Genomic DNA, 57,671 nt, shown 5'->3' with positions numbered 1-57,671 from the left:
TCAGGCACATCGGAGCGGCATCATTCAGCATATAGGCAATCCGGGCGGACGGATAATCGGGATCGAGCGGCAAATAAGCCGCTCCCGCCTTATGCACCGCCAGGATGGCGACCACCATCTCCAGCGATCGCGGGAGCGCGAGGGCGACGATCCGATCCGGGCCGGCGCCATGCGCAATCAGCAAATGCGCCAGCCGGTTGGCGCGCGCGTTCAAATCCGCATAACGGAGCGCTGTATCTTCGAAGACCGCCGCGACGGCATCGGGAGTGCTCGCCGCCTGCTCCTCGAACAACGCCGGCACGCTCCATTGCGCCAGTACATGAGCGGTGTCATTCCATCGCTCCAACACCTGCAGGCGTTCTTCAGGCAGCAGCAATTCCAGGCGGCCGATCGGTTGGCCGGGATCGGACGCGGCCAGCTTGTCCAGCGCATGCAGGAAGCGGCGCCGATGCGCGCTCAGCTCGCCGGCATCGTATACCGCGGGGTTGGCATCGAAGTCGATGCGCGTCCCGCTTCCGCCGGAGCCGCAGGAGACATGAATCGTCAGATCATCGACAGGCCCGGCCGCCAGATTGCGTATGCTGCCGCGGCATCCGGCAAAGTTCAGCTCCTCGATAAACGGCATAATATTGATGAGAGGTCCGAACAGCCGTCTGTTGTCCCCCACTAATTTCAGGTCGCGCCGAAGATCCTGATGCCGGTAATTCTGATGCCTTCTGATCTCGCGCATATTTTCAGAGATCTGCCGCACCAGCTCGTTCACGCTCATATCTGGCCGAACAGCGATGCGCAGCGGCAGCAGATTCATTACCATGCCGGGAACGCGCAGCGCCGCGGAGCCGAGACGGCACATCATCGGCACGCCGAGGATGACGTCGTCCGTGCCGGTGAGCCGATGCACGTAGACCGCGGCGGCGGCGATCACGGCGGCGGGCCAGCTTGCCCCGATTCCGCCCGCGGCCGCCTGCCAATCGTCCATGACGCTTGGCGGCAGCTCCGCGGACTCGCGCAGGAAGCTTCGTGACGTGCGCTGAGCCCGATCGCCCAGACTGGCCGCTTCCGGATGATCGGCGAAGCGGGCCAGCCAAAATTGCCGATCCCGCTGCAGCCGATCCGATGCGCGGTAAGCCGCATCTTCCTCCAGGACCGAGCGCCATGAACCGAATGCTCCCTCTCCGATCGGCATATCCTGAGCGAGCGCCGTATAAATTTGCGCCGTCCTTCGCGTCAACAGCGAGAAGCCGTAACCATCGATGACAATATGATGAATGCGTTGGTACCAATAGAATCGGTCGGGCCCAAGCTTGAATAATGCTTCGGTAAACAGCGGACCGCGGCCCAGGTCGGCAGGCTGAGCCAGATCCTGCTTCATCCAGGCTTCCGCCGCAATATGCGGATCCTTCTCCCCGCTGACATCGATCCGGTGCATCGTCCAATCGGAGGATGGAACGATCGTCTGCCAAGGACCGTCCCGATCCTCGCCGAAGCGCGCGTGCAGCGCTTCCGCCTCCATTACGGCCTGGCGCACCGCAGCCTCGAAACGATCCGGATCGACAGGTCCGCGGATATCGATGTATTCTCCGGTATTGAATATCGGGTTGTCCGGATCAAGCTGCTGCGCGAACCAAATGCCCGACTGGGCACCCGATAAAGGCCAGCGGCCATCATCAAGATCATGCATGAGCATCGCCTCCTTTTATACGGTAAAATAATCGCGGTTCGGCAAAGAGCGGCTCATCCGGGAAGAGAGAAGCTGCCACCAGTCGGCCAATGTGGGCCGTTCGGCCAGCTCCGCGAAGCTTACCTCGGCTCCGCCGCGGCGCCACCGTTCGATCAGGCTCATAATCCGGATCGAGTCCAGTCCCCAGATATGAATCAGGTTGTCATCATCCGCAATTCGGGAAGGATGCTCCTGCAGCAGTCCGGCCACTTCAACGCGCACCGCTTGCCGCGTCAATGGTTGGGGTCCTCCTTCAGAGGACGCATGGAGGCACGGTTCAGACGCCGGTGCGGATTCCAACCCAGACGCCGAATCCCCCAGCCGAGCCAGTTCCTCGAGGAGGCGCCGGGTCGTTATCGTGACCGCGCAGCGTTCGGCCGCGTAAGCGAGAGCCATCCGATGCTTGTCTGCCGAGAAATCCGCGACGGCGTCGGCGACGAAGAAGGGCTGCACATCCTGCATGAAAGCTTCGCACGCGGTCATGAGGCACCCAATATGTGCATAAATACCGCACACAATCAATTGATCCCGGCCGCGCTGGCGCAGGATATCGAGCAGCTCTGTCTTTTGAAACGCGCTGTAGCGCCATTTCGTCACCACGATATCATGCTCGCCGGGAGCCAGCGCTTCCACGATTTTTTTCTGATAAGGCCCGTCGTTCATGCCCGGCCCCCAGAAATCGCTCAGCAATCCGCGCCGCTCGGGACTCTGTCCGCCGGGCTGCGCCGAATACACGACAGGAATGCCGAGAGCGGCGCATTGCGCGCGAAGCTTCCGGATGTTCGCCAACAATTCCGGGACAGGCGATTCATCCGCGTTGAAAGCGTCGACGAAGTATTGCTGCATATCATGAATCAGAAGCACGGCCCGCTTCGGATCGGGCCTCCAGGCCGCCTTGTTCGCCGGCAGGTCCGACTCTCCAGGCATCGGATAAGACAATATAGAAGGAAGAGCCATCACATATCTCCTCTTTTCATCATTATTTTGACGGATTGGCGAGCGTGTTCTGCTTATTGGCAATGAACTCGCGCAGCGTCTTTTTGCTGACCTTGCCAACCCCCGTCTTGGGGAACGAATCCGTGAACTCCACCCGATCGGGGATTTTGTATGCCGCCAGCCCTCGCTCCCGGAGGAAGGCTTTCAATTCAGCAGCCGTCGGCGGCGAGGACGGATAAGGAATAACGAAGGCGCATGTGCGCTCCCCGAGGAACTCGTCCGGCATGGCCACCACCGCCGCATCATGCACGCCGGGATGAGCCAGAAGGTGGTTCTCTACCTCTTCTGCCGCCACCTTGTCTCCGCCGCGATTAATTTGGTCCTTGGCGCGGCCTTCAATCACCAGATAACCGGATGGGGTCAATCGGGCCAGATCGCCCGTACGGTAAAATCCATCGGTCGTGAACGCCCTGGCGTTATGCTTCTCGGCCTTGTAATAGCCGCGAATGGTATAAGGTCCGCGCGTCAGCAGATGCCCCGTGCCGCCCGGCCCGACTTCGCGGTCATCGTCATCGACCAGCCGGATTTCATCATATGGCGACATCGGCCGGCCCTCCGTGTTCACGACGATATCTTCCGGATCATCCAGCCTCGTATAATTCACAAGCCCTTCCGCCATTCCATAGACCTGCTGCAGCACGCAGTTCATCGCGTCGCGTACCCGCTTGGCCGCCTCCGCGCTGAACTTGGCTCCGCCTACCTGCAGCACCTGAAGAGAAGACAGGTCATCGCGGAGGGAGCCCGCCGCATCAAGCCAGATCAAAGCCAGCGGCGGCACGACGGCCGTGATCGTGACGCCTTCCTTCGCGATAAGGGGGAAGGCGATGTCAGGACTCGCTCCAGGCGCCAGCACGACCTTGCCGCCGGCATAGAGCGTTCCCAGCGTTCCCGGCGAGCTGAGCGGATAATTGTGGGCGACGGGAAGCACCGCCAAATAGACGCTGTTCTCGTCCAAAGCGCAGATCTCGGCGCTCACCCGCAGACTGTAGATGTAATCATCATGCGTGCGGGGAATCAGCTTAGGAAGTCCGGTCGTCCCGCCGGAAAGCTGGAAAAAGGCAACATCCTCGGGCCGCGGCCCCTCGATGCCGTCCGCAGGATCGGCGTACAGATCGTCCAGCGCCGCGTACTTCCCCGCATCCCCGGCCACAATCACGTGGCGCAAGCCGGGCGCCGCTTCCCGCACCTGGCCGGCAAGCTCCCGGTAATCAAATCCCATGTCAATATCAGGGATAATATAAGCTGCGGCTTCGGCGAATTCGCACAAATAAACGATCTCGCTCTTGCGGTGCGCCGGCAACGAGAAGACGGGCAGCGCGCCCAACCGGAACAGCGCAAAAATAACTTCAAAAAATTGCGGAATATTCGGGAGTTGAACAATGACCCGATCCCCCGGCCGTATCCCCAAGTTGCGGAATCCGGCAGCGAGCCGGTCCGCGCTGGCGTCAAGCTCCGCATAGCTTATCCGCCGATCGCCGCTGACGACAGCGATGCGCTCCCCGTGAGCCGCGGCGCGCTGCCGCAGCATGGCGCCGAACGTCTCTCCGCGCCAGCATCCCAACTGGCGGTACCGTTCGGCCCATTCTTCCGGCCATGCGGGACATCCCGGCAGCAGCATGCTCATCCCTCCTTCACCCTCGACAGTTGTTCATGATCCAGACCCATGGCAAGCAGGAGCGTGCGGAACTTGGCCGATGTCTCCGCAAGCTCCGAAGCCGCGTTCGAGCCGGCGACGATTCCCGCTCCGGCGAACAGACGCAGCGTCCGTCCTTCCGCCTCCGCGCACCGGATCGTGACGGCCCACTCGCCGTCTCCATTCACGTCGCACCAACCGACCGCGCCCGTGTAGTACCCTCGGTCGAAGGGCTCGATCTCCCCAATCGCGGCGCGGGCCAGATCAGTGGGCGTTCCGCATATGGCGGGCGTCGGATGAAGCGCCATGGCCAATTCCAGCGAGGAGACCGCAGGATCGGCCAGCTCCCCGGTTATGTTGGTGGAGAGATGCCACATCGTCTTCGTCCGTATGATCGATGGCCCGGCGGGAACCTGCAATGCCCGGCAGTAGGGACGCAAGGCGGCGACGACCGCATCAATCACGACTTCATGCTCATGCCTGTCCTTGCCGGAGGCCAGCAGCGCGGCCGCCCTGCGCTTGTCCTCGGCCGGATCATCGCTGCGGGCCGCGGAGCCTGCCAGCGGATTGGCCGTCACCCGCCCCCCTGTCTTCGTGACGAGCAGCTCCGGGCTGGCCCCGATCAGCGTGCGGAGACCCGTGCGACCCGTGTGCGATTCCGCCGCTCTGTCATCTTCCGCCGCCAAATCGACCGCAAACGTATAGCCATGGGCATTATGGGAAGCCAAATTGCGCAAGAGTTGATGGACATCAATCGCCTCCGGCGCCGTCATGCGCAGCGTTCTCGACAGCACCACCTTCTGAAGCGAGCCTTCGCCAAGGCGGGCCAAGGCTTCGTTCACGCCATCCATAAATCTTTCCGGCTCCGGAATCGCCTCGGTTTCCCATGCGGATGCCACGGGCCGTTCCTGCGGCATGCCGGCATCGAAGCGCAATGGGCCTGCCCATTGCACATCGTTCGGCACGATAAGCTGCGCGGGCTTCGCAGGAGCGAATGGAATCGCGCCGGCGACAAGCGGCATGGCATGCCCCGCCTGTCTGGCCACGGCCAGAAGCGCCGCCGCGCGCTCGGGCAGGCGATGGCAGCCGTCCAGCCCCTCCTGATCCGGCACCCGCGCCCATGCTCCCCGCGCCAGCAAGGTCCGTTCCGGCGAAGAAAAAAAGAAGGACGTTCCCGTCCGGTATTGCTCCAGCAGATCCGCGGCAGACGCCGCAAGAGCCGCATCGTCATATTTCAGCATTTCAACCGTCTCCCTTCCATCTATCTCAGCACCCCAAGGTCGCACCGCCATCGACGCACAATTCATGCATCGTAATATGCCGCGCCCGGTCGGATACGAGGAAGATCACCGCATCGGCAATGTCGGAGGGCATGGCCAGCTTGCGAAGCGGAATTCCCAAGCGGAACGCCTCCGGCGAACCGGCAATGACTGCCGCCGCGCCGTCCTCCCCGCTCCATAGCGCCCGCTGCATGTCCGTGTCCGTGGATCCGGGCGCTACGACATTGCAGCGGATATGGTTCCGGGCGTACTCCAGCCCGAGACATTTGGTGAACATGGCTGCTGCCGCTTTCGAAGCCGCATAGGCCGACATATGCATTCGCGGCACCCCGGCCGCGTTCGACCCCACGGTCACGATGGAGCCGGAACCGCGGAGCGCCATCCGGCCGGCGGCAGCCCGGGACACATAAAATACGCCGTTGACGTTGACCCTGAAGGTCTCCTCCCAATCCTCATCGCTAAGCGACTCGATGGGCCCTGGCCGCAGCAGCCCCGCTACATTGACGACAATCTCAATCGGCCCCAGCTCCTGTTCGATTCGCTCCACCGCTTCTTCCACGGCCGCCCGGTCACCCACGTCTGCCGGGTATGCCGCGGCACGGAAATTCCCCGCGCCGCTTAGCTCGGCGGCGAGCTTCTCGACGGCCGCGGCATTCCGATCGACGGCCGCGACGATGGCTCCGAGTCCGGCAAGCGCCCGCGCCACCGCTTCCCCGATGCCTTGGGCAGCCCCCGTAACCAATGCGACTTTTCCCTTGATTCCTGCGTGTTCCACCTTAGTCAACCCCTCATTGTTGCTCCGGATGCAGGGCAAACCGCAATGCCCGGCTGATCAGAATCGGCAGCACCGAGACATGCCCTTCATCTTCAAATTCTTTGTATACGGCGCTCACTCCCGAATCGGAGAGAGAAGACAGACGTTCCGCAAGCTCCCTGGCGCTGTCGCAATTGCGGGCGACATGGCTTTTCTCCTGTTCCCCGACTCCGAGCAGAAGCCGGACGTTGACGGGCTCTTCCCGCACACGGGCCGTGAATGTCCGCTCCTGTTCCAGCAAATATTCCTTGCTCCAATGGATGGACGGACTGCCTGCAATATAGTGCCGGAACGCTTCCGGCTTCGTAAACAGCGCATACAGCACGAACAGGCCGCCGAGAGAGTGCCCGAAAATCGCCTGCCGGTTCCGGTCAATCCGGAATTCGCTTGCGATCTGCGGCTTCAGCTCTTCCTCGATGAATTGGAGGAACGCCGCCGCCCCGCCTTGTTCAGGCAACTCTGCTCCATCGGATCTGCGCCTGTACTCCGTATTGGGAACCGGCGTGTAATCGTAAAAGCGATCCGGCGCATAGGAAGCCTCTGTCTCATAGCCAATTCCTACAATGATCGCCGGAGTCACTCCCGTCTTGTCGGGACGGCGGCTCTGCAGGCGCACCGCCTCGGCCATTGTTCCGAACACCGAGTTGCCGTCCAGCAAATAGATGACCGGATATCCAGCCGGAGGGGGCTCCCCCTCCGGCTGGGCCACGATAATCCGGTAGGTGCGGTTCTCGGCCCGCGAACGCAGCGTCCATTGCTCCGCGCGGGGAATCCCGACCTGGCGGCGCGAAAGATGATCAAGCGCATTCATGTTCCGTGTCATGTCATCCCCCCGCTCATTGCGTCAACAGCCGAACCGTGTCGTCAACGATTTTCTCGTAAGCGATAAGCCCGCTGCCAAGCCAGTATTTATTGCTCACTTCGTACACATGTCCCTGCTTGACGGCAGGAATGCTCTTCCAGATCGGACTTTCCATCATTTCTTTCATGCGTTCCGTCCCTTGGTTATAGGCATTGATGACAAAAATATAGTCCGCGTCCAATTCCGGAAGAATCTCCATGGATATGTTGGCGCTATTCTCTTTCCCTACGAGATCGGATATGCCAAGCCCCAGATCGCGGTGCACGACATAACCGCACAAGTATTGTCCGCCCATCAGGCTGACGCCTTTGTGGGCAAAGCGGATAATCGCCACCTTTTTCTCTCCGACCGCTTCCTTCAGCTTTTCCTGGGCTTGCTTCACTTTTTGCTGATAAGCCTGCAGCGCCTGATTGGCCTCCTCGCTTTTGCCGAGCAGGTCTCCTATGGCAGTGAGGGATTTCTCAATATTTCCGGAAGCATTTTTGAATACATAGGTTGGCGCAATCTTGGAGTAGGCTTCATAGTTCCCGTTCTGGGCATAGGTCTCTGTATGCAAAATAATCAGATCCGGATTGTAAGACATTAACGTCTCCGGTGATGGCAGCCCGGCCGAGAAATCAAGCTTCGGGACATCTTTCAATTCCTCTTGCAGGTAATCATGTCCGAGGCTTCCGTTGGACCATTGCGCGACCGGCTTGACGCCCAGCTTGAGCAAGGAGTCTTCCATATTGGGAGCGAAAATGTTCTTCGGGTCGGCAGGAATGGTGACTTCATGGCCAAGCTCGTCCATGACCGTCCGCTCCCCGGAAACCTTCGCGCCGCTGTCGTCCGCTGCGGCAGACACTTCCGAGGCGGTTGCGGAGCTTGGCTGGCCGGTAGGAGCGGCTTCGCTCTCCGCCATCGAGCAGGCCGTCAGCACGCTTCCCAGAAGCAGGCAGCACAGCAATCCCGATATGCGGGCCATGAAGCCGGACTTGGCATGAACTTGAGATTTTGACACGGTATATCTCCCCCTAAGTGATAATGATTCTCATTCGACCTGAGTATAGATCAGGTGGCGAAGGATTCACCATAGCCGATATCCAGAAAACCATTTGGACAATTTCCGGTAAACAGCAGCAAGGCTTCATCAAGCATCCGCATCATGGCGACGGCCGAATATTCGCACCACGGATCGGAGGCAATGGGATAGACATACCGGTTCTTTACCGCTCTCAGCTTCCGCCATTCGGGTGAATGCTGCAAGGCTAGCCAGAAGGCGCGAGAGGACGCTTCGGGACATACCAGGACCAGAATTCGGTCGGGGGCAAGCTCCGCCAATTGCTCCAATGTCAAAGGCGGACCGCTGGACGCGCCGCCCCGGCACGCGGATTTCAGCCTCAGATCGTGATAGAGCACTTCCTCCAGCCCGCGGTTCCCGTAAAAATGGATGCGGTGCCCATAGATGCGCAGAACGAGTATGTTGTCCTGGCCCAACACTTCGCCAATCTGCTTCCGGGCGGACTGAACCCTCTGTTCATAGCGCCCTATCCATTGCGCCGCCTTGTCTTCTCTATTTATAAAACGGCCAATCTTCCGCAGTTGATCTCGCCAACCGTCCTGCGCCGGCAGAATGAGAGAGGGAGCGATCTCCTTTACTTTCGTCTTCTCCAGGGAAGTGAGATGATCAGTGCCAATAATCGCATCGGGACGAGCTTGCACCAGCTTGTTCAGATTCACTTCGAACGAGCGATAGGCATAAGGAGCGGTAAGCATCAGATGGAATCGAATCTTCGTTCGCAAGGCGTGGTAGTAATGAGGCGTCCACTTCGGATCGAGCGGCGCCGCCACCGGCATGACATCCAGCGCAAGCAATTGCCCGATCAACGCAGAGGAGCAGGCGGCGATATGCCGCCTCGCGTTCTTCGCGAAGTCGGACGGAGACACGCCGACTTCTTTCTTGAATTTGCGGCTAAAGTAGAATTCATCCTTATACCCTACCTTCAAGGCAATATCCCGCAGACGCTCTCCAGTGTCAGTCAAATATCGCTTGGCGTGGTTCATGCGCACGGCCGTCAAGTAATCCATCGCGCTTAGGCCATAGGTTTTCTTGAAGAGATCGACAAAGTATTTGGGGCTGATATTGGCCATCCGCGCCAGTTGCCCGATCGACAGAGATTCGTCATAATGCCGATCCATAAATTCTTTGATCTCATTCAAGTTGGTTTTCCGGCCTCGGTCAGGCGTCCGCAATCTCGGCAGCTCTTTTTTTGAAACCACGGGGAACCTCCTTTTGCTAATATAAGATGAGCATGAAGCATGGGATGGAAGCTGCATCTCCCTGGTGATGATAATGATAATCATTATCATTAATTAAATTACCATAAGTATCCACCCCAGTCAATCAATTTATGGAAGAAACGTGGCCATGAAAATCGAATGAGATCGAAAGGACAGGAGTTGGAAAAAAGGAATTATCATTTCATAGCGGGCAGGATTGTATCTTCTCTGGCCGGATGCTATCCTATCTCCATATCCAATGAGCGGAAACAGATGGATATGGCATACCCGTTGCGAGGTGAAAAGATGAATAATATCCTTTTGGAAGAGTTCTCGCCCGTTTGCCCCATTCAAGCGTTTGTGGAGGAATATGAGGACTGCGTTTATTTTTATTTATGGAACTATCCGGGCGAGGAATATGCGAGCGTTCGTTCCTGCTGGGTCAGGAATTACGGCCCGGCGCCGGAGGCTCTCGACGTGGAAGCGATGGGCCAGGGCCGGGCTCCGATGCTGCCGCGAGACTGCTGCGCCCATCCCGGAGGGGCAGAGCGTCTCGATCCCGAGCAGTTGGCTGTCGTCTGGTTCGAGGAAGGCGATGCGGCCGCCCTGCTCTACCGGGACGAGATTGTGAGCGTCATCCCCGGATGGGCCGGTTCGTCCGCAGACGAACACCGTTATCCCGGCTATGCAAGGGACTGCATCGGGGAGTCGAATCTGTGCTTCCCGCTGGGGACGCCGGATTCCAACGCATTGTTCCGGCGCATCGAGCTCGCCAAGGAGTTCTGGCAGAGCTGGGACGAGCATACATGGGCAGGCTTGCAGCAGCAGTATCTGGAGGCTATCGAATCCGGACTCGGTCCCGTGGCGAACTACTACGCCATCGACGGCGGCCATTGGCCTCCGCGGGCCATGGTGACGATCGAACGAGACGATGTCACGTATGTCGTGACGCTGGGGGTATCCATTCTGCCGCAGCCGAAGGTGGAGCAATATACGGAGACGCCGGAGCTGCTGCGGAGGTTCGAGTTCGCCTTCGCCTGCGATTCGCGATGGCTGGGCGAGCATGGGAAGCCGATGCTGCAGTACATTAGCGGGCAGGCCAATCTGCCCTGGACCTATCTTACGTTCGTCGCCAATGGACATACGATTCCGTGCGGCGAGATTGGCCTTGGTCACGAGCGCTTCGCCGCGGTGGCGCTTGCGCAGCCGCCGCATGCGCCGGCTGTAGCCCTTCCGGAGATCGGCGGCGATCCGGTCAATCTGCTCTGGATGATTCCGATTACGGAGGAAGAACGGCACTATGCCAAGGAAAAGGGCACGGAGCGCTTGTTCGAGCGCGCGTCCAACCCGGAGGAATGGATATTCAACGGGGAAGCCAAATTCTCGTTATAATCGAAGACGCTCCATCGAACGCAGCATATTTTGTGCTCGATGGGGCGTCGCTGCGTTATGCCGGCAGCATCAAGCGCGCGCGCCATTTTGCCGCCGCTCATGGCTCATGGGCGCATGCGTCAGGCGGCCGTCTCCGGTTGCGCCCCGCCGGGATTGGGCAGGAAGCAAAGACAGAGGAAGGCGGTCAGCGCCATTCCTCCGCTTGCCGCCACCGACACGGCGAAGGCGCGGACATAATCGGGCAAGGCCGCTTCGCCGGGACCCAGCGAGGCGGAGAACACGATGCCGATGAGCGCCACTCCAAGCGAATTGGCCAACAGGAGACAACTGGCCCCGACGGTCAGCGCGCCTATTTTCAACACGGGCAGCCCCCAGCGCCGGACGATGCGGGCCGACAGCAGCGAAGTCAGGAAGAGGCCTGTGCCCAAAGGCAGGAATACGAGACTGGCATACTGCACATCCCGGTGCAGCCCGTACTGCACGTAATACCTTACGATAAAGAAAAAGGAAAACAGGCTGAGGTAGATGACAACGACAGCCGCCATCCCCGTGCGGAAAGAGCGATGCTTGAAGATAGACAAATCGACGAGCGGGACCGCCCCGCGCTTCCGCTTCCGCAATTCTACCATGACAAAGGCCGCGAGCAGCGGCAGCGCGGCCAGGAGACAGAGCCAGATCCATGCCGTCCATCCTTGCTTCTGCCCTTCGGACAACGGATAGACAATCAGGAACAATCCGCCCATAAGCAGGACAGTCCCGGCCCAATCTAGGCCGTGCGCCGGCTCCCCCCGCGACTCGGGAATCATCGGCAGCAGCAGCAGAACGAGAAGCCCGAACGGCACATTGAAAAAGAACACGGTCCGCCAGCCGAGATCGAACAGATTCCAATTGACGAGAACTCCGCCCAGAATCAGGCCGCTGGCGAAGCCGAAGCCGATCATGGCGCCGTACACGCCGAACGCGAGCGGCTTCTCCCGCTGGGTGAAGCTGACCTGCATGATGGACAGCACCTGGGGCTGAATAAAAGCCGCGGCCAGCCCCTGCACGATCCGTATGGCAATAAGAAGCGCCGGCTCCGAAGTCAAGCCGCCTAGCGCAGCCATGAGCGTGAACCCGCTCACGATTAGTTGGGCCTCCGCGAAGCTGGCATGAAGGCTGCGCTGCATAGACGGCAGGGCGACCTGTATCATATACGTATTCAACGAAATCAGCAGCGTCGGCAGCAAAATGACCGCTAGCGCATACCAGCGGCGCGGATTCGCCTGCTGCTCCGGCTTATCCTCCGTTGATAATGTGGCCGTTAGTGGTGTGGGCATCGCAATTCCTCCTTTTACCGCATCCGTAATCATGCATAGGGCGAACACCCCGTCACGGCTTAAAGGGGTTGACTTCAGCTTGTCCCAAGTTGTGGCTCCGATCCAACGAAGGCGCAGCCCAGGGCACTGCGATAAAAATATGGCGCATCTCCGTCATGCCAGCTCTTCCTGGGCGACCTCGGTCTCCAGTCCCGAGGTGTTCACGACAGTGATGCCCAACGCATCGAATCCGTTGCGCTTCGCTTCCTCGAAGCTGCAGCGTTCCCCGCTAATCAGCTCCAACCGCCCTTCCTCATCCACATCTTCCGCAAATTCCTCGTCCCAATCGACAATATAAAAAACGGTGATGCGAATCTCGAACGTATCCTCCCCATCGGGATCGATATACGGAAGGAGGAGCTGCGTCCGTCCGTTCCGCTGCTCGTCCGAATACGTGTCGCACAGCATCGCATCATACCCGTGCTTGCAGCCGTCAAACAGGACGTACCGTTGGCCGGTAACGACATCCTCGGCGACGATCAGTTGAGGCGCGAACTCGGTTGCCGTAATTAACTCGTCCATCAGTTCCCCGTAGTAGAATAAATAAAATTGGGTATGGCCCTTCGGAGTCCGGAGCTTGCCCGTCCATTCCTCCTCTCTCCAAGCTTCCGGATTTACTGGCACGGTAATTCCTTCGAGATAGGCCGGTCCCGGTCTGTATTGATGCTGAACCGTCATGGGTGCACATCCTTTCCCTGTTCCATGGATAGGGTGACCAGCTTGGCTTCCGCATTCACATCCAGCTTCACGCGGATGCCCAGCACAATCCCCAGTTCGGCGCCTATTTTCATCTCGATTCCTCCATTGCTGTCTTTTAAGTCTTTCAAGCATCCTTATGCAGCAGTCCGCGCAGCGTCTTGACCATGGCCGCTCTGTTTTTGGCCTCTTTCATATAGGCAGGCAGCGTATGCGAAGCCGTCCGCATCATGCCGGCGCCCGGCTTCTCCCGCAGATCGGCCGATATGTAATCAATTAGATAGAGGAGGTGGTCCCGGTTCAGCGCCCATACCGGCTTGCCGCGGAACATGTCGAGATAATACAGCTCCAAATGGAATACCGGGTCGCGTCCTTGACGGATATCGGGATAATACCCTCTGCAAGTCAGCGTCCTGCGCAGCGGAACTTGATTCAGGGCAGTGCAGTGAGGACATCGGATATGAATCATGCGTTGCGCAAGCTGCTTCCTGTCCGCCACTTCCTCGTTGAACCATCTCTCGCACGCTTCGCATACTCCGCTGGCCGCATACCGGTATGCTTGAGGCTCCTTCTCATGGTAGAAGCATGCCGTCCACCTTGCCTCTCTCCGCTGCTCTCCCTGGCAGATGAAAGCGAGCCCGCCGCATTGCGGACATTTCACCGCCACTTGCTCACCGCGATAGAGCACGGCGCCGAAGGCATATTTGTATCCCGGTTCTTCCCGGAAACGTTCCATTGCCGGCCTTCCTCCTTCCGATCGGTTGCCGAACGTATATACAGAAAAAAGTATATGACACCCGCCGTCCGCAGCACAAAGACCTGCCGTACCAGAATACAATCGGCTTTTTTCCGATGGAAAGCGGCCTTTTCGCGAAATGTTTGCAATAGGCGGCAAGTTGCTGTACAAAAGCTTATCCTCCGCTTGATATCTGTTTAGCTATGTTTGTTTAAAAGTGATAAATCGATGGTGAAGGAATCTTTAATCCCATTACATCGCCCCAATGCCTAATATGTGATATTATGGAAGCAAACCAATTTTAGCTGCCAACGTATGGAATATGCAGGAACACAATAGCCAAGCCGCGAAGCACGCGCTTTCCGAGTCTCCTTGATAATCAGGAGAAGCGGAGGGGGCGTGCTTTTTACATATATCCCTAATGGGATGGCAGTCAAATATGATACAATGAGGAGGAGACAAGGTGAAAACGGCAGATGTGCAGCAGTTACACAGACTTAACCCGAAAAACGATTTTCTGTTTAAGCGCCTGTTTGGCGAAAAGGAAGGCAAACGCTTGCTAATTGGCTTGCTAAATGCCATCCTCCGGCGCGAGGGCGCACAGATGATCACCGATGTGTCTATTATAGAAGATACAAAGCTCGCCCGTGAGTTAGTGGAAGATAAGGAAGCGGTGCTGGATATTTTATGTGAGGTCGATGGCCGTGAAAAAGTAAATGTCGAAATGCAAGTGCGCCGCTTTGTCCGAATGGACTATCGAAGTTTATTCTATGTCGGCAAGCTGCTGACCGAATCGCTTCATCACGGGGATCCTTATGACCGTTTGCAGCGTTCCATAGGCGTAAATATTCTCGACCATCACTATCTTCCCCTGAAGAAGTATCATAGCACCTTTCATTTTATATGAGGATGAAGAGCGCAGCTATATGCTGACCGACATATTGGAACTCCATTTTATCGAATGCCCGAAATTCCGGCGCCTGCCCTTTGATATCCGCGATCCCTTGCATCGCTGGCTGCGGTTTTTGGATCAACAGACAACAACCGAACAATTGGAGGAGTTGATGATGGTGGATGAGCTGTTTAAGGAAGCCGAGGCCCGTCTCTCGTATTTGGCGAGCGACGAGGAGACAAGACGGCGTTATGCCCTGCGGGAAAAGGCGCTGCATGATCGCGCCAGCCTGCTGAACGATGCGCGTACAGCCGGGATTGAAGAAGGGATTAACAACACAGCATTAAATATGTTGAAGGAAGGACTTGATGCCGCCCTTATCTGCCGCATAACAGGGCTTGATGCTGCCCAGATTGAACGGTTGAAAGAAAAAAGGATGTGCAAGCCGGAAACGAACGGGCAGGAGTAGAGCACATAAACGTCAAGCAGGTTGCCGCGGCAGCCTGCTTATTTTTTGGGGAAGATACATCGGAAGCTGGCTTGAAGCCTCACCCTCACCCGTTTTCTGCATCGCGCTGCTCTCGCTCTGCGCCCAACCGCTCCAGCCGCTTCCTGTATTCGCTCGGATTGCAGCCGTAATGCTTGCGGAACGCAGCCGTAAAATTGCTTGCATTGCTGTAGCCGACAGCGACCGCGGCCTCGCTTACATTCATCCGCTCGGCTTCCATATACCGCAAAGCCTTCTCCATCCGCTCCTTGCGCACCAGCTCGAATACCGTCATGCCGAACAGCTCGCGGAAGCCGGTCTTCAGCTTGAATTCATTCAGCCCGGACTGTCTCGCCAGTTGCCGGATGGAGATCGGCTGCTCGCAATGGTCGAGGACAAGCTGCCTGGCTTCGCGCAGCTTGATGATATCGTCGCGGCTCACGGTGCGCTGACCGCCCGTCACATCGAGCCCGTCCGCTTCGCCGAACAGGGCGATGAACTCCATCGCCTTGCTCTCCATATATAAGCGCTTCATCGTGCCTTGATACGTGCAATGGAGCAGATCCAGCACGCATTTGCGGATGGCCGGGGAATCCGGATACGTATCGATGCGCCCTTGATAGCGCCGCAGCCAGGTCTCCATTTTCTGCTTCTCCGCTGCATCCCCCGCGTACCGGAACAATTCTTCCGGAGACAACCGGATCTCCAGCAACTGATGCCGGTGCCCGGCCTTCTTCTCTTCATATACTTGAATATCCTCCAGGAACAAAACATTTCCTGTCTGTTTCTCCGTTAGGCATTCCTTGCCGCCCCACTCGCAGTAAATCTCCCCGCTGACGCAATAGCTTAGCTCGAACAGCTGGCAGGCCTCCTGAATGCGAAGAATCATATTTTGCTTGTACGTCACGTCCGTCATGATAATCTCCATGCCCGGACGAATCCGCAGCAGCCTAATCGATCCGGTGCCGACATGAGAAGGGAGGGCAAGCTGCTGCTCCCAAGCTGTATGTTGAATCCGGCCGTTCACCGCTTCAGAGAACCGATCAAAATAATCATGAACCTCCGTAACCAATACATCCAGAGCCATCATGCACCTCCTCTCCACGGAATGAGAATGATTATCACTCACTCGATCATTGTACGGGTTTTGATGCTGCTTTTCAACCATGCCATGATATCGCGCAGCTCGCCCCGACAGCTTGCTTAGGGCGAAACTGTTTGCTGTTCAGCATCGTCTATTTAGATATAAGCTTGATGAAACGCGACGCAAGACGATGGAGGGAGATAAAGGATGAAGCTTATCGCTCGATTGCTGTTCATCGCCGGGGGAGCGGCAATTCTCGCCGGTTGCGCACAAGACGAACGTCCCGCCATTCCATCGGACACGGGACGAAGCCCGGCGGCAACAGCTATTGCCAAAATATCATTTCCTATCCGTCTCTGTAGTCGTGGATGGCGTCCATCCTCAGGCTGGAACTGTCATCCTGGAACTGTCATCACTGCAAAATGAACCGGAGGCGGCTGGTTTGCCGCCTCCGCGCTCTTATTTTTTGTTTCTTCTGTATATATCTATCGACTTATAGCCCTCGGCCAGCACGGTTTTCATTTCGGCCAGTCTTTTGTCCTGCGTTTCCTTCTTCTTCGCGCTGTATACATACCGCGCCCAGTCTTTCTGGTAGCCGGGAGTCAATTGATTGTACTGGCGTGCGATTTCCTCGTCGTGCTGCAAATAAGCCTTGATATCTTCCACACGGTCGACATAATCATCCACGCGTTGGCTCGGTTTCGTTGCGGCTGAGCTCGCCGCCTTCTTCGCCTGGGATTTCAATCCGATGACGGTAAACACGTCGTTCAGGCTCACCATGCGGGCAAACTTAATCGGGCTGCCCCCTATATATCCATCCTCATCCATAGGGACTTCGGCGAAGAAGCTGTCCCGCTCAATATATTCCGCGTACTTCGGATTATTTTTCTTCGGATAGGCGAAGAACAGATACCCGCCCTCTTCGAGCAGTTGCCGTTCAATCACCTGATTCAACTGACTCGCGAACTCCTCCAAGTTGAAGATGAACGTAAAAATGAGACTGTACTTCTCTTTGACCGCCGACGTGTCGTACTCCAGCTCGTCGAAATCGGCGATATCGTCCGGCTTGCCCAAAATCAGCTTCGTCGGATATTTGCGGAGGTTTAATTTATCAATAATGGTCTTCTCGGAGTTGTTCATGGCTGTATCCCCCTTTACGATGCGAAAAGCATGTCTGTCGACTATTGTAGCATTGTTGACTCCGAAATCATATTCTTGGGCGAACATACAAACCATTTTTATGACCTAAGGCATACGCTGTAAAATCGATAAGAAAGGGGCGAGGACTTATTAGAACATTCAGGGCAATCCTATCGGGGCGAAATGAAGTGCCTCCTGTAAGAACGATAGCTTCAGGAAATGCGGTGTTTCAGCTCAGCAGCAATCGCACTCAGTTACGATTCCGGCTGGTGATCCGAAATATTAACCGGGTGACCCAAGCCCATATTCATCTGGGCAGAAGAGGGCAGAACGGTCCCATCGTAGCCTTCCTGTTCGGTCCGTCCAAATTTGGCATCTCGGTAAGGAGAGGAGTCATCCAGGGTATCCTGACGAGCCGGGATTTAGTCGGCCCTCTCAAAGGCAAAACGATTCGCGACCTCATTCGTGAGATCGAAAGAGGGAACGCCTATGTCAACGTCCATACCATACAATTTCCAGACGGAGAAATTCGCGGTCAAATCACCCGCTAATAGATGCAGTAAGCAAGCCTATGTCGCTGACATGGGCTATTTTCATGTCTAAGGGCCGTACCATATCCAAGCCGAGGGGATGCGCCAATATTTTGATTCGTCAGTTGCTTTGCGTTTTGCAGATGCAATTCCGCGTGTTCCTGCCACCGTATGATGTTTTCGATTACGGGCTTGTAGGCTGCCGGAGCGGCATCTCTCATGACAAGCAGACCGGAACGCACTTCGCGATCCAGCCGCTCTGCGTTTTGGATGCAGGCAACCAGGGTTTCGACAAGGGACGGCGCGCTCTCTCCGTTCAGCAATCTTTGAGCTGACCCGGTCGCAGTCACCCGATGATAAGAGGCGGGGACAAGACTGGCATGCATTTCTGAATTTCCTTCTAAATCTTGCGTTTCGGGTATATGAAACAACTGCGTGCTTATGGAACAGACCATCTGTTCACCATACAGACTGTTATATAATTCGGTTACTGCAGATTGCCACATCTCATTTTGTCTCAATCATAACACCTTCCCGGCAATTGATAGGCGGATATCCTGTTATATCGTATGCCGGTTAGCATGACTTGCTACTGCATCGCGGCTTTCCGCATTATCTCTTATAAATGGAAGGAAGCCTTCCCTCTCGCTGGAACTGCGGCATCCGCTTCGAAATCGCGATCCCGCGGGCAGATCATGAAGAGCCCTGCAATCTTCGGCAGATCAAAGAAAGAAGCATTGGAACGATCAATAAGACGAAGCAAATCATTTACCATCTCTATGATGATCGGGGGTGCGACGTCCTCTGCGCTGCCTTGGATCCGCTGCGGCCGCTCTATGAAGAGTTCAACGATTGGATATTGGAATATGACCGGGAAAAAAATAGAGGCTCTATTCCAGTAGAGCAGGTGCCTGCGATACAGTTCCATTTTCGACGCATGTTCAATCATACCTTCCCCATATGAAAAAGAGGGGCTTATCCACCCCTCTTGCGATGTTATCTCTACGCGGCGACGAGTTCTCGCTGCCGCCCCGGCTTCCGCTTACACGAACTGCCGGATGTCGTTGTTGCGGCCGAAGCGAAGGATCGCGATGAGCGCGAAGACCGCGGCGAAGCCGATCAGAATCGCCATATTCAGAGACAAGCTGCCAAGCGGAACGCCTTGCTGAAGTTTATTGATCATGTCCAACAGCCAGTGCTGCGGCATAAAGTGCGAGATTTTGCGCATCGTGTCCGGCATGATATCCATTGGGAAGAAGCAGCCGGCGAGCAGGCATGACGGCGTAATGATCAGATTTTGCAGGGCGCCGGCGCCCGCGCTGCTCTTCGAGAACGCGACGATCAAGAGCGAGAGACTGATAGCCGCCAAAGCGAACAGGAACAGTGCCGCGATCATATTGCCGTATGGGATGCCCGAGTCAATATGGAGAATATTCTTCATCACGATCAGCGTGACCGTAATCTGCAGCAGCATAATGACGACATTGACGGCCACGTTCGAGAGCACGTACGTCCTCGCCGAGACGGGGGCGGACAGCAGCCGCAGGAATGTACGGTTCTCTTTCTCCTTCAGAATCATCTCCGACATGCTGACCGCGGAGTACATCATGAACGCGACGAGGAAGCCTATCGATTGATACGTCATCGACTTCAGGTTCGACGTATCCTCCAGCGTCTCGGCCGTCACCTGGAACCGCTGCTGGCTGTATCCGGCATAGATGGTGTCGAACCGGGCATCATCGCCTCCCGCACTGCGGCCAATCGCGGCCACGTTGCCGACATAGCCCTGAAGCATCGCCTTGACATAGGCGGTGACCTGCGCCCCCTTCACGGAGATAATGTCCAGATGATCCGGCCGGCCGGTCCGCACGCTTGCGGCGAACCCTTCGCCGAACACGATGCCGCTGTCCAGCTTGCCTGCCGCGATATCGCGCTTCATCGCCGCTTCATCCATGACCGTGACCTTGATCTGATTCAAGCCTTCCAGGAAGCGGATGGCATCCTGCGTAATCGCCTGATTGCCGTCCAGGTTGAGCATGCCGACGCGGAGCGTCCCGCTGCTATTGTTCGCGTACAGCATCATCGACACCAGCACGCCCAAGACGGGCAGGCCGAAGTAGACGATCCAGTTCTTTTTGTTGCGGAACGTCTCGGTCATTGTTTTGCGGATAAGCCATATCACTTCGCTCATATTATAACGCCTCCCGTCTTCGCATAGAGATGACCGCGATCAAGAGAAAAAGAGCCGCAATGCCGGTATTCAAACCAATAGCCGGCCACCCTGCGGCCGCATTGCCGGCGTAGATGATCTCCGTCAAGGCCGTATTGGCCCAACGCAGGGGGGACAGATTGGTGAGCCAGGTCATGAAGCCCTCCGTCTCTCCAATCGGAAAATACGCCCCGCCGAGAAACGAAGCCACCTGCGTAAACATCATGACGATGCCTTGAGAGCCCTCGCCCTGAAACAGGAAGCTGACCGCGAGTCCCAAGCTGACCGCGAGCAGCACCTCGGTCAACAGCAAGAGAAAGATCATGCCGTAATGCGTGCCCCAATCGGCATGGAAGGCGAATTTGCTGAACAGGACGACCAGCAGGACGCACAGCAGATTGATCAACGTGCTCCCGATAACTTTTCCGATAAATATCTCGCCTTTGCCGATGGGAGCCGCCATTAAGCGAATCGACGTATGGCGGATGCGCTCGCCGCGGAACAGATTACTGGACGAGAAGACCGAGTAGAGCGCGATCATCGTCGTCATCGCAATGGCGTAGTACCCGAAGGAGTCCGGACGCTTATCCGGATTCAGCGTAGTCTCGCGGATGAAATCGCCGCTCTCCCCGGCCCCGCCGACGATTGACCGGGCTGCCGCCGGATCCGTATGGAAAGCCGCGGCCATCAGTGAGTAGCGGTCGGCGAACGCAGTCAGCATCCCCTGAATAATGTTGCTCTCGATCGTATTCTTGCTGCTTCCATAGAACTTGATCCCGTCGCCGTCCAGTTCCGCATAAGCGGTAAAGCGGTTCGCGCGGACCTCCTCCTGTCCGTTCATGCCGGCGGTGGCCTGCACGACCTCGACGCCTTCCTGCTCAATCGCCTGCACGAACCGGTTCCAGGCTGCCGTTCCTTGCGAATCGGTCCATTCATTGCGGACGAGCAGCCGCAGACCGTCGATCTCTACGCCGTCCGTGAACGCGTTCGTGAGCGCGGCCCCAAGAATCAGCATCAATACGATCGGCAGGGCGAGCATAAACACAAAGGTTCGGGTATTGCGGATATTGGATTTGATTTCTTTGAGTGCGATATTCCAAATGTTCATGCCGGCTTTCCCCCTTCAGTCCCGCAAATTCCGGCCGGTTAAGGTCAGGAACACCGTCTCCAGATTCGGCGCTTGCTCTTCGACCGATCGGATTTCCACCTGATCCTTGATCAACTGCTGGATAATCCGGTTCAGATTGTTGATTTCCGCTTTGGAAATAATTTTGAGCATCTGCTCCTCAAGCCGAACCGAGGTGACGCCCTGGATCTGTCGGATCGCATCCACTTCAAGCGCGGGGTCCGAAGACTTGATGCCGATCCAGATTTCCTTCGATTCGGTAATTGTCGCGGTCAATTGCTCCTTCGTGCCTTCCGCGATTATTTTGCCGTGATCGACGATCGCAATGCGGGTGCAGATTTCTTCGACTTCTTCCATGTAATGGCTTGTATAGATGATGGTGCAGCCCATCTCGTTCAGCTTGCGCACCGAGCCCAATATATAATTGCGGGAATGCGGGTCGATCCCGACCGTCGGTTCATCCATAATGATCAGCTTCGGCCGATGAGCGATGGCGCAGGCAATGTTCAGCCGGCGCTTCATGCCGCCCGAGAAGTTTTTGGGGAAGCTGGCATGCTTGTCGCCCAAGCCTACGAAGTCCAGCGCTTCTTCGGTGCGCTTCTTCAGCAGTTCCCCCCTCAGGCCGTACAGGCCGGCAAAAAAATGCACATTCTCATAGGCCGTCATATCCTCGTAAATCGCGAGGTCCTGCGGCACGATGCCGATGTTCATTTTGGCGAAACGGTTATGCTTCGCGATGTTTTTGCCGAGCAGGCTGATCTCCCCCTTGGTGCTCCGCAGCAGGGACGCGATCATATTGATCGTCGTGCTCTTGCCCGCGCCGTTGGCGCCCAGGAAGCCAAAGATTTCCCCTTCGCGCACGTTCAGCGATATATTGTCGACGGCGATGAAATCACCGAATTTTTTGGTTAAATTGCGGATTTCCAGTACGTTGCTCATCCGTTTCGCTCCCTCCATGGTTCTGTCCGTATTGTAATAAAAAAGGATGCGCTTATGTCAGTGCATAAGTTCATCCTCTGTTCATGAGAATATTCACTTGTTTCGGCATGAGAATGTTCACTGGCCTCATCGGCCTCCGCAAGGCAGAAGGGTCGTTACGGTAAAGCCATTCGTCCCGTCGACGATAACCGTGCCTCCTGTGGAAGCGGCCCGCTCCTCCATGCCTACCATCCCAAGTCCTTTCACGACCTTCTCCGCCCCGACGCCGTTGTCCGAGACGACCGCCTTGATGAATTTGTTCAGCACCCGAACTTCAATATGGATGGCGGTGGCCTGCGCATACTTGAGCGCATTCGTGACCGCCTCGGTCGCATTCTGCTGAATGATCTTCCATTGCAGCGGCGTGATGGCGTCGATATCCCCGTCATAAGCCAGCGTCGCGGCCACGCCTTCCCGGGCCGCCAACTCGTCGACGAACAGGCGGAGCCGGTTGATCCCCATCTCCTCGGGCCGCGGCTTCATGTCCTTGAGCGTCAAGCGGATGCGCTCCAGCCCCTCCTTGGAGATCGCGACGGCATTGCCCAGCAGCTCGGACGCCTTGTCCCGGTCGGCGGCCAGCAGCCGCCGGGCCGCCTCCATCTGAATCAGCGCCCCCGCCATGGCATGGCCGACGTCGTCATGAATCTGCTGGGAGAGCCGGTTCCGCTCCTCCAGCTTGATCGTATATTCGGACTGGCGGATATATTCATTGTTCTCGCTCAAGGTGCGGGCCAGCCGCTGCAGCTCTCCCCGCATCTTTTCCCGCTCGCTCTCCAGCCTGGCCAGCCTGACGCTGAGCCCGCTAGCGCAGGCATACAGCAAATAGCTGAGCAGGGCGCTGAGCAAGTACAGCGGAATCAGATCGGGAGGCATGAAGAGCAGCGGCGGCAGCATGCACACGAAGGCGAGCCGCCTCCGATCCGAGCAGGAAGAGACGAATTCGTACACATTGATCGGAAGCAGCAGCAGGAATAACGGATCCAGCCGGATCGCGCATACGATGACGAATGCGGCGGAGCAGGCGATAAGGGTCTGCTTGAGCCGGATGTTTTTGAAAATGGGAACCGTGATATTCACGGCGAGATACAGCAAGTAGGAGAGAATATGCCACGGGCTCGCCGCGGAAGCGAAATTCATCAGAAATGAGGCCAGCACAAGATAGCCGAGCACCACCGCTTTATTGCCGATCGTCCATAGTTCCATAGGCGATAATCTCCTAACTCCTATTCATCCGACGTTCTCGCTTCACCCGTCAAATAATAGATCGCAATCTGCGTGCGATGCTCAAGTCCCGTTTTATTCAAGATCGAGGTGATGTAGTTGGCGACGGTTCCTTCGGAGATGAACAGCTTCCTGGCGATTTCTTTGTTGGACAAGCCGCGGGCGATATGGTCCATCACGCCCAGCTCCCGTTCCGTGAACGGGCTGCGGTCGATTTTGCATCCGCCCGGATCGGCCGCTGGCGGCGATGTTGTCCCTCCCGAATCGGGCATGGCCGCGTGCGGGGAAGAAGAATGATCTGCGGCAAGGTTGGCCTTGATCTTGTCCAGCACGACATCCTGCAAGACGTGATGGTCGTTGCAGACACTCTTGATGGCGTCGCGAATCCGTTCGGGATCATTGTTCTTGAGCAGATATCCGCGCGCTCCCGCCCGGATGGCTTCCAGCACGAACTCATCGTCGTCGAACGTCGTCAGAATGAGCGGCTTGACCTTGGTCTGCTCCGTCAACAGGCGGGCCGCCTCGACGCCGTTCATATTCGGCATCCGCACATCCAGCAGCGCGACGTCCACGTCGTGGCCCTTGCAAAATGCGACCGCCTCGGCCCCGTCCTCGACCGTGCCGGCCACTTCAAATTCCTCAAAGCTGGATAATATGATTTTCATGCCTTCCCGTATAAACGAATTGTCGTCTGCGATCAGCACTTTGATAGTCAACTTCGGTCCGCCTCCTGTCGCGCGATCTTCATTTCTGTAGTATGACCGATAATCCCGCCGCTGCGCAAGTTTTTTTCAAGCGTCTATACGCCCCCTATACGCCCGACAGCCCCCGTCTTAGAGCAAGACGAGGGCTGCACGATGATTGGTTTATTCGGTTACAATATCATGCACGAGCACCGGCGCTTCGGCATGGTCGCCAATGCGGATGTTCGCGTAAATCTTCTCGATCACATCGTCAACGTTTTCGCGATTGGCATGTATCGTGACCAGGGACTCGCCTGCCTGAACCCGGTCGCCGATCTTCTTGTTCAGCATCAGGCCGACCGCAAGATCGATCTCGGAATCCTTCGTCGCGCGTCCCGCGCCGAGCAGCATGGCCGCCGTTCCAATCTCGTCCGCGACGATCTCGGCGACGACGCCGTCCTGACGTGCCGGGACTTCGATCAGGAAGGACGCTTGCGGAAGCAGACTCGGATCGTCCGCCACGGCTGGATTGCCGCCCTGATTCGCGATGAATTCCTTGAACTTATCCAAGGCCTTGCCGTTGCGGATAACTTCCTTCAATTGCTCCTCCGCTTCTTCCAACGATGCGGCCTTGCCCGCAAGATAGACCATCTGCCGCCCGAGCGCCAGGCACAGCTCCTCCAGATCGGCCGGCCCGCGCCCGCGCAGCGTATCGATCGCTTCCTGCACTTCCAGGGAGTTGCCGATCGCGCGCCCAAGCGGCTGGCTCATGTCCGAAATGACGGCCATCGTCTTGCGGCCGACGTTGTTGCCGATGCTGACCATCGCGTGTGCCAGCTTCTTCGCATCCTCGGCCGTCTTCATGAAGGCGCCCGCCCCTGTCTTCACGTCAAGCACGATCGCATCGGAGCCTGCCGCGATCTTCTTGCTCATAATCGAGCTCGCGATGAGCGGAATCGAGTTCACCGTGCCGGTGACATCGCGCAGCGCATACAGCTTCTTGTCCGCCGGCGTCAGATTGCCCGTCTGTCCGATGACGGCAATCTTATGCGTATTGACCAGATTCACGAACTCGTCCGTGCTAATCTCGACATGGAAGCCTTCGATCGATTCCAGCTTGTCGATCGTGCCGCCCGTATGGCCGAGCCCGCGCCCCGACATCTTCGCCACCGGAATATCCAATGCGGCGACGAGCGGCGCCAGCACGAGCGTCGTCGTATCCCCGACGCCCCCGGTCGAATGCTTATCCACCTTGATGCCTTCAATGGCCGACAAATCGATCGTGTCCCCGGAGTTCACCATCGCCATCGTCAGATCGGCCCGTTCCCGCTCCGACATATCCTGAAAATAAATGGCCATCGCCCAGGCGCTCACCTGATAATCGGGAATGTCTCCCTTCGTATATCCTTCGATGACGAAGTTGATCTCCTCCGTCGTCAGCTCCTTGCCATCCCGCTTCTTCGCAATCAAATCCACCATTCTCATCGTTGATGCTCCTCCCTGTCTCTCGTTGATTGATGCGCTGCCCCGTCTGAGGCGGCTGTGAGCCAAAACCCGAACCGCTAGATTGAGATTGCCGTCTCCAGCGCGACCTCCATCATGTCATGGAAGGTTGTCTGGCGCTCGGCGGCGGTCGTTTCTTCCCCGGTCAGCAAATGATCGCTTACCGTCAATATCGTTAACGCCTTGACGCCGTATTTCGCGGCAAGCGTGTACAGCGCCGTCGTTTCCATTTCGACTCCGAGCACGCCGTAATCCATCAGCTTCTTCACGACGGATTTGTCGCTGCGATAGAACATATCCGAGCTGAACACGTTGCCGACATGCAGCTTCAATCCCTTGGCCATGCCCCGTTCATAGGCCGCTTGCAGCAAGGGAAAGCTGGCAATCGGCGAATAATCGTACCCGCTGAATTCGTGGCGGTTCATGCTCGAATCGGTGCAGGATGCCTGGGCAAGAATGACGTCGCGCACATGAACATGCTCCTGCATCGCGCCGCAGGTGCCGACCCGGATTAAATGTTTGACGCCGTAATCCGCAATCAGTTCATTGACATAGATGCTCGTCGTCGGAATGCCCATGCCCGTGCCTTGAACCGACACCCGCTTCCCGCGATAGGTGCCGGTGAAGCCCAGCATGCCCCGCACCTCGTTATAGCATACGATGTCCTCCATATACGTCTCCGCAATATGCTTCGCTCTTAGCGGATCGCCCGGAAGCAGTATCGTCTCTGCAATCTCGCCTTGCTTCGCTCCAATGTGAACGCTCATCCCGTTCCTCCTCCGTTAGCCTGCGATCCCGTTCCGCATCGGAACTACGGCATCGCGGTTCTGTTTTTTCTGCGAATCCTTACAGGAACAGACCGGCAATCGTCGCCGACAGCACGCTGACCAGCGTGGCGCCGTACAGCAAGCGCAGGCCGAAGCGGGCGACCGTGTTCCCCTGCTTCTCATGCAGCCCCTTCACGGCCCCGGAAATAATGCCGATGGACGAAAAGTTCGCGAACGAGACCAGGAAAACGGATACGATGCCAATCGTCCGTGAAGACATTGCGCCATCCTTCGTCATGGCGGACAAATCCAGCATCGCCACGAATTCATTCGCTACCATTTTCGTCGCCATGATGCTGCCCGCATCGACCGCTTCCGCCCAAGGCACGCCCATAAGGAAGGCGATCGGCGCGAAAATATAACCCAAAATCTGCTGGAACGTAATGCCGAACAAGGTCCCGAACAGGCCGTTAATCAATGCAATCAAAGCGACGAAGCCGATCAGCATCGCGGCGACGGTAATCGCCACCCTGAATCCGTCCATAATGTATTCGCCCAGCATCTCGAAGAAGGATTGCTTATGCTCGTCCTGAACCTCGAGAATATCCTCTTCCTTCGACACGGTATACGGATTCAGTATCGAGGCGATAATGAAGCCGCCGAACAGGTTCAGCACGAGTGCCGTGACGACATATTTCGGCTCGATCATCGTCATGTAGGCCCCGACGATGGACATGGAGACCGTCGACATGGCGGAAGCGCACAGCGTATATAGACGGCGCTCCGGCAGCATCCCGATTTGCTTCTTGACCGAAATAAACACTTCCGATTGCCCCAGTATGGCGGAAGCAACCGCATTATACGATTCCAGCTTGCCCATGCCGTTCACCTTGCTGAGCAGCAGGCCGATATATTTGATAATGAACGGTAATATCTTCGTATATTGCAAAATGCCAATCAGCGCGGAAATAAACACAATCGGCAGCAGAACCATCAGGAAAAATTGCGTGCCCTGCCCTTCGTTCACGATTCCGCCGAACACAAAGTTAACGCCTTCCGCCGCATAGGCCAGCAGCGCTTCGAACACGGAGGCAAATCCTCGAATCAGCGTCTCGCCCACCGTCGTGTTCAACAATACGAAAGCCAGGACGATCTGCAGCACAATCATTTGCGCCAGCGGCCGATAGCGGATGCGGCCCCGGTCCTTGCTCGCCAGGTAGGTCAGTCCGAATACGGCCAGCAATCCGACGATAGCAATCACATATTTCATCTCAAGTTCCTCCCAAGCTCAAGCATGCAAAACAAATTCGGATTCCTGTTACCGCTTACAAAAGGCTCAGGACAGGAAAGCTATTTGCTGTCCTGAGCCATGTCTTCTGCGGAAAAAGCGCCCGGAAGCAAACGGGATATCGTCCACTCCTCGGTATGGCCATGAAGATTCGATAAAAAGATTCTCGTGCCGCTGTCGCAAAATTCAGCCAGCACCTGACGGCACGCGCCGCATGGGGCAACCGGACCCTCGGTATCCGCGACGACGGCGATGGCTTCGATCTTTTTCTCGCCCTCGGACACCGCCTTGAACACGGCGGTTCGCTCCGCGCAGTTCGTTAAGCCATAGGATGCATTTTCCACGTTGCAACCGCGAAAGATTTTTCCCCCGGCGAGCACGGCGGCCCCGACCTGAAACCGGGAATACGGCGCATAAGCCTGCTTGCGCGCTTCCAGTGCCTCTTGAATCAATTGCTCCTTCATGATCTGCTCCTCCTTATCGGCGCTTCTCCGCCAACGTTTGCTTTCTTCCACAGCATTTAGTATGAAGATGACGACTCCATGCCATTCATAATGCTTACTCCGGAACTCGCTCCGATTCGCGTAGCTCCCGCTTCAATCATAGTGTTGACATCTTCCAGGCTGCGTACTCCGCCGGAGGCTTTCACGCCCGCTCGCTCTCCGACCGTACGGCGCATGAGCGCCACGTCTTCCCGCGTAGCTCCGCCTGTAGAGAAGCCCGTCGATGTCTTCACGAAGTCCGCGCCGGCCTTTACCGCCAGCTCGCAAGCGCGAATCTTCTCCTCCTCCGTAAGCAGGCATGTCTCGATAATGACCTTGACAAGCGCTTTCCCGGCAGCGGCTTCCACGACCGCCGCGATGTCGCGCTCCACATCGTCATCGTTCCCTGCCTTCAGCTGGCCGACGTTGATGACCATATCGATCTCAGTCGCTCCGTTCGCAATCGCGTCCGCCGTCTCGTAGGCTTTGACGGCCGTCGTCGAAGCGCCAAGCGGGAAACCGATGACCGTGCACACCTTGACCGGGGTGCCGGCAAGCTGCTCAGCGCAGTACGCCACCCATGCGGGATTGACGCATACCGAGGCAAACTGGTACCGTTTCGCTTCTTCTGTCAGCTTCGTAATCTCGTCCTTCACTGCGTCAGCCCGCAGCAGCGTGTGGTCGATCATTTGCGCAATGCTCATGCTGTACACCCCTTGAACAAATTTGTCATCATAATATTTATAGATTAACCATATTGATTCACAGGTATCATAACACGCGCCTGAACCGATGTAAACATTTCATAGAAATTATGTTCATTGCAAATTCGTGAACTTGCATGCCGGCTAGTTATATTTTGTCATATTTTGGCCTTAAGCATACAAAAAAGCCCCTCGGAAAAGGCGGAGGGACTTGTCCTCCACTTATTCCAAGGGGGATTGCTCTTGTCATATTATGCATTATTGCAGCAGCGCTTGCGCCGTGAATTGATCCGTCACGATAATATTGGCGTAATTGCCGACAAGCGCGGCCCGAATCGCTTCGACCTTATGCTGGCCTCCGGCGATGAGAATCGCTTTCTCCTTTTTCCGAAGATCCGGCAAATCGATTCCGACGGTCCGGTTATTAATATCATCGCTGCATATATTCCCGTCCTTGTCGAAGAAGCGCGAGCAGATGTCGCCGACGCCGGTGCGCTGCAGCAGGTTCTTCTCTTCCTTGCTCAAATATCCCAGCTGGAACAGCAGGGCGTCATCATTCACGGTGCCCACGGTAAAGACCGCGATATTCGCTTGCTTCCCCAATTGAATAATCCGGTGGATATGCCGATCTTCCTCCACCATCTGCTTCAGGGCAACGCTGTCGAATATAACGGGCAGCGGCAAATATCTGGCAATCGTCTGGAACGCCGCCGCGAATAAATTGACCGTCTCCGCCGCATACGTATTGACATGGGAGTAGCTGATGCCGCCTTTTAATTGAACAACTTCGACGCCCCGCACCTGCTTCTCCTGCAGCCGAACCGCCACGGCGTACATCGTTCTCCCCCAGGTTACCCCGATAATGTCGGTATCCTGAACCGTCTCCACTAAATAGTCTGCCGCTTTTTGGCTAATATTTTTCTGAATTTCGTGGTATTCATTCACGGGGGAATAACATACGAGCGCCGTATCCAGTTCATACTTCTGCTTGACGCGCTCTCCCAATTCATCCAGATCCTCGAGGGGATCGACGATGTTGATGCGAACATAGCCTTGATCTTTGGCATACTGCAGCAGCCTCGATACCGTCGGACGGGAGACGCCGAGCATGGAAGCGATCTCGACCTGACTATAATCTGACATGTAGTACATTCTTGCGGCTTCGATACTAAGCCGACGTTTATCCTGATCCATCATGACAACCCGCTTCTTGTGGTATTAGTCTCTTCATCCTGGCTTCTTGCCTGCAAAAATACACGGTAGTGCAGTTAGCAATATACTACCATACAAATTCGAACATTTAAACGAACCCTTGCCTTCAGTGGCCAGAACCGACTATTGCCCCCTGCCGCGCCGTGTTATGCCGTGCCGCTGCTAAGATGCTTTAGGATGAACGATGGATATGATCTTGTCCGCTGGTTCACCTATAATAAAGAGAGCACGCTCTGTGAACCTGCTCATCCTGAGACGGAGGACCCTACATACGCGGCGCTCCGCGGGATCTGCGGGATCGGAGTTATTTGGCATGTACCATGCGCTATCGGCGCACTTGATGAACCCAAAAAGGAGAGTTGTACGATGGAACTGAACAATCTCGCGAACAAGACGGCCCTGATTACCGGGGCAGGAAAAGGAATCGGCAAAGCATTAGCCGTCGCGCTTGCCAAGGAAGGCACGCATCTCGGGCTGATAGCCCGCACGCAGTCTGATCTGGAGGCGCTTAAGGCCGAGCTGGCCGGGCAATACGATGTCAAGGTTGCGATCGCGGCGGCCGATGTCGGCGTGCAAGCCGAAGCGGAGCAAGCGATAGCTTCCATCCAGGAGCAGCTCGGCGCGATTCATATCGTCATCAACAACGCCGGCATCGCTTCCTTCGGCACGCTGGTCGACATGCCGGTGGAGGAATGGGAGCGCATCATTCAGGTGAACCTGATGGGCACCTATTATGTCACGCGCGCCGTGCTGCCGGGCCTCATCGCCCAGAACGAAGGCAGCATCATCAATATTTCTTCGACGGCGGGCGAGCGCGGCTTCGCGACCGGCTCCGCCTACAACGCGTCGAAGTTCGCGGTCATGGGCTTGACCGAGGCGTTGATGCAGGAGGTGCGCAAGCATAACATTCGCGTCACGGCGCTTACGCCAAGCACCGTCAATACCGAACTGGCCGTCAACGCCGGTCTCAAAATCGGCGACGAGGACCGGATGATGCAGCCGGAGGATGTCGCCGAGCTCGCGCTCGCCGCCCTGAAGCTGCCGCAGCGCGTCTTCGTCAAGACCGCCGGCATCTGGACGACGAATCCGCAGTAGGCCTGTCGGCATCTGAACGATGCCGTCCACCCTTATGAAGGGGCTGTCTCATAAGCAGTTTGGGCTGCTGCAGTGAGACACCCCCTTCTTCCCACAGCTCGACGGGCCGAAAAGCTGTAAAAACGCAGTTTTCCCTTACGGCGTTTACTCCGTTACAGGGATTGCTGCAAAACTGCATCAATTTCAGCCTTTGCAGCAGGTGGAGGGCAAAAATCAGCGGAAATGCTGCACTTTTGCAGGAATTTCGTCAGATCGCGGCTGAAATAACGTAAATTCCTGCATTAACGCAGGATTCACTGCCTGATCCATATCCATCTTCTGCCGCTTTTCCCGCCCCCGACTTTCCGTCTCTATATTCTCTGTTGTCCGTCTTAGCCCACATCCTTTTGCTCGGCCGTAACCGACTGCATCAAAACGCGGCACGGCCAACGTGACTCTCGCGGCACGGCTACGTGACACTTGAATGAAAGTAAGGGAAGAAGAAGCGATTGCGAGGTATGCCATTCGCGCTTCGGCCGCCAGCCCGCTCCTGCCTTGCAGCCGCGCTGCTTTTCGCCTGCATAGTTCATGCTCGGCGACAGCAAAAAACCGGATCCCCGCTCACGCAGAGATCCGGCCTATATCCGCTCTATATTAATTATTCCGCTTTGACCAAAATTTTGACCTGGTTTTTCTCGGCCAGGAGGGTGTCGAAGCCCTCGGTCACGACCTCGTCAAGCTTGATGCGCTTCGTCACGAGCTTGTCGGCAGGGAAATAGCCTTTTTCCATCAAGCTGATGACGGCCGGGAATACATCGCGGTAACCGATAATTCCCTTCATCGTCCGCTCCTTCATGACGATATCGTTCGGCATGATTGGAGCCTCGCGCTCGAAGATGCTCACTATCATCACTTCGCCGCCGAGGCAAGTGGAGTGAATCGCGTTCGTCAATACAGCGGGAACGCCGGTCACCTCATAAGCGACGTCTACGCCGCCATTGGTCCGTTCGTGAAGTTCTTTGACGACATCGACCTTGGATGGATCGAGCCCGATAGCGCCCAATTCCTCGGCTTTCTTGCGGCGCTGCTCGGACAGCTCCACGGCATAGATTTCCGCCGCTCCGGATGCTTTCAACGCCTCAATGACGAGCAAGCCGATTGGCCCGGTTCCGAACACGGCGGCCCGATCGCCGACCTTCAGCTTGCTCTGGCGGACGGCATGCAGGGCCACCGCCGACGGCTCCACCAGCGCGCCTTGCTCATAGGACACGCTGTCCGGAATCTTGTGCACCATATACTCTTCCGCCGCCACGTACTCGGAGAAGCCTCCGCCTCCTCCGGCAAGGCCAAGGAAGCCCATCGTGCTGCACAGATTGTATTTCCCTTGTCTGCAGGCTTCGCATTCGCCGCAAGCGTAGATCGGCTCGACGACGACGCGGTCCCCCGCCTTCACCTTGGTCACGCCTTCCCCGACTTCGACGACCTGTCCCGAGAATTCATGGCCCATAACGATAGGCGCTTTCTCTCCCGTAATGGGATGAGGAGCGCCTTCCGGAATGAAGATTGGTCCTGCTGTATATTCATGCAAGTCGCTGCCGCAAATGCCGCACCATTCGACTTTAATTTTCACTTTGCCTTTGAGAGTCTTCGGTTCCTCGATGTTCTCCAGGCGCAAATCCTTCACGCCATGCCATCTCAAAGCTTTCACTGCGATCATCTCCCTGGACGTGTAGATAATGAGTGGTTCAATAGGTTGCTAATGTGGAAAATCAATAATCATTCCGGAAACGTTTCCGATATTAAATATGTCACATTGTCACGCTAATGTCAAATCTGCTCCTTGTTTTTGTGAAAAAACAATGAAGAATCAGGATTCTATGGTATGATGTTCTTGATTTGTTCACATGATGAAGATGGAAGGATTTCCGGAAAAGGCAGGAGGATGGAGGAATGGGTCGCAGCAAAGTAACGATAGAGGACGTAGCCGCAAAAGCGGGGGTCGGGATCGCGACCGTATCGCGAGCGATCAACGATGCGGAAGGCATCAGCGCGAAGACGAAAGCAAAGGTGATGGCGGCCGTAGAGGAGCTTGGATTCATTCCCAATACCTCTGCCCAGAGCTTGAAGGTCCGCCAGACGAAGCAAATCGCGCTCGCCGTGCCGGATATCCGGAATGCGTTCGTCCCGGAAATCGCCTATGCGGTCGAGCAGGCGGCCAAGCATTATGATTATCGCGTCGTTCAAATCAATACGCTGGGCAACGCCCGGGCGGAGCTGGAAATCTTGAAGGAAGCCAAAAAGCTGCATGTCGATGGCCTGATTCTGCTGCCGCTCGCCTATCCGAAAACATTGAAGGACTGGATCAACAAATCCGGACTCCCGATTGCGATTATTAACTACGGCAAAAAATTGGACTCGGATATCAAAGCCGATATCGTGAGCATGTCCGCTCAGGAGGGCCGGCTTGCGATGGAGCATCTCATCAGCATCGGCCGCACGCGAATCGCGTATGCGGGCGCGCCCAAGGACATTATCGAGGAGCGGTTTTTCGCTTATGAGGACGCCCTGCATCAAGTCGATATCTCGCTCGTCTATTTCGGCGACGATTTCTCGCTCCAGACCGGGATGAAGGCCGCGGATTACTTCGCCGGACTGGCGAATATGCCCGACGCCGTGTATGCGGGCAACGACATGATCGCGATCGGGCTGCTCAACCGGTTCAAAGAGTTAGGCGTCCGCGTGCCTGAAGACATCGCCATCGTCGGGATCGATAATATCTTTTGGGGGACGATTACGACCCCGAAGCTGAGCTCCGTCTCGATTATGGGCGCCGAAGCGGCAAGAGTGGCCGCGGAACTGCTGCTGAACCGGATTATCGAGCAGAAGCAGGGCGTGTACGAGCGGGTTCAATTCGAGCCGCGCCTTATCGTGAGGGAGTCGAGCGTACCGATGACCCGAACTACCCGGCAGTTGGATTGATACAGGTTCGGCCATAAAAAAGAGGGGAGCCCGTCCCCTCTGCCGCCTATGCCGCCTTAATCATTGTCCCACTCATCATCATCGTCGGCGTCATCTACATCTTTTTCCACAATTTTGCCCGTATACTTGTCAATTTTGTATTCGATATCGCGATTTCCGCTTCGAATTTCGATTTCGTAGACGTGTTTGTCGGAATCGGCCTCAATCACCTTGCCCGGCGTATCTTGAAGCGCGATGGCGATCGCTTGCTTCTTCGAAATGCTTGCTGTGCGCTCCTTCGCTTGGCCTTGGCGGCGCTCACGCTGACGATCGTCGGCGTCATCGTCATCATCCCGTTCGACCTTGAGCACCTTGCCGGACACGGCATCCAATGTCACTTCGTTATCGTCACGGCCGTCTGCCGTCACGATTTCGACCTCAAATACCGTACGGCCGTTCTCTTTTTTCAACTCGACGCTTCGGATGTCGCCATTGATTTCACGAAGAGCAATCTCCTCGGCCTGCTTCGAAGTCAGGATTTGGTTCCCGTGCGTCAAGCTCTTCACGGAGCCGTTCGCCGTGCCTGCGGCCCCTCCAAGCAATAATAAACCTGCCACGCTGGCGATAAATGCGCGTTTCATATCCTATTGCCTCCTTCATAAGGTGTTATCCTTACTATAGACAACGAAAATGAGGATACGGGGATAGAAAAATGAGAATTTGCTGAGAAGCAGCCGGCCTTCCCAATCGGCCTCAGTCATCCCAGGTGACCGATTTGACCTCCCCGGTTATCGCGTTGATCTGTACCGTTCCATCCTCGCCGTCTTCCCGATCGATTTCGACCAGGTAATAGGCGACCCCGCCCGACTGGATCAGGTCGATGTCATCGACTTTCCCGTCCACCGTCTTGAGCGCGATAGCGGCCGCTTCGTCCTTCGTGATCCGTTTTTGGGGCTTCGGCTTCGGCTCCGGCTTCGATGACGCGGGCGGCTTCTGCTGATCCGGCTCCACGACGGGCGGTTTGGCTTCCGGCTCTGGTGCGGCTTTTGTCCTGGTCATCCCGCCGATTTTCCCTTTATCCTTGTCAATACTGACTTCATACGTTCCCGTATCCAGCTCCATCGTCACCCGGTAGCCTTGCGGAAGCTCGCTGACCTCCACCACTTTGCCCTTGTACATCTCCTTTACTTTGCTGGCCGCCTCGGCCGCGGACAAAGGCTCGGCAAAGATAATCAGGCGAACAAGCTGCCAGACCACAATGGCGAAGAACGCAATGACGGCTGCGCCCAGCCATGCTTTTTTCATATTTGCGCCTCCCTATTTCCAGACTCCCTCACCTGCTTTGCTACAGTATACATGAGCAACATGAGAAATCGCTGAGCTTGAGCTTGCGGCACTCGTTACGGGCGAGCTCAAAAAGACCGGCTTTCAGCACCGGGAAGATTACGCGAGGGGGTCTTATTAAAGATGATTCGAACCTTGGTGCCATGGCCTTCCATGCTCTCGATGCGAATATCGGCTTCCAGCGCGTCGGCAAGCTCCTTGGCGAGCGCCAGACCCAGGCCGAAGCCGCCCTTCGCTCTTGTTCTGGCCTTATCGACCCGGTAGAACCGGTCGAAAATTTTGTCCAATGATTCCGCCGGGATGCCGATGCCCCTGTCGCTAACCTCGACGATCGCCGTTCGGCCTTCTTTTTTGATGCAAACCCCAATCGCTTCCTCGCTGTATTTGCGCGCATTATCCATCACGATGTAAAACAATTGTTTGCATTTTTGAACGTCGGTCTCGATGATCACGTCCGCTTCCCGCTGGAGCGTGATGTCCCGATGGTACGCTTTCTGAAAAGCGCGGATCCAGTCTTCCACCATATGCCCCAGATCAACGGGCTCCATCGTGACCTTCCACATCTCGTCATGCTTCGCCAGCAGCAGCAATTGCTGGGTCAGATCCTTCATCCGAATGGCTTCCGAATGAATCGCCTCGACCGACTCGTCGAACAGCTCGGGCTGCTCCCTCCCCCTTCTTTTCAACAGGGATGCATAGGATTCGATAATCGTCAGCGGCGTCTTCAGCTCATGGGATGCGTTGGAAATGAACTGTCCCTGCTTCTCATAGTTCACCTCGAGGAGATCCATCATATGATTGAACGTATCGCCCATCTGGTAGAGCTCGTCCTTGGACTTCTTCGGCAGCGGAATCCGCTTGAATCGCCCGCTTCGCTGAATATCGCGCATCGTCGCAATCATCGATGAGATCGGCCGGGTGATGAAGTTGCTCAGCAGCTTGGACGAGATCAGGACGGGAAGAATGGCAAGCCCCGACACCAGAATCAGGACCACCCGCAAAATATTGAGCATATCGGCGGTTGGCTTCAAGCTTTCCGTCACTTGCAGATTGGCTACCTCGCCGCCATGCCATACGATCGGAAGCGACACGAAAACATGCGGAATCCCCTGGTAGGCGACAATGCTGCGCTCTTCCTGACGATAATAGGCAACGGGAAGATCGCGAAGCTCCTTCAGCTCCGGCGGCGCAACCGCCGCGCCCCGGCTTCCGTCCGCATTGACGATCTGAAGAATGCCGCGGAGCGGCGCATAGGCCCGCAGCAGGTCGTCGGGCGGAATCGAGGTGCCGGCCTGATTGATTCCCGCCAGCGCCTGCTGCGCTTCGGCGGCCACTCTGTCCGCTTCGCTGTCCAATATCATGCTGCTGAAAATATAGTAAATGGCCGCGTTGACAATCAGGATGAGCGCGATGAACAATACCGAGGTGTAGAGATTGATTTTATTTCTAAGCTTCATCTCGAATCCCTCAGCACATACCCTACTCCGCGCACGGTATGAATCAGCGCCGTCTCATAGGGCTTGTCGACTTTGTGGCGAAGATAGCGAATATAGACATCCACAATATTCGTATCCCCGTAGTAGTCGTATCCCCACACTCCATCCAATAGCTGCTCCCTGCTCAGCACCTGCCGGGCATGCTTCATCAGATACGCGAGCAGGTCGAACTCGCGGGGCGTCAGTTCAATGCGGTCCTCCCCGCGCTTCACTTCATGGGTCAGCTCGCTCAAGCTCAGATCGGCGACCGTGATCCACTCGGGCTGAATTTCGGCGGCCGGGGGCAGCCTTCTCATTCGCAGCGAGGCGCGAATGCGCGCCAGCAGCTCTTCCATCTGGAATGGCTTCGTCACATAGTCGTTGGCCCCGAGATCAAGGCCCGATACTTTATCCTCCACGGAGTCCTTCGCGGTCAGCATCACGACCATCGTATGCGGATCCTGGGCTCGGATGCGGCGCAGCAGCTCGATTCCGCTAATGCCGGGCAGCATCACATCCAGCAATATCAGATCCCAGGACTGCTCCTGGAACAGCTTGAACCCATCCAGGCCGTCCAATGACTTGCCTACCTCATACCCTTCGTATGTCAGCTCCAGCTCCAGCACCCGGGCAATTTTTTCTTCATCTTCGACGATCAATATTTTGGGCTTGTCCATAGTGGCCTCGCTCTCCTCCGCCAATGGGATCTTTGCTTTATATACAGGCTATATACGATAAAGTCTCCAACTTCCAAATAACTCTTCCCATCCTTCAGAATTTAGTATAAACCGTGCCCTGTATTCCGTCTAACGCGAAGCGCTTATTTCCCGGAAAATAAGACCCTGTCATAACATAACAAGCAGGCTCCTTGTCTGCCTCTGCTTCATGTTCACCGGTTCGGAATGGTATGATGAAAGCATCACTGAATAACGGAGGAACCCGAAATGGATAAGCGAATCAAGGAATGGATTGATGCCGCGCAGCAGAAATTCGGACTGGATCACTATTACTTGCATTCCCATCAATTGTACCGCGAAGTCACGCTGCTGAACGAGACCGACTATTTTCTCAGCATGGAATGGTTCCCTTCCCATATCACGGAATGGGAGGAAGATAACAATCCGGAGGGGACTGCGGTCGTTACGGTTAATTTGCATACCGGCCAATATAAAAGCGTCATTTTTGTAGGCGGGAAGTCATTTGCTGCGGGGACGCCGTTCCAACGCGCAGGTCGGAATGAGATCATCCGATGGATTGCGGCGGAAGCCGGGATCGTGTATGGCCGGCAGTTCCGCTTGGACAAGGAACAGGATGGAGAATATCACTTTATCGAATGTGTCGATGGCGTCCCCCTCTCTCCCGGCGGGCGGGCCGAGCTTCGCTTCGATGCGGAGGGTAAGCTCACCTTTTACAGCGTGTACGGAACATTCCCGGACCGTTCCCTTCTGCAAGAAGCGGACTATACGCTTACGCTGGAAGCGGCGGAGCCGCTGGCGAAGAAGCAATTGAAGCTGGTGGAGCTTCCCTTGCTGGAGGAGCAGCGGATCATTCCGGTGTACGGTCTGGAGGAAATCTTTATTGCCAATGACGGCTTAACCGCCATCCCGCTCGAGCTCATTAGGGGTGCTGGAAAGAGCGTAAATATCGATAAGCTAATGACTTGGGAGCAGCCGGCTGCGGAAGCGGGACTTCTGGAAAGAATGGAGCTGTCTCTTCACGAGACCGTTACGCTGGAACAAGCGGAAGCCCGTGAGCCGCATCCCGATTCCTTTCCGATTGCGGAGGCAGAACAAGCGAAGTGCATTGGCGCCGCCGAAGCCGCCTTGCGCCAGATCTATCCGCAGGATTCGGGACAATGGGTGCTCAAGAGCTTGCAGCGGGACAGGGGATACATTCAAGCGGTATTGAGACCGAGCACGTCCAGCAATCGCGTGTTCCAGCGCAAGCTGCTCCTGTTCATCGATCCCCGTCAATACACAGTCATCAATTATATGGATAACGCGCCGCTGCTCTCCATGTTCGATGACTTCCAACGCGAAGAGAAGGTTGCGGTCAGCCATGAGGAGGCTTATGACAAGCTCAAGGGACGGCTCGAATTAACGCCTGTCTATGTATATGATGCGGAGCGGAAGAAGTATCTGCTCTGCGGCAAACTGGATTGCCGCTACGGCGTGATAGGCGCCAGCGGGGACGTGGTGGAGCTGAATAGCTTGCAGTGAGGTGCCGAAGCCTCCCTCGCATGCTGAGGGAGGCTGGACGATCAATGTGCCATTCCGATTTGTTGACGAACCTTTTGACGTACTTCCGGATTGGTAAGAACCCCATTTAAAAAGGCATTCAGGTTCTCTTGGATATTCGGGTAGTCCTGCTTCGCGATATTGTTTAAAAACAACAAAATTTCGGTAGAGTTGTTATCCCTATCCACGGCATACATCGCTGTATTTAAAATATAGTTGGTCGATCCGCCTTTGAAGCCTAAATGCTGGAACATTTCCTGGTTGCCAGGGCTTTGCATCGGCCCTTCCAGAAGGGTGTCCAAATGCTTGTGAACTTCGGGAGAAAAGGTCGTGCGGCTGTTGATTTTGGACAGCAGAAGAGCATAATCGCCGGTGGTGACGCTATCATGCGGTCCGAATTGATTTTGTCGAATTCTTCATCTCCCCACTTCCTCCTGGGGGACGGCATCCTCCTTAATCAGGTTCCGGGCTTTGAGGCTTTCCATCCAAGCGGGCTGCGCTCCTCCGTCTAATTTCGTCAAATCGTATTTCTCTATATCCGCCAATTGGACGGATTCATTCGGGTTAATTTCCCCCTCTGCCGCTTGCTGCGCATATTCGATCGCCACAATGATTTTGACTACGCTTGCCAAAGGCATCATTCTATCGGAATGATAAACTGCGAGTTCTTCTTTGTTGTGAATCAGGGTTAATCATGCAGCGGCAATCAGCGGTCTTTTGTTCTTCTCTGACGGTTCTTCCAATTCCTTGTGCTTCAAGCCCCTGCTCACGATTATCAATACGCGCGTTGAACGCGGGAATGCCAGACTGCGAACGGCAGCGGCGAATCTATCTTACAATAACCTTACGCCCGTTCCAGGGAGAAGGAGTTCGCAGGCAGAGAGCGAATGATTCCTATCATCAGGCCAACAGGGGGAATGACGGATGCATAAAACGGTGCTAATCGCCGATGACGAACCGGATATCGTAAGTCTGCTCAAGCTCTATTTGGAAGCGGAGGGGCTAACCGTGCTGGAAGCCGGGAACGGAGCGGCGGCCATGGATATGCTGCGCCAAGAGGCCATCGATCTCGCGATCGTCGATATTATGATGCCGGAATTGGACGGCTATCAGTTGATCAAGAGCGTACGGAAGGAATATAAGCTGCCGATCATCATTATTTCCGCCAAAAACCGGGACGCCGATAAAATTATCGGACTGGGCCTGGGGGCGGATGATTTCATTACGAAGCCGTTCAGTCCCCTCGAGGTGGTGGCGCGCGTTCAGGCCCAACTGCGCCGCACGTATGAATTCAACGATCATCCGTCTGTTCAGGACCGCCCGCACACGCGCGTCGGCGCCTTCGTGCTGGATCACCACGCCTGCGCCCTCTACAAACGCGGCGAGCATATCGCGCTGAGCGCGAACGAGTATAAGCTGCTGAAGCTGCTGATGGGTTCGCCAGGACGCATTTTCACGAAAAAACAAATTTTCGAGAAGGTATGGTCCGAGCCCTATATCGCCGATGACAACACCGTCATGGTGCAAATCAGCCGGCTGCGGGAAAAGATTGAGGACCAGCCGAGAAATCCGGTCTATCTCAAAACGATCCGTGGACTCGGGTACCGGTTTGCCAAAGAGGAAGAGTGCCGTGAGTAACCGAAACAAGCTGTTTCGTCTTTTGATCAAAAATTATATTTTCTTCTCTTTTACGTTGGGGCTGATTATGTTCGGGCTGCTGAGCTTGCTCGCTTATCAGCTGGATCGCGAGTTGAACGGGCCGCGGCCCGCGGATCTGACGGCCAGCGAGATTGTCCGTCGGCAATATGAGGACATTCCATCGCAGGCGATCCAGTCGCTCGGCGGCTGGGTCGAGATCCTGAATGAACGGTTGGAGATCGTGCACGTCAAGGGCAAAAAGCTGGATCAGGCGACTGCCTATACGGAAAAAGATCTTAACGCCCTGTTATACGATCAAAAAGAGAAGCCGTACACGGTCTCGCTCGCTCCGTTTACGGCGCATGACGGACAGAACCGCTATGTTCTTGTCAAAATCCCCGCGCAATATGTGACCCAAACCTATGAGCTTAAGGAGTTCAACAACGCGGAAAATAAGATTTTCACCAAAATCATGCTGCAAACATTGGCGTTATTCATCGTCTTGTTCAGCCTTAACACTTATTTCTACAGCCGATGGACCGCGCGCAAAATTACGAATCCGCTAAGCGCTGTCGCGGAAGCCATCAAAAACGTGGCGAACGGCCGTTATTATAAAAGACTGAATATGAAAGCGAACCACGAAATCGCGCAAATTCAGGATCATTTTAACATCATGGCTGAACGGCTGGAGAAGGCGGAGCAGGAGAAGAAAAGGCTGGAGGCGAACAAGCAGCGCATGCTCGTCGATATTTCCCATGATCTGAAAACGCCGATCACTACGATTCAGGGTTATGTCGAGGCTTTGCAGTTAGGGCTCATCCAAGATGAAGACAAGAAGCAAAAAACATTGAACCTGATTCAAGATAAAACGCAGCTCGTGGCGGCCTTGATCGAGGACGTGTTCGAGCTATCCAAGCTGGAGCTCCCGGACTATCCGCTTACGACCGAAGCGGCGGATATCGCGGAATGTCTGCGCGAGATCGCCGCCGAATGGTATGGCCCGTTCGAGGACAAGCAGTTCATCTTCGAGTATGCCATTCCCGCGCACGAAGTGAACATCCCGTTCAACGCAAAATTGTTCTACCGGGCCATCTCCAATCTGCTGGCCAACGCGCTGAAATACAATCCGGAGGGGACCCGTGTATCCCTGGAATTGAGAGAAATAGACGAAGAAATCGAGATTATGATCGCCGATAACGGCATCGGCATCGCGGAGGAGCTGCGGGACAAAATATTCGATGCCTTTGTCCGCGGCGATCCGTCCCGGAGAAGCGACGGAGGGACCGGGCTCGGCCTGACGATTGCCAAGCATATCGTCGAGAAGCACCGGGGCCGGATTCGCCTAGACGCCGAACAGGGCAGCGGAATCGGCCGGAACAGGACGATCTTCCGAATTGTGCTGCCGAGAAGATAATGAGTTCCAGGAAGCTGTTGGGGGCGGGCACGTCAAAAAAGCTGCTTTCCACATGAACCTGCTCAGGGAAAGCAGCTTGTTGATTTCGGATGCGGCAAGCTTACGCTTCTTCAGGCGTAAAGGTGCGCTTGGCCAGCTCGGAATCGAGCATATAGAAGGCATTGCTGTCATTGTCAATGCGGCGCAGCTTCTGAATGATGCTGTCGAAGGTCGCTTCTTCCTCTACCTGCTCGTCAATGAACCACTTAAGGAAATTGATCGTGGCATGCTCCCGCTCATCCCACGCGATATCGGACAATTCATAGATTCGCTTGGTCACCGTCTGTTCATGCTCATAGGCATGCTCGAAGGCGTCCAGCAAGGAGCTGTACTCATTCTGCGGATGCTCCATGCCGTTGACAATGGCCCGTTTGCCCAATGCATTGATGAAGTGGAAAATTTTCATCCCGTGATATTTCTCTTCCTCCGACTGCACGATGAAAAAGTTCGCGAACCCGTCAAAGCTCTCCGACGAACAGTAAGCCGCCATCGCCAGGTACACCTGGGAAGAATAAAATTCATAATTCATTTGATCGTTCAACTTCGCAAGCAGCTTGTCGCTTAACATCGGATCACTCCCCTAATTAGCTTGTCTGGATGAGAAGCAAGCACATCCCGCTTCCTTCTATTCTCAGTATGTTGGAAAAATACGGTCGTGTAAAGGGGGTTATGGGCTGCGCTCGAGATCGGGATGAATTTGGAGAATGAGCTTTTTCTTGCTCTTTTCATCTTTTCGGCTCACCCGGTATTCCATGAAAGTCCCGTTATAGTGTGCACTGAACCGTTCCTCCATAGATATCTGGTCATAAGTTTCTTGCGTGCCGTTCACGGTGACTTGAATGGCATTTCCATCGAATGCGACCTTCGTGTGGATGACTTCGCCTTCTTTGGTGCTCGCCAGAACCTTGATTTCGTCCTTGACTTTTTGCTTCACGTTCTCCATAAACGTATGTAACCGCTGCAGGTTGCGTATTTCCCGATGGCTCCAGAAAATCTCATCCTGAGCTTCCGATCCGCTCGACGCCTGTGTTGTCTCCCCGGCAGCGTCATGACTTGAAGTGGTTCCCGTGCGACCGGACAGATCAGGATTCGATGCTGAATAGGAGCATCCGTTGAGAATGACGATGCCTGTCATAAGAGCACCCCATAATTTATCCATTCCCATCCAACCTTTCATCGTAAAAATACCCCGCGGTGAACGGGGATGATCAATAGACATATTCAATTTTCGCCTTTTCCACCAGGGAATGAACCCATTCATCAAAGTGCTCTTTCCCTTTCTTCTGAACATAGCTGTGCGTAAATTGACTGACTAAAGCGCGGTTTTCCTCTTTATCATACTTGCTTTGTTCCTGAAGTAACCCTTCGGATACCATTTGCGCTTTCACAAGTTCAACATCAATGGGATTTTCCTTTACGTAATCAGCCATAATTTTGTCTCTCGTCCCCTGATACAGCATTCGCAGCTTTAATGCCTCCCTATAGTTGTCGATCGTTCCATATTGCTTGATAGCCAAATCATAGAACAAGTTTTGATTCATCTCTTTTAATGCCTCGATTTTATGATCCAATTCGGCTTCATCCACTGTAATCCCCAGCTTGCCGGCTTCCTGAAGCACCAGAACCTCTTCAATCGCGCTTTTCACGACGTCTTCTTCGGAGACACGGACGAATTGCCCTTTATCTTCATAGCGCTGCAGCACAGTTTGAATTTCCTTATGGGAAATGACCTCGCCATTCACCTGAATCAGCGAAAAGTCCGGCTTGCCCGAACAACTGGAGAGGACAAGGCTGAACAGAAAAATAGAAAGATAAAAAATGATCTTTTTCCCCTTGAAGAGCATCGTCGCACCCCCTCAGGATAGAGAACTTCCTTCCCAATTCCATGAATTGAGAAGGAAAAACCGTTACCGCCTCCTATCAATATTTGTTTCTCGCAGCAGACCAATCCGCATGATGCCCGGCGCAAAACCGATCGATAAACCCAAAGCCAACGGCCGTCATCACGCAATTCTTCCCGTCATAATTCGAGCCTCTCTCTTCTTCATCGTGGCGCAGACCATACATATGTCCCGCTTCATGCTGTGTCGTTTCCGCATTCGTGCCATACCCGTTGTCAAAGATAGTAGAGTAAGGATTGCCCAGCGTAGCGATTCCCGCAATATTGGAATTATCGCTAGGTTTGAGGCCCGAGAACGCAATCATGATATCCGCCTTTTGATTGCCGTTGTAAGTCAAGCCGTGTTTGTTCCGCGCATCGTTCAACAATCCGGAACTGGTCGTTGCGGAAGATTGCCATTGCGGTTGAGCCACAGACAAAAAATTAATGCCGAATTGTTCCTTCAAGCTAGTCCCGGCGCGCGCAACAATTCTACTTGCTTCATACGCATAGTTTTGGTACGTAGAGCGCCATTTCTGATCGACAGGAGAGGTGACATTGACGGTAATTTCCGCCATTCTGAAAGACGGTCTATCATATTCAACAATGGACTCCCCGACATAAGGCGCAGCCTGTCCAGGTATCTTCAGCTTTACCTCCAAGCTATCGTTGACTGCCGCGTTGCTCACGTAATCATGTCCGCTATGTCCGGCGGCATACATGGGACTGGCTGACACAAGGAGCAAGATCGACGCAAATAGAATAGCAACCTTCTTTTTCATTACAAATTCCTCCTTTTTTTCCTATTTTGATTCAGTCAATCTGCTTGGATCGAGTTCTTCCCCCCTTTCATGGCGAGCATCAGCATATTGTGACCAATGGCCGAAATCGCCGCAATCCTCTATCCTGGTCTGAATGAGCCATTGTTCAACAACTTACTTATATAACGTTGGAATTCCGCAAAAACTAACGCTAAATCCCCAAAATTTTCTACTATTTTTATCAAAAGAAGTATCAACCACAATAAAGAAACTATGTAAATATTATGATCTTTTCCGTTTTTTATTGTATACTTCGAATAGATAGTCTTGATCTCTTCGCAGTCGAAAATCGAAAAATAAGGAAAAATGGCAATAAGGGGGATTTTCATGGAACAGTGGTATTATCTGTTGCGAAGTCCGTTTGCCAGCCTGGATCCTGCCGCGCAACAATGGGTATATCGTTCCTTCTATCAATTCGTGTACAAGGACGTATATTTCAAGACGCATGATCGTTCCCTGACCGAGGATATTATTCAAGAGGCTTTTCTAAAGGCATCGATGCAAGGCCCGCACCTGCAGTCAGATATCAATATTCCCGGGTGGGTGAAGCAAGTCGCACGGAATACCGCATTGGATTGGCTGCGAAAAAGAAACAAAAACCGTCAAATCGCAAATTGGGCCCATGCGTATATGGATGCAAAGGCAATAAATGAGGTAAGCGTGGCAAGCGCCGTAGAAGCCAAAGTAAGAGACGAGCTGCTTCATCAAGCGCTTGCCGAGCTCAAAGAGGATTACCGAACCATACTAGTGCTGTTCTATATCGAAAATAAATCGTACCGGCAAATTTGCCATGAGCTGCAATTAACCGAACCCGTTCTCACCCAACGTTTGGCGAGAGCCCGCAAAAAATTGCTCCGCCACTTTTTGCAAAAATGGGCTCCTCCCGATGAGTGAACATCATCGAAGTCTCACTCCCTCCACCGCTAACATATACATCGATAACGACACCGCTTGTTCTTTGACCCATACCCGGTACTGCTCTTCCGCGATCATAGAAACCGACATACTCTCTCTCCTTACATGTTCATAGAGATCTCTTTTTTCTGCCTGCCGCTTATCGCGAACATAATGAGCACGGACAGACAGACGGCAATTACCCCCATGCCAGTCCATTGCCCGGCTGTCCAGTTGAACAGATATCGCGGCGAATCTCCGCGTAAAAATTCCAGCATAAAACGGCCAAGTGAATACAGGATGTTATAGGTCAGGAAGAAGAAACCCGCTGGCCATTTTCTGTATTTCAACAGAATCAGGACTACAAATACAATGAGATCCCATTGTCCTTCCCACACTTCGGCCGGCCAAAGCGGCTGCGATCCGTATACTTCAAAGGCAATGGTTCCTTCTGGATAGATGAGCCCAAAGCTTGAACCGGTGGGCGAGCCGAATGCGCACCCGTTAAGAAAACAGGCGAATCGTCCGATGGCTTGGCCTAAAACGATAGCCGGGGCCATAATATCGGCAAGCTCCCAGAATGAAATGCGATATTTTCTCGCATAGATTGCAACAGCCCCAAGCCCGCCTATCAGAGCCCCTTGTATAGCGATCCCGCCCTGCCAAATACGCGGAATTTCAGCAAGATGCGCAGCGTAGTAGTCCCATTGAAAAAAGAAAACATGCCACAGCCTTGAACAGAGAAGAGCCCCTATCGCCGCATAGGGCACCAAGTTCGGAATATGTTTCTGATACGGGGTTCCCTTTGCTAAAAAATGTGCCATGCCTAGGGCGAGCAATACGGCTAAAGCAACGACAAGCCCATAAGAACGAACCTGGAAATCTCCGATGGTGAACAAAATCTCTCTCACATGAACCCCCTCCCAAGCATCAAATGAAAATCCAGTCCTCAAGTCCTCCCCAATCACACTACATATTGTAGTATGATGATCCAAAAAAAAGGCCGGTTATGAACTCCCGCCTATCATCATCAGAAGCAAAATTCGTATTTTCCATTCTGTGAGAAACAGTTTCCCTTGAAATTCAGCGCTAAATGCAAAGAACCCGAGAGGACGCTTGTTCACACTGTCCGTCTCTCGGGTCACCGTTCAACCTTTGTTTTGGAGGCTACAGCTTTCGTTTTAATGGACGGGGCAACGTTTTTCGTCAGTTCCTTACTCCCCAACCATGATTAAAAGAGACCGCCGGCGGTGACACCACACTTACGCTAAGCAGTCCTAACGCTAAGGTCAACGAGATTAAGGCTTTTTTCATCTTTCATCACCCCAATAATAATTTTTCTATACTCTTCTTGCTGTTCGCGGGTTGCAAAATCCCTAAATGTTTCAAACAATGCCGTGCACATTTTAAAATCCCTATCATTGTTCAAGACATGGGACAGCTCCAACGTTTGGAGCGCATTATCCAGAGCTTTTTGATAATCCGCTTTCTTCACGTAATATAGGGCAAGCTGGTACATGAAAGTAAAGTTATATGTTCTATTTATATGATCCTCATATTCATTAAATTCGTCAATTTGCTTCGTAAATGTCTTCAAGATGTCATCTACATTCCAATGATGAAGGTTGGCCGATTCCATAATCGTACGTTCAGAAAGGGAGAGCGATTCCTTCATTTGACCGCAACAGGAACAAGTCTTGGAGGATGGAAACCACCGATCGATTTGCATCAGCCTCTTCCCTTGTTCATCCAGCTTGTACCGGAGAAATGTCGTGAACATGCCCCAGCATGTTGCTTTATTTTCACGAGCTTGAGTTTGGGTAATTGGATATAGCCATTCAAGAGCTTGATGTTTCCGTTCACTGCATTTGTTGTATAAGACTGTCTTGCTTTACGGCTTTTGAACTTCGGAAACTCAGTGCGGCCGGCGAAAAAGTTTTGGTATGCCTTTTGCAAGATAAGCTGAGCATTGGCCAAGGCAAGGCTGTCTACTTCTTTGAGCCAAGGGAATTCATTCTTGTACTTTGCAGGAGTAGGAAATTTTTGTTTCTTCAGCGCATCTTTGTTACCCTTGTATGCCTCATATATTTCTTTGCATTCAGCCAGCATTTGGTTGTAAACGAAACGAACACACCCGAAGGTTTTCGCAAGAAGCTGCTCTTGTTCTTCCGTTGGATACAGACGGAACTTGTATGCTTTGTTTGCCATATCCTTTCACCTCCCTTCATTCCCTGAGTTTCGACAAGAATATGTAATGATTATTATTCTAAATCCATGTCATTAACTAAGACTGATGATATCAAAGAGTTGAGGAAAGAAACTCTTCGGCTTCGCCTACCGAAATTCCCCCCCCACTTTCATCAAGCCTCGCAAGATTTAGAAGCGGGAGACTACTTTCGGCAAATGTTAAATTTGGATGGTAATGTAAACAAAGTACAACTACTAATATATTCATAAATTTACCATCGGTCAAGTGCTTCGACTCATTGCGCATAAAAATAGAAAAATGCCCCTTTCGTATAGCGGGATGTGTTCCGGCAGCGAACCTATCCATATACGAAAAAGGGCGCATACATGTCGTTGGGCCTAACAAAGCGACCAAAAAGCATGTCGCGTAACCGGCTTTGCTTATTTCATCGCCGCCCAGCTTTTGTAGTCATGAATCGCAAACCCGGCATAGCTCGAATGTCGAGACAGCTTTTGATGAGCGGCTTGCAGCTCTTTTTCCATCGCTTCGATGCCCTTGGCATAGAAAGATGTCCGATCGCTCTCCACATTTTTCGCGGTCTCCACGGCAACGATGACTTGCTTGTTCAGCGTCGAGGCCTCTCTCATTATCGCGTTAGCGTTTTCCACAATTCCGTTCTTGCCTAAGGCAAAATTGCGGTAGTCCATAATCACCAGACAATCGAACTTCTCCAATAACCAGGCGCTGAAGCTGTATTCCGTACCGGGAACCTTAACGGTATTCAGCCAAAAAGGAACATCCAGCGTAATTTTGATGCCGCTCCCTTTGGTCTCCTGCTCGATCAGCCTCATATTGTCCATCCAGCTTGCCAGAATCGCCTTATTGCCGGTCTTCCATTCGGGCAGCAGATAAGGTTCAATATCAAAGTGCAACCCGTCAAACCTCTCTTCGGCTTTCGCGGCGGCATTAAAGTTTTGGACCCATGCAATAAACTTCTGGATTTGATCCTGCTTCGATTTGAAGGCCCAATCGGGGCGGCCCGCCAGGGCTTCCACGTTTATCCGTTTCTCTTTGGCCCTCCGAATAAAATCTTGATATATCGTCGGAGCGATATCGGCATCAATTTGAAGATATACGGATGTCACCTGATTCTCGATCGCAAAGTTGATTAGCTTATCCGGCTCCCTCTCGATGATGCGGCTATCCCAAATCCACGTGCCTTTGGGGACGTTATGTACAGAGGTGGTGATGATGACCTGATTGCGCTCCGGCTTCCAATCTACATCCGCATGAAAGACCTCGCTGATGAAGCGAAGCGGAACCATCGTGCGGCCGTTGTGGACCGCCGCCGCTCCGTCGAAGGTTACCGTCTTGCCATTCACTTGCGCATGGTTGTCGCCAATCTTCAACGTAATGGTGTCATGGTTATGCGTAAAAGCGACTTGCTTCGATGCCTCGTTCCACTTTACGTTTGCGCCAAGCTTTTCGGAAACGAATTTGGCGGGAACCATCGTGCGATTGGATTTTTTATCCACATACGGAGATTCATCCGGGAACGCCACCTCATGCCCGTCCACGGTGACTCGGATGGGGGAAGCACTCACATTGGGGAGACAGATTCCTAAACTTAAAGCGATAGCTGACATGCCAAAAAACAATTTTCTCAAACAGCTCATATGATACTACCTCAGCTTCTCCGATGGGTTCGGATTTCTACTCTGTTACATTGAACGAATGTCGCATAAAGGGATTATATAATATGCAGCATTTGTCAGTATATCCGGCCTATGAACCAAGTTGCTGATTCTATGATGAGCGATGGAGACTTATAAACTAACGCTGTCCGTAATATCGCAGCAGGATAAATACCAGTCGCTTCCGTATCGGAATCCGCCCCTTGAGCTTTGGAATCCGAATTGGCCCCATGGAATCATCACCACGATTTCTCCTCTCTCCTTGTCCCCTTACTCCGTCCATATTCGGCGTATTGCAGGCGCATTCTGTTCGAAGGATAGATGATACACATCCGGATTGGACAATGCTTCCCACTCCTTGAAGCCGAACCGGTCGTCGAAATGCTTCAGCAGCAGCGAAATCAAGTTCCCGTGCGAGACGATGACGACGTTGTTGTACCCGCTCTCGAGCGCTTCCGCGATCACGCTGCCGGCGCGCTTCATCGCCGCAGCGCTGGATTCCCCGCCTTCATAACATAAGTCCAAATCATCGTATGTCTTCCGCAGCATGTCGCGCCAAGCGGGATGACTTTTGCCCGACAAGACCCGCTCCGCCAATCTGTCATCCAGAGCGATGTCCATGCCAAGCTTATTGGCCAATGGCGCTATGGTCCGGCAGGCCCTCTCATAAGGACTGGAAAGGATCTGTTCGATATTTTTGTCCGCCAAAAATTCCGCAAGCTTGTCCGCTTGCCTCACACCGGCTGCGGTTAACGGCGCGTCCGGAGCTTGCCCTTCCGCCTTGCAATGCCGCACAACGTATACATTTTTCATGAACGATACCCTCCTTATCTATCGGCACGTCACTTACTGGATTGTTGTCATAATCGTTGGATGGCAGCCGTATGGCCCCGACGATTCCAAATAAATTATGATAACATGGGATTCCTGGATTTGGAAGATATGAGATGTCATGAAAAGTGATTCATCGCTTGCACGAGTAATCAAAGAAACCTAATGCATGATCAGAGATGAAATTCAAAATATTGTGAAATAAATCACTATAAATGGTTAAATAGTATATTAAAATAAAGTGAACCTAAAAAGGTTCTATATGTTCATCAAACAAACATCATAGAAAAACGGGGTGGGTTACTTGAAGAAGAAAGCAGCAGCAACGTTGATTCTCGTTCTCTCTTTCATGCTCGTCATCGCAGGATGCGGCAGCGGGAACCAGAATCAAAACCAGAGTCAGGGCAATGAAAAACCGGCGGAGTCCCAAGAAACGGAAGCCGTGTCGGGTGCTTCTAAAACCAACTATACGCCTATCGATCAATTAAAAGATAAATATGATATCATCATTGTCGGTGCAGGCGGCGCCGGAATGTCCGCCGCGCTTGAGGCAAAGGAAAAAGGCATGAATCCGGTGATTTTCGAAAAAATGCCGATTGCCGGCGGCAATACGATGAAATCCTCCTCCGGCATGAATGCTTCCCAGACCAAGTTCCAAAAAGAGCAAGGCATTGAGGACAGCAACGATCTATTTTACGAAGAGACATTAAAAGGCGGCCATGGCACGAACGACAAAGAGATGCTTCGGTTCTTCGTTGACAATTCCGCAAGCGCCATCGAATGGCTTGATTCGATCGGAATTCGTCTGAACAATATCACGATTACGGGCGGCATGAACGAGAAGCGCACACACCGTCCGGAGGACGGTTCAGCGGTAGGTCAATATCTCGTCAACGGCTTGGTGAAAAATGTTCAAGAAAAAGAAATTCCTCTTTTCGTAAATGCAAATGTGACGGAAATTACGGAGAAGGACGGCAAAGTAAACGGCGTTAAGGTCCTCTTCAATAATAACGATGAGAAAACGATTGCCGCGGAGGCTGTCGTGGTGACAACCGGCGGTTATGGCGCTAACATGGATATGATTGGCGAGGTTCGCTCCGATCTGAAAGGTCTGGTGACCACAAACCAAGAAGGCAGCACCGGCGACGGCATCAAGATGATTGAAAAACTCGGCGGCGTCACGGTTGACATGGATCAAATCCAGGTTCACCCGACGGTGCAGCAGGAGAAATCCTATCTTATCGGGGAAGCGGTCCGCGGCGAAGGCGCGATTCTGGTTTCCAGCGAGGGCAAACGTTTCACAAACGAGCTGGACACTCGCGACAATGTCACGGCGGCCATCAACAAGCTGCCTGAAAAATCAGCTTATCTTGTATTTGATTCCGGCGTAAAATCCCGGGCGAAAGCAATTGAGCAGTATGACAAAATGGGCTTTGTCATTCAAGGCGATACCATTGAGGCATTAGCCAAAGAAATTGGCGTTCCGGCAGATCAGTTAACCGCCACGCTGGATACATGGAACAGCGCCGTGAAGAACAAAGAGGATGCCGAATTCGGCAGAACGACCGCGATGGACCACGATTTGTCCAGCGGGCCATACTATGCAATCAAGATCGCCCCTGGGATTCACTACACCATGGGCGGCGTGAAAATCAATACGAACACCGAAGTATTGAATAAAGACGGCCAGCCGATTCCTGGCTTGTTCGCGGCAGGCGAGCTTACAGGCGGCTTGCACGGACAAAACCGCATCGGCGGCAACTCCGTGGCCGAGATCATCATCTTCGGCCGCCAAGCCGGCATCAAATCGGCTGAATTCGTACAAGCGCAATAAGCTTCCACTTTTCACGCAGCACACGACAAACGCTTGGGCTCCTTATAGTCCAAGCGTTTGTTTTATTTGCCCGCCAGTAAAAAGGCGACCGCTCCCCGGTGGAATGGAGGGAAGCGATCGCCGCTTGATTTACTGCCTTTCTACACGAGCATCCCGGCAATCGCCGCGCTCATCAGGTTGGCCAATGTGGCGGCAATGACCGCACGGAAGCCCATTTCGGCAAGATCTTGTCTTCTGGAAGGCGCAATCCCGCCCAGGCCGCCAATAAGGAGCGCAATGGCCGCCAGATTGGCAAAGCCGCAGAGCGCGAAGCTGATGACGACAACGCTTTTTGGAGACAAATGAGCAATCTCAGGCGCAAACGAAGTGTACGCGACAAATTCGTTCAGGACGAACTTTTGACCGATAAAGGAGCCTGCCTGCAGCGCTTCGTTCCATGGAACACCGATCAGGAAGGCAATCGGCGCGAACAGGTAGCCTAGAATTTGCTCCAACGTCAAGGCCTCGATTCCGAACACGCCGCCAACCCAGCCAATGATCATGTTCACCAAGAAAATGAGCGATATAAATGCGAGCAGCATGGCGCCCACGCCGGCAGCGATCTTGAGCCCGTCCGAAGCTCCGCGCGCAGCGGCATCGATGACATTTCGGGACTCCGTATCCTTCACCATCTCGACGCGTTCAACTCGAAGCTGATGATCGGTTTCCGGCATAATAATTTTGGCCAGCAGCAAGCCGCCCGGCGCTCCCATGAAGGCCGCAGCAAGCAAATATTCAATCGGAACGCCAAGCATCGCGTAGCCGCCCAGGACGGAACCGGAGACGCACGCCAGTCCGCCGACCATAATCGCGAACAGCTCCGACTTGGTCATTTTCTCTATATAAGGCTTGACCACAAGCGGCGCTTCTGTCGGACCAAGGAAAATATTCGCGGCCGCTGACATCGATTCTGTTTCACTCGTTTTAAGCACCTTCGCCAGAAATCCGCCAATGATTTTCGTAGCCCACTGCATAATGCCGAGATAGTACAGCACCGCTATCAAGGAACAGAAGAAGATGATAATCGGCAATACCTGCAAGGCGAACGTAAAGCCCGCCTTTTCCGCACCCAGTATGCCGCCGAACAAGAACTGAATGCCCGCATTCGTGGAATCGATGATGCTTTGAACGGCCGCAGCCAAGTAGTTCAGCATCTTTTTGCCGAATTCCCACTTCAACACAATCAATGCAAAAATGAATTGAATCGCAAACGCGCCAATCACCGTTCTCGGATTAATCGCCTTGCGATTTTTCGAAAACGCAAATGCTATCAAAAAAATGCCCAAGATTCCTAGAAGTCCCCAAATGTATTGCATATACCTGTCCTTTCTTCATCGTGTCAATGACCCAGAATGTAAAGCGAAAGGGGCAAACGACCGCACTTCAGATTCGTGCTGCCTTCTATGCAAAAGCGGCCGTTTGCAGTGATTAGCATTAGTTAATAGACTTCAATACATCCAACAGCATGTCTTTAAAAGCATCCCGATCAATCGCTTCGCAGACGCGGACATTGCGCGTGCGTTCCAAACGATTGTTAATATCGACAAGGCTGTAGCCTCTAGTCAGCTCACCGACCGTTTCGACATCCACGTGGTACAGGTTGGACTTCGTCATGATCTTTTCGTCCGCCGCTACGGCTGCTAGCAGCGTATCCGGATGCGTCGTGCCGTTCAATCTGTGAACCGTTTTATTGAATCTGATGACGACCTTGTTGACATCTTTGAAAAATTTCGCGCCCTTCGTTCCGAGCGCTTCAATCTCTTCATGGTCGTTATCGTCCATGATGGAATATTGCGTGCACATCTCCCAACCGACCATCGTAATCGGAATGCCCGAATGAAGCACGATTTTGGCCGCTTCCGGATCGACGTAGAAATTGTACTCCGCACTCGGCGTAATATTTCCAAGCGCATTGTTCGTTCCGCCCATAATGTAGAGATGCGGAATCTTCGGCACGATGGTCGGATCCTTCTTGATCGCCATCGCAATATTCGTTAACGGCGCAATCGCAAGAAGATGGATTTCGCCTGGATTGTTGTGCACCGCTTCGATAAGGAAGTCGACGGCATGCCCTTTTTCGGGAGACTGGATCGCTTTTTCGAAAAACGAATCCCCCATTCCATCCTTGCCGTGGACGTCCTCGACCGTACGATGCTCTTTCTGGCCGATACCCATGATCGGGCCCTCATGCCCTTTGTACACAGGAACTTGACCGCTTTTTCCCGCGACTTGCACGGTGTAGAGCGCATTTTCCACCTGCTGATCGAACTGGACATTGCCCCCGGTAATCATAATGCCTTCGACCTGAAAATAGTGAAGCGCCGTTAAAATGGCAATCGTGTCGTCGCCGGCCGTATCGGTATCAATAATGACTCGCTTTTTCTCGGACATTACAAATCCCTCTCCGTTGCTTTTTTCGCCAATTCCGTAATGTAATCAAAGAATGCGTCGCGATCCACGTCATAGACGACATGTACCGGGCGTCCGTCTGCCGTTTCCACGGTACGGCCTTGGCTTGCGCCTTCCGTAATCACCTTGCTGTTAATCGTCTGCACCTTCACCAGATCGCTCTTGCCCACGAACGCTGTCGTCAATACATCCCACAGATAGTATGTCGAGTTCGTCGAGAAATGAACGAGAGGAGGTACCATCGCATAGCATTGGCCCAGGAAATCCACGCCGACATGCTTGCGTTCCGCAGCCCAGCGCTCACGAACATCGAGCGTAAGCGGCACTTGATTCGTGCTTTCCAGTGCCACCAGATCAATCTCGATCCCGCTGTCCCATACGCGCGCAGCCGCATCCGGATCCCAGAAGACGTTCCATTCTGCCGTTCCGTCATGCTCAGGCTCATGCACATTGCCTGCTTCGCGGAAGGTGCCGCCCATCCATACCAGGCGTTCTACCTTTTCTTCGATCGTCGGATCGATATCTAATGCGCGGGCAAGGTCGGTAAGCGGGCCCGTAAACAGCAGGGTCGTCTTGCCTTCCGTTGCGCGCAGCGTGTCAATAATATGAAGATGTGCCGGCTTGTCCGCTACAGGAGTCACCACTTTACCGGATTCGTTGAGAAGCGGCAGGGCGTCCACATAGAACGCATGCATGCGCCAGTCCTTCGGGAACGGATTTTTCCCGCGGGAGTTCGACGCGGCTACATCCAAACCGCCATTGCCGAACCGATCGATGATTTTGCGGCTGGCAAACATCGCCGGCTCCAGGTAACAATCCGCCGGAATGACCGACACGCCCGTCAGCTCCACATTGTCCATGTGCAGTAACAAAAATAACGAAATTAAATCATCCACGCCGCCATCATGGTTAAAATAAATGTTCTTCTTCATCTTATCTCCATTCCCATCCCCATACATCAACACGTCATTTGCAGGAAATGTAAGTTCTGTATCAATGTATAAGACGTTGTAAAACCGAACAAAAATATTAAATCGACATTTATTATTCGGATTCCAATTAAAAATAATACTAAAATTTCTCTGAAAAATATATACTTCATGAAAAAATATTAGAATCCAAAAAGTGGGGGTGGGTGAAAGTAATGACTAGAAAATCGCTGGAGAAAGTGCCGGGTACCTAAGACTCATCCTGCTCAGGCGTTCAAGATAAGGAAAAAGCCCTCTCGGGTCACAGTTCAATTTTTAGTATTCCCCTCTTGATAGACATAATCCCAGATTTCGAAAGCCCGTAATGGAGGCGAGTTAGTAACCTACTAGGGCGGGTAGCAACTGTAATAAATAAGAAAATATCCAGTCCCATGAGCGCTAATTCGAAAAGAAGGGCATATTTTCCCCCTCCCCATCCCACAGAGGCATTGCATTTCCATGTTTATTTTTGGAAGCGGTCATTCCAGCGCAGCAACTTTTGTCGCGATCCGTAGCCAAGTGTAGCGGTTCGGGAAATCTCTCGCCAACTTGAGAATCACCTGCCGACTATGCTGGATGATGGTCGCGGCACAGAGGAAAAACTCCTGACGAAACCGGGCAATCGTATACCCGTGATGAACCGGTTCACAGCAGTCGCGTTTAAACCGTTCGTAGAGGTTGTATGCTAACAGCTTGATTAGCAAGTCGATTTCATTCGCGGTGAAGCGGCTTGTCGAAATGCGGTTGATGGAAAAGCCACGCTTGGCTTCCTTGATGTGGTTTTCCATGCAGCAACGCTGGTTGTAGAAATGCCACAGGTCAATCGGCTCCCACTCAAGGCTTGTGACGATCGCTTCATACTGCCAATCTGTATCAAGAAGAAGCCGAGATTGATCCCCATCGTACACCTGTGCTTTGCGGATGACGGCAACACGGCGTGCTTTCTTCCAGGAGGTGGCTTTGTAGACCAGTACAATGCCCTCGATGATCCACTCCTCATCGACAAATCGCTTCCAAACGGAGCAGCGTTGCACTTCCGCTTGAAGTCGCTGGGTCCATTTCAATTTTCCTACATACCCGATTCCTTTGGATTCCCATAAGCCGTAAAAGTCCTCACCGCCAAATCCTTTGTCAAATCGGGCATACTTCACCGGACGATCACCAAGCAATTCGAACGTCTGGCGGAGGAAGTCAGCGGCATTCGTGGATGAATGCGTATTTCCAGCACGAAGAACAGCGTTTAAACACAAACGAGATTGGCCTTCATAAGCCAACAGCGGATGGTAGCTTTTACGTCCCGGTTTGTGGGGATTCGTGCCAACGGCCGCGCCTTTTTGGTGACCAAAAACGGTTTCCACGGTGGAATCCAGATCCATGATGAGTTCATCGGGCAAACCAGGCGCGATGACCTGCTGATTCAACTTTCTCAAGTCGAGTGTGAAAGTTGGTTGCTTACCAAACCGATTCAATTCTTTATACAGCAAGGTGTGGTGTGGACAGCGTCCACCGAGGAAACGTTGCACAAGTGCATCCTGTTGCAACGCTCGAAAATGAAAAAGGCGTTCACAACCGAGTGTCCAGCCGATTATGAGGTAGAGCAGGATGCGAAAAACAGGGAACAGGGAGTGCCTGTGTTTGATGTTGCTCAAGTTCTGCAATGCTTTGTCCAGTTCGATTTTTTCGAGATACTCCAGGAATACTTTGCTTCCACCAACGCTGGAAGCGTGACGCAAGGAAAATTCAGTCTTGATTTTGCTGACGGGTGTGGTAGACTTCACCTAAAAGGTGCTCCTCTCTTTGGGTGATGTTGTTTTCGCAAACACTATTCTACCAAAGATTTGGGCCCTTTTTTCATTTTTCAGGCACAGTTACTTTCGAAATTCAGG

General features: G+C 54.0%; 56 protein-coding genes and 1 pseudogene (1 of these 57 running past the window's edge). 13 read left to right on the top strand and 44 right to left on the bottom strand.

Annotation, left to right across the window (positions count from 1 at the left end; genetic code table 11):
* The 8 genes in view from ABD76_RS17510 to ABD76_RS17475 are tightly spaced (at most 50 nt apart) and all read right to left on the bottom strand, a layout consistent with a single transcriptional unit that may run on beyond the window.
* On the bottom strand, positions 1-1,681 hold the beginning of the coding sequence (locus ABD76_RS17510; RefSeq protein WP_197258503.1) for an amino acid adenylation domain-containing protein. The gene continues 5,528 nt to the left of window position 1, outside the view; only the first 1,681 of its 7,209 coding nucleotides appear in the window; it begins with the start codon at positions 1,679-1,681; its stop codon lies off the left edge, out of view.
* A 15-nt stretch (positions 1,682-1,696) separates the two neighbouring features.
* Positions 1,697-2,677, bottom strand: coding sequence for an isochorismatase (locus ABD76_RS17505; protein WP_197258502.1), 981 nt, complete (start codon positions 2,675-2,677; stop codon positions 1,697-1,699).
* A 22-nt stretch (positions 2,678-2,699) separates the two neighbouring features.
* Positions 2,700-4,334 (bottom strand): (2,3-dihydroxybenzoyl)adenylate synthase, encoded by a 1,635-nt coding sequence (locus tag ABD76_RS17500; protein WP_420901956.1) that lies wholly within the window; start codon positions 4,332-4,334, stop codon positions 2,700-2,702.
* Positions 4,335-4,336: 2 nt separating this feature from the next.
* Positions 4,337-5,590 carry an isochorismate synthase DhbC gene (gene dhbC, locus ABD76_RS17495; protein ID WP_197258500.1) on the bottom strand — a complete coding sequence of 418 codons (1,254 nt, stop codon included), beginning with the start codon at positions 5,588-5,590 and terminating at the stop codon, positions 4,337-4,339.
* A gap of 25 nt (positions 5,591-5,615) precedes the next feature.
* Complete coding sequence (locus ABD76_RS17490; RefSeq protein WP_197258499.1) at positions 5,616-6,404, bottom strand: 2,3-dihydro-2,3-dihydroxybenzoate dehydrogenase; 789 nt, start codon at positions 6,402-6,404, stop codon at positions 5,616-5,618.
* 13 nt (positions 6,405-6,417) lie between these two features.
* Entirely contained in the window at positions 6,418-7,266 is an 849-nt protein-coding gene (locus ABD76_RS17485; protein WP_197258498.1) for an alpha/beta hydrolase, read from the bottom strand.
* Between the two features lie 13 nt (positions 7,267-7,279).
* Positions 7,280-8,305 (bottom strand): ABC transporter substrate-binding protein, encoded by a 1,026-nt coding sequence (locus ABD76_RS17480; RefSeq protein ID WP_338125131.1) that lies wholly within the window; start codon positions 8,303-8,305, stop codon positions 7,280-7,282.
* Positions 8,306-8,355: 50 nt separating this feature from the next.
* Complete coding sequence (locus tag ABD76_RS17475; protein WP_197258497.1) at positions 8,356-9,564, bottom strand: ABC transporter substrate-binding protein; 1,209 nt, start codon at positions 9,562-9,564, stop codon at positions 8,356-8,358.
* Positions 9,565-9,870: 306 nt separating this feature from the next.
* On the opposite strand from ABD76_RS17475, the gene ABD76_RS17470 reads away from it, so the two are divergent.
* Positions 9,871-10,956 (top strand): suppressor of fused domain protein, encoded by a 1,086-nt coding sequence (locus ABD76_RS17470; protein WP_197258496.1) that lies wholly within the window; start codon positions 9,871-9,873, stop codon positions 10,954-10,956.
* A gap of 119 nt (positions 10,957-11,075) precedes the next feature.
* Here ABD76_RS17470 and ABD76_RS17465 read toward each other — a convergent pair whose 3' ends face one another.
* The 3 genes from ABD76_RS17465 to ABD76_RS17455 form a co-directional block, all read right to left on the bottom strand.
* Positions 11,076-12,272: an MFS transporter gene (locus ABD76_RS17465; protein WP_197258495.1), complete on the bottom strand. Its 1,197-nt coding sequence runs from the start codon at positions 12,270-12,272 to the stop codon at positions 11,076-11,078.
* Between the two features lie 153 nt (positions 12,273-12,425).
* The gene (locus tag ABD76_RS17460) at positions 12,426-12,989 is read right to left on the bottom strand and encodes a hypothetical protein (RefSeq protein ID WP_197258494.1); all 564 of its coding nucleotides are present in this window, start codon (positions 12,987-12,989) and stop codon (positions 12,426-12,428) included.
* Between the two features lie 145 nt (positions 12,990-13,134).
* Positions 13,135-13,743 carry a hypothetical protein gene (locus ABD76_RS17455; RefSeq protein ID WP_197258493.1) on the bottom strand — a complete coding sequence of 203 codons (609 nt, stop codon included), beginning with the start codon at positions 13,741-13,743 and terminating at the stop codon, positions 13,135-13,137.
* A gap of 463 nt (positions 13,744-14,206) precedes the next feature.
* Between ABD76_RS17455 and ABD76_RS17450 the strand changes: the two genes are divergently transcribed.
* Entirely contained in the window at positions 14,207-14,650 is a 444-nt protein-coding gene (locus ABD76_RS17450) for an Rpn family recombination-promoting nuclease/putative transposase (protein ID WP_197258492.1), read from the top strand.
* A 19-nt stretch (positions 14,651-14,669) separates the two neighbouring features.
* The gene (locus tag ABD76_RS17445) at positions 14,670-15,104 is read left to right on the top strand and encodes a PD-(D/E)XK nuclease family transposase (protein ID WP_197258491.1); all 435 of its coding nucleotides are present in this window, start codon (positions 14,670-14,672) and stop codon (positions 15,102-15,104) included.
* Positions 15,105-15,189: 85 nt separating this feature from the next.
* On the opposite strand, the gene ABD76_RS17440 is transcribed toward ABD76_RS17445, so the two are convergent.
* A complete protein-coding gene (locus ABD76_RS17440; RefSeq protein ID WP_197258490.1) occupies positions 15,190-16,209 on the bottom strand; it encodes an AraC family transcriptional regulator in 1,020 nt (339 codons plus the stop codon).
* Between the two features lie 456 nt (positions 16,210-16,665).
* Positions 16,666-17,346: a YdeI/OmpD-associated family protein gene (locus tag ABD76_RS17435; RefSeq protein WP_197258489.1), complete on the bottom strand. Its 681-nt coding sequence runs from the start codon at positions 17,344-17,346 to the stop codon at positions 16,666-16,668.
* Positions 17,347-17,495: 149 nt separating this feature from the next.
* Here ABD76_RS17435 and ABD76_RS17430 point away from each other — a divergent pair, with 149 nt between their 5' ends.
* From ABD76_RS17430 to ABD76_RS30980, 3 genes are all read left to right on the top strand, one after another.
* Positions 17,496-17,897: a CHRD domain-containing protein gene (locus ABD76_RS17430; protein ID WP_197258508.1), complete on the top strand. Its 402-nt coding sequence runs from the start codon at positions 17,496-17,498 to the stop codon at positions 17,895-17,897.
* Positions 17,898-17,989: 92 nt separating this feature from the next.
* Entirely contained in the window at positions 17,990-18,211 is a 222-nt protein-coding gene (locus ABD76_RS17425; RefSeq protein ID WP_197258488.1) for a hypothetical protein, read from the top strand.
* A gap of 290 nt (positions 18,212-18,501) precedes the next feature.
* A complete protein-coding gene (locus ABD76_RS30980) occupies positions 18,502-18,840 on the top strand; it encodes a DUF3885 domain-containing protein (protein WP_420901955.1) in 339 nt (112 codons plus the stop codon).
* A 78-nt stretch (positions 18,841-18,918) separates the two neighbouring features.
* Here the strand turns inward: ABD76_RS30980 and ABD76_RS17415 are convergent, their stop codons facing one another.
* The 11 genes from ABD76_RS17415 to ABD76_RS17365 all read right to left on the bottom strand — a co-directional run bounded on the left by ABD76_RS17415 (position 18,919) and on the right by ABD76_RS17365 (position 30,031).
* Entirely contained in the window at positions 18,919-20,067 is a 1,149-nt protein-coding gene (locus tag ABD76_RS17415; protein WP_197258487.1) for an ABC transporter permease, read from the bottom strand.
* A 1-nt stretch (position 20,068) separates the two neighbouring features.
* Complete coding sequence (locus ABD76_RS17410; protein WP_197258486.1) at positions 20,069-21,193, bottom strand: ABC transporter permease; 1,125 nt, start codon at positions 21,191-21,193, stop codon at positions 20,069-20,071.
* Between the two features lie 15 nt (positions 21,194-21,208).
* A complete protein-coding gene (locus ABD76_RS17405; RefSeq protein WP_197258485.1) occupies positions 21,209-22,150 on the bottom strand; it encodes an ABC transporter ATP-binding protein in 942 nt (313 codons plus the stop codon).
* A 126-nt stretch (positions 22,151-22,276) separates the two neighbouring features.
* Entirely contained in the window at positions 22,277-23,392 is a 1,116-nt protein-coding gene (locus ABD76_RS17400) for a sensor histidine kinase (protein WP_197258484.1), read from the bottom strand.
* Between the two features lie 20 nt (positions 23,393-23,412).
* Positions 23,413-24,126 carry a response regulator transcription factor gene (locus tag ABD76_RS17395; protein WP_197258483.1) on the bottom strand — a complete coding sequence of 238 codons (714 nt, stop codon included), beginning with the start codon at positions 24,124-24,126 and terminating at the stop codon, positions 23,413-23,415.
* Positions 24,127-24,276: 150 nt separating this feature from the next.
* Positions 24,277-25,578 (bottom strand): pyrimidine-nucleoside phosphorylase, encoded by a 1,302-nt coding sequence (locus tag ABD76_RS17390; protein WP_197258482.1) that lies wholly within the window; start codon positions 25,576-25,578, stop codon positions 24,277-24,279.
* A 77-nt stretch (positions 25,579-25,655) separates the two neighbouring features.
* Positions 25,656-26,363 (bottom strand): purine-nucleoside phosphorylase, encoded by a 708-nt coding sequence (deoD, locus tag ABD76_RS17385; protein WP_197258481.1) that lies wholly within the window; start codon positions 26,361-26,363, stop codon positions 25,656-25,658.
* A gap of 79 nt (positions 26,364-26,442) precedes the next feature.
* Positions 26,443-27,633 (bottom strand): NupC/NupG family nucleoside CNT transporter, encoded by a 1,191-nt coding sequence (locus ABD76_RS17380; RefSeq protein ID WP_197258480.1) that lies wholly within the window; start codon positions 27,631-27,633, stop codon positions 26,443-26,445.
* Positions 27,634-27,713: 80 nt separating this feature from the next.
* Positions 27,714-28,115, bottom strand: a complete 402-nt coding sequence (locus ABD76_RS17375; RefSeq protein ID WP_197258479.1) for a cytidine deaminase — start codon at positions 28,113-28,115, stop codon at positions 27,714-27,716.
* A 56-nt stretch (positions 28,116-28,171) separates the two neighbouring features.
* Positions 28,172-28,837 carry a deoxyribose-phosphate aldolase gene (gene deoC, locus ABD76_RS17370; protein ID WP_197258478.1) on the bottom strand — a complete coding sequence of 222 codons (666 nt, stop codon included), beginning with the start codon at positions 28,835-28,837 and terminating at the stop codon, positions 28,172-28,174.
* 258 nt (positions 28,838-29,095) lie between these two features.
* Positions 29,096-30,031: a sugar-binding transcriptional regulator gene (locus tag ABD76_RS17365; protein ID WP_197258507.1), complete on the bottom strand. Its 936-nt coding sequence runs from the start codon at positions 30,029-30,031 to the stop codon at positions 29,096-29,098.
* A 384-nt stretch (positions 30,032-30,415) separates the two neighbouring features.
* On the opposite strand from ABD76_RS17365, the gene ABD76_RS17360 reads away from it, so the two are divergent.
* The gene (locus tag ABD76_RS17360; protein WP_197258477.1) at positions 30,416-31,144 is read left to right on the top strand and encodes a 3-ketoacyl-ACP reductase; all 729 of its coding nucleotides are present in this window, start codon (positions 30,416-30,418) and stop codon (positions 31,142-31,144) included.
* 637 nt (positions 31,145-31,781) lie between these two features.
* Here ABD76_RS17360 and ABD76_RS17355 read toward each other — a convergent pair.
* Positions 31,782-32,831, bottom strand: coding sequence for an alcohol dehydrogenase catalytic domain-containing protein (locus ABD76_RS17355; protein WP_197258476.1), 1,050 nt, complete (start codon positions 32,829-32,831; stop codon positions 31,782-31,784).
* A 242-nt stretch (positions 32,832-33,073) separates the two neighbouring features.
* Here ABD76_RS17355 and ABD76_RS17350 point away from each other — a divergent pair, with 242 nt between their 5' ends.
* Positions 33,074-34,102, top strand: a complete 1,029-nt coding sequence (locus tag ABD76_RS17350) for a LacI family DNA-binding transcriptional regulator (RefSeq protein WP_197258475.1) — start codon at positions 33,074-33,076, stop codon at positions 34,100-34,102.
* A gap of 56 nt (positions 34,103-34,158) precedes the next feature.
* On the opposite strand, the gene ABD76_RS17345 is transcribed toward ABD76_RS17350, so the two are convergent.
* From ABD76_RS17345 to ABD76_RS17330, 4 genes are all read right to left on the bottom strand, one after another.
* A complete protein-coding gene (locus tag ABD76_RS17345) occupies positions 34,159-34,722 on the bottom strand; it encodes a PepSY domain-containing protein (protein WP_197258474.1) in 564 nt (187 codons plus the stop codon).
* 112 nt (positions 34,723-34,834) lie between these two features.
* Positions 34,835-35,386, bottom strand: a complete 552-nt coding sequence (locus ABD76_RS17340) for a PepSY domain-containing protein (RefSeq protein WP_197258473.1) — start codon at positions 35,384-35,386, stop codon at positions 34,835-34,837.
* A gap of 107 nt (positions 35,387-35,493) precedes the next feature.
* Positions 35,494-36,882: a sensor histidine kinase gene (locus ABD76_RS17335; protein WP_197258472.1), complete on the bottom strand. Its 1,389-nt coding sequence runs from the start codon at positions 36,880-36,882 to the stop codon at positions 35,494-35,496.
* The gene (locus tag ABD76_RS17330) at positions 36,879-37,577 is read right to left on the bottom strand and encodes a response regulator transcription factor (protein WP_197258471.1); all 699 of its coding nucleotides are present in this window, start codon (positions 37,575-37,577) and stop codon (positions 36,879-36,881) included. The genes ABD76_RS17335 and ABD76_RS17330 overlap by 4 nt, the downstream gene beginning before the upstream one ends.
* Before the next feature lie 267 nt (positions 37,578-37,844).
* Between ABD76_RS17330 and ABD76_RS17325 the strand changes: the two genes are divergently transcribed.
* Positions 37,845-39,119: a hypothetical protein gene (locus ABD76_RS17325; RefSeq protein ID WP_197258470.1), complete on the top strand. Its 1,275-nt coding sequence runs from the start codon at positions 37,845-37,847 to the stop codon at positions 39,117-39,119.
* Between the two features lie 41 nt (positions 39,120-39,160).
* On the opposite strand, the gene ABD76_RS17320 is transcribed toward ABD76_RS17325, so the two are convergent.
* Positions 39,161-39,439: a hypothetical protein gene (locus ABD76_RS17320; RefSeq protein ID WP_197258469.1), complete on the bottom strand. Its 279-nt coding sequence runs from the start codon at positions 39,437-39,439 to the stop codon at positions 39,161-39,163.
* Positions 39,440-39,553: 114 nt separating this feature from the next.
* Entirely contained in the window at positions 39,554-39,820 is a 267-nt protein-coding gene (locus tag ABD76_RS17315) for a serine hydrolase (RefSeq protein ID WP_338125132.1), read from the bottom strand.
* Between the two features lie 241 nt (positions 39,821-40,061).
* On the opposite strand from ABD76_RS17315, the gene ABD76_RS17310 reads away from it, so the two are divergent.
* Together ABD76_RS17310 and ABD76_RS17305 are read left to right on the top strand one after the other, a co-directional pair.
* The gene (locus ABD76_RS17310; protein WP_197258467.1) at positions 40,062-40,775 is read left to right on the top strand and encodes a response regulator transcription factor; all 714 of its coding nucleotides are present in this window, start codon (positions 40,062-40,064) and stop codon (positions 40,773-40,775) included.
* Positions 40,768-42,189, top strand: coding sequence for an ATP-binding protein (locus ABD76_RS17305; protein ID WP_197258466.1), 1,422 nt, complete (start codon positions 40,768-40,770; stop codon positions 42,187-42,189). Before ABD76_RS17310 ends, ABD76_RS17305 begins: the two co-directional genes overlap by 8 nt.
* Positions 42,190-42,289: 100 nt before the next feature.
* Here ABD76_RS17305 and ABD76_RS17300 read toward each other — a convergent pair whose 3' ends face one another.
* From ABD76_RS17300 to ABD76_RS17285, 4 genes are all read right to left on the bottom strand, one after another.
* Positions 42,290-42,796: a ferritin gene (locus ABD76_RS17300; RefSeq protein WP_197258465.1), complete on the bottom strand. Its 507-nt coding sequence runs from the start codon at positions 42,794-42,796 to the stop codon at positions 42,290-42,292.
* Positions 42,797-42,895: 99 nt separating this feature from the next.
* Complete coding sequence (locus ABD76_RS17295; RefSeq protein WP_197258464.1) at positions 42,896-43,447, bottom strand: DUF4362 domain-containing protein; 552 nt, start codon at positions 43,445-43,447, stop codon at positions 42,896-42,898.
* Positions 43,437-44,072, bottom strand: a complete 636-nt coding sequence (locus ABD76_RS17290) for a SurA N-terminal domain-containing protein (RefSeq protein ID WP_197258463.1) — start codon at positions 44,070-44,072, stop codon at positions 43,437-43,439. Before ABD76_RS17290 ends, ABD76_RS17295 begins: the two co-directional genes overlap by 11 nt.
* A gap of 76 nt (positions 44,073-44,148) precedes the next feature.
* The gene (locus ABD76_RS17285; RefSeq protein ID WP_197258462.1) at positions 44,149-44,889 is read right to left on the bottom strand and encodes a M12 family metallo-peptidase; all 741 of its coding nucleotides are present in this window, start codon (positions 44,887-44,889) and stop codon (positions 44,149-44,151) included.
* Between the two features lie 366 nt (positions 44,890-45,255).
* Here ABD76_RS17285 and ABD76_RS17280 point away from each other — a divergent pair, with 366 nt between their 5' ends.
* Positions 45,256-45,822, top strand: coding sequence for an RNA polymerase sigma factor (locus tag ABD76_RS17280; RefSeq protein WP_242069618.1), 567 nt, complete (start codon positions 45,256-45,258; stop codon positions 45,820-45,822).
* Positions 45,823-45,944: 122 nt separating this feature from the next.
* On the opposite strand, the gene lgt is transcribed toward ABD76_RS17280, so the two are convergent.
* From lgt to ABD76_RS17260, 5 genes and pseudogenes are all read right to left on the bottom strand, one after another.
* Positions 45,945-46,733 carry a prolipoprotein diacylglyceryl transferase gene (lgt, locus tag ABD76_RS17275; RefSeq protein ID WP_197258460.1) on the bottom strand — a complete coding sequence of 263 codons (789 nt, stop codon included), beginning with the start codon at positions 46,731-46,733 and terminating at the stop codon, positions 45,945-45,947.
* A gap of 356 nt (positions 46,734-47,089) precedes the next feature.
* Positions 47,090-47,551: a hypothetical protein gene (locus ABD76_RS31420; RefSeq protein WP_478354323.1), complete on the bottom strand. Its 462-nt coding sequence runs from the start codon at positions 47,549-47,551 to the stop codon at positions 47,090-47,092.
* Between the two features lie 38 nt (positions 47,552-47,589).
* Positions 47,590-48,030 (bottom strand): annotated as a pseudogene (locus ABD76_RS17270) (RNA-guided endonuclease TnpB family protein); the annotation flags it as partial.
* 420 nt (positions 48,031-48,450) lie between these two features.
* On the bottom strand, positions 48,451-49,614 hold the full coding sequence (locus tag ABD76_RS17265; RefSeq protein WP_338125130.1) for a copper amine oxidase N-terminal domain-containing protein: 1,164 nt from the start codon (positions 49,612-49,614) through the stop codon (positions 48,451-48,453).
* A 360-nt stretch (positions 49,615-49,974) separates the two neighbouring features.
* Positions 49,975-50,517, bottom strand: coding sequence for a histidine phosphatase family protein (locus ABD76_RS17260; RefSeq protein WP_197258459.1), 543 nt, complete (start codon positions 50,515-50,517; stop codon positions 49,975-49,977).
* Between the two features lie 322 nt (positions 50,518-50,839).
* Here ABD76_RS17260 and ABD76_RS17255 point away from each other — a divergent pair, with 322 nt between their 5' ends.
* Complete coding sequence (locus tag ABD76_RS17255) at positions 50,840-52,369, top strand: flavocytochrome c (protein WP_197258458.1); 1,530 nt, start codon at positions 50,840-50,842, stop codon at positions 52,367-52,369.
* Between the two features lie 140 nt (positions 52,370-52,509).
* Here ABD76_RS17255 and ABD76_RS17250 read toward each other — a convergent pair whose 3' ends face one another.
* The 4 genes from ABD76_RS17250 to ABD76_RS17235 all read right to left on the bottom strand — a co-directional run bounded on the left by ABD76_RS17250 (position 52,510) and on the right by ABD76_RS17235 (position 57,563).
* On the bottom strand, positions 52,510-53,724 hold the full coding sequence (locus ABD76_RS17250; protein ID WP_197258457.1) for a NupC/NupG family nucleoside CNT transporter: 1,215 nt from the start codon (positions 53,722-53,724) through the stop codon (positions 52,510-52,512).
* A gap of 118 nt (positions 53,725-53,842) precedes the next feature.
* A complete protein-coding gene (locus ABD76_RS17245; protein ID WP_197258456.1) occupies positions 53,843-54,799 on the bottom strand; it encodes a nucleoside hydrolase in 957 nt (318 codons plus the stop codon).
* Positions 54,799-55,749 (bottom strand): nucleoside hydrolase, encoded by a 951-nt coding sequence (locus ABD76_RS17240; RefSeq protein WP_197258455.1) that lies wholly within the window; start codon positions 55,747-55,749, stop codon positions 54,799-54,801. Before ABD76_RS17240 ends, ABD76_RS17245 begins: the two co-directional genes overlap by 1 nt.
* 515 nt (positions 55,750-56,264) lie before the next feature.
* Complete coding sequence (locus ABD76_RS17235; protein WP_197253375.1) at positions 56,265-57,563, bottom strand: IS1380 family transposase; 1,299 nt, start codon at positions 57,561-57,563, stop codon at positions 56,265-56,267.
* Between the last annotated feature and the right edge of the window lie 108 nt (positions 57,564-57,671).

The organism is Paenibacillus dendritiformis (assembly GCF_015845845.1).
Classification (GTDB): domain Bacteria; phylum Bacillota; class Bacilli; order Paenibacillales; family Paenibacillaceae; genus Paenibacillus_B; species Paenibacillus_B dendritiformis_C.
Note: the sequence above shows the minus strand (reverse complement) of the source record. Positions and strands in the feature narration are given on the sequence as shown.

What these genes read in the sequence shown, in the direction of transcription:
- ABD76_RS17300 (WP_197258465.1), bottom strand. Translation starts at nt 42,796, where the DNA reads ATGTTAAGCGACAAGCTGCTTGCGAAGTTGAACGATCAAATGAATTAT.
- ABD76_RS17440 (WP_197258490.1), bottom strand. Translation starts at nt 16,209, where the DNA reads ATGGCTCTGGATGTATTGGTTACGGAGGTTCATGATTATTTTGATCGG.
- ABD76_RS17285 (WP_197258462.1), bottom strand. Translation starts at nt 44,889, where the DNA reads ATGAAAAAGAAGGTTGCTATTCTATTTGCGTCGATCTTGCTCCTTGTG.
- ABD76_RS31420 (WP_478354323.1), bottom strand. Translation starts at nt 47,551, where the DNA reads ATGCAAATCGATCGGTGGTTTCCATCCTCCAAGACTTGTTCCTGTTGC.
- ABD76_RS17365 (WP_197258507.1), bottom strand. Translation starts at nt 30,031, where the DNA reads ATGGATCAGGATAAACGTCGGCTTAGTATCGAAGCCGCAAGAATGTAC.
- ABD76_RS17360 (WP_197258477.1), top strand. Translation starts at nt 30,416, where the DNA reads ATGGAACTGAACAATCTCGCGAACAAGACGGCCCTGATTACCGGGGCA.
- ABD76_RS17505 (WP_197258502.1), bottom strand. Translation starts at nt 2,677, where the DNA reads ATGGCTCTTCCTTCTATATTGTCTTATCCGATGCCTGGAGAGTCGGAC.
- ABD76_RS17280 (WP_242069618.1), top strand. Translation starts at nt 45,256, where the DNA reads ATGGAACAGTGGTATTATCTGTTGCGAAGTCCGTTTGCCAGCCTGGAT.
- ABD76_RS17290 (WP_197258463.1), bottom strand. Translation starts at nt 44,072, where the DNA reads ATGCTCTTCAAGGGGAAAAAGATCATTTTTTATCTTTCTATTTTTCTG.
- ABD76_RS17470 (WP_197258496.1), top strand. Translation starts at nt 9,871, where the DNA reads ATGAATAATATCCTTTTGGAAGAGTTCTCGCCCGTTTGCCCCATTCAA.
- ABD76_RS30980 (WP_420901955.1), top strand. Translation starts at nt 18,502, where the DNA reads ATGGAAGGAAGCCTTCCCTCTCGCTGGAACTGCGGCATCCGCTTCGAA.
- ABD76_RS17350 (WP_197258475.1), top strand. Translation starts at nt 33,074, where the DNA reads ATGGGTCGCAGCAAAGTAACGATAGAGGACGTAGCCGCAAAAGCGGGG.
- ABD76_RS17240 (WP_197258455.1), bottom strand. Translation starts at nt 55,749, where the DNA reads ATGAAGAAGAACATTTATTTTAACCATGATGGCGGCGTGGATGATTTA.
- ABD76_RS17415 (WP_197258487.1), bottom strand. Translation starts at nt 20,067, where the DNA reads ATGAGCGAAGTGATATGGCTTATCCGCAAAACAATGACCGAGACGTTC.
- ABD76_RS17375 (WP_197258479.1), bottom strand. Translation starts at nt 28,115, where the DNA reads ATGAAGGAGCAATTGATTCAAGAGGCACTGGAAGCGCGCAAGCAGGCT.
- ABD76_RS17455 (WP_197258493.1), bottom strand. Translation starts at nt 13,743, where the DNA reads ATGGAACGTTTCCGGGAAGAACCGGGATACAAATATGCCTTCGGCGCC.
- ABD76_RS17460 (WP_197258494.1), bottom strand. Translation starts at nt 12,989, where the DNA reads ATGACGGTTCAGCATCAATACAGACCGGGACCGGCCTATCTCGAAGGA.
- ABD76_RS17410 (WP_197258486.1), bottom strand. Translation starts at nt 21,193, where the DNA reads ATGAACATTTGGAATATCGCACTCAAAGAAATCAAATCCAATATCCGC.
- ABD76_RS17345 (WP_197258474.1), bottom strand. Translation starts at nt 34,722, where the DNA reads ATGAAACGCGCATTTATCGCCAGCGTGGCAGGTTTATTATTGCTTGGA.
- ABD76_RS17435 (WP_197258489.1), bottom strand. Translation starts at nt 17,346, where the DNA reads ATGAACAACTCCGAGAAGACCATTATTGATAAATTAAACCTCCGCAAA.
- ABD76_RS17260 (WP_197258459.1), bottom strand. Translation starts at nt 50,517, where the DNA reads ATGAAAAATGTATACGTTGTGCGGCATTGCAAGGCGGAAGGGCAAGCT.
- ABD76_RS17335 (WP_197258472.1), bottom strand. Translation starts at nt 36,882, where the DNA reads ATGAAGCTTAGAAATAAAATCAATCTCTACACCTCGGTATTGTTCATC.
- ABD76_RS17380 (WP_197258480.1), bottom strand. Translation starts at nt 27,633, where the DNA reads ATGAAATATGTGATTGCTATCGTCGGATTGCTGGCCGTATTCGGACTG.
- ABD76_RS17330 (WP_197258471.1), bottom strand. Translation starts at nt 37,577, where the DNA reads ATGGACAAGCCCAAAATATTGATCGTCGAAGATGAAGAAAAAATTGCC.
- ABD76_RS17405 (WP_197258485.1), bottom strand. Translation starts at nt 22,150, where the DNA reads ATGAGCAACGTACTGGAAATCCGCAATTTAACCAAAAAATTCGGTGAT.
- dhbC (WP_197258500.1), bottom strand. Translation starts at nt 5,590, where the DNA reads ATGCTGAAATATGACGATGCGGCTCTTGCGGCGTCTGCCGCGGATCTG.
- ABD76_RS17485 (WP_197258498.1), bottom strand. Translation starts at nt 7,266, where the DNA reads ATGACACGGAACATGAATGCGCTTGATCATCTTTCGCGCCGCCAGGTC.
- ABD76_RS17465 (WP_197258495.1), bottom strand. Translation starts at nt 12,272, where the DNA reads ATGCCCACACCACTAACGGCCACATTATCAACGGAGGATAAGCCGGAG.
- ABD76_RS17295 (WP_197258464.1), bottom strand. Translation starts at nt 43,447, where the DNA reads ATGTCTATTGATCATCCCCGTTCACCGCGGGGTATTTTTACGATGAAA.
- deoC (WP_197258478.1), bottom strand. Translation starts at nt 28,837, where the DNA reads ATGAGCATTGCGCAAATGATCGACCACACGCTGCTGCGGGCTGACGCA.
- ABD76_RS17400 (WP_197258484.1), bottom strand. Translation starts at nt 23,392, where the DNA reads ATGGAACTATGGACGATCGGCAATAAAGCGGTGGTGCTCGGCTATCTT.
- ABD76_RS17310 (WP_197258467.1), top strand. Translation starts at nt 40,062, where the DNA reads ATGCATAAAACGGTGCTAATCGCCGATGACGAACCGGATATCGTAAGT.
- ABD76_RS17340 (WP_197258473.1), bottom strand. Translation starts at nt 35,386, where the DNA reads ATGAAAAAAGCATGGCTGGGCGCAGCCGTCATTGCGTTCTTCGCCATT.
- ABD76_RS17325 (WP_197258470.1), top strand. Translation starts at nt 37,845, where the DNA reads ATGGATAAGCGAATCAAGGAATGGATTGATGCCGCGCAGCAGAAATTC.
- deoD (WP_197258481.1), bottom strand. Translation starts at nt 26,363, where the DNA reads ATGAGCGTTCACATTGGAGCGAAGCAAGGCGAGATTGCAGAGACGATA.
- ABD76_RS17390 (WP_197258482.1), bottom strand. Translation starts at nt 25,578, where the DNA reads ATGAGAATGGTGGATTTGATTGCGAAGAAGCGGGATGGCAAGGAGCTG.
- ABD76_RS17445 (WP_197258491.1), top strand. Translation starts at nt 14,670, where the DNA reads ATGCTGACCGACATATTGGAACTCCATTTTATCGAATGCCCGAAATTC.
- ABD76_RS17500 (WP_420901956.1), bottom strand. Translation starts at nt 4,334, where the DNA reads ATGCTGCTGCCGGGATGTCCCGCATGGCCGGAAGAATGGGCCGAACGG.
- ABD76_RS17250 (WP_197258457.1), bottom strand. Translation starts at nt 53,724, where the DNA reads ATGCAATACATTTGGGGACTTCTAGGAATCTTGGGCATTTTTTTGATA.
- ABD76_RS17245 (WP_197258456.1), bottom strand. Translation starts at nt 54,799, where the DNA reads ATGTCCGAGAAAAAGCGAGTCATTATTGATACCGATACGGCCGGCGAC.